The 55704-nt window shown below is 69.8% G+C and carries 51 protein-coding genes (2 of these 51 running past the window's edge); 22 read left to right on the top strand and 29 right to left on the bottom strand.

From position 1 onward, the window contains the following. Positions 1-435: the 5' portion of a TolB family protein gene (locus ACYVIO_RS16450; RefSeq protein ID WP_460651634.1), read on the bottom strand. The gene continues 429 nt to the left of window position 1, outside the view; 435 of the gene's 864 nt are visible here — the first part of the coding sequence; the start codon lies at positions 433-435; its stop codon lies off the left edge, out of view. 261 nt (positions 436-696) lie between these two features. Here ACYVIO_RS16450 and ACYVIO_RS16455 point away from each other — a divergent pair, with 261 nt between their 5' ends. The 3 genes from ACYVIO_RS16455 to ACYVIO_RS16465 all read left to right on the top strand — a co-directional run bounded on the left by ACYVIO_RS16455 (position 697) and on the right by ACYVIO_RS16465 (position 3906). After that, complete coding sequence (locus tag ACYVIO_RS16455) at positions 697-2037, top strand: FAD-dependent oxidoreductase (RefSeq protein ID WP_460651635.1); 1341 nt, start codon at positions 697-699, stop codon at positions 2035-2037. A 106-nt stretch (positions 2038-2143) separates the two neighbouring features. Beyond that, positions 2144-2794 carry a transglycosylase SLT domain-containing protein gene (locus ACYVIO_RS16460; RefSeq protein WP_460651636.1) on the top strand — a complete coding sequence of 217 codons (651 nt, stop codon included), beginning with the start codon at positions 2144-2146 and terminating at the stop codon, positions 2792-2794. Between the two features lie 80 nt (positions 2795-2874). Next, entirely contained in the window at positions 2875-3906 is a 1032-nt protein-coding gene (locus ACYVIO_RS16465) for an acyltransferase domain-containing protein (RefSeq protein WP_460651637.1), read from the top strand. Here the strand turns inward: ACYVIO_RS16465 and ACYVIO_RS16470 are convergent. Continuing rightward, entirely contained in the window at positions 3854-4429 is a 576-nt protein-coding gene (locus ACYVIO_RS16470) for an XRE family transcriptional regulator (protein WP_460651638.1), read from the bottom strand. The two genes, ACYVIO_RS16465 and ACYVIO_RS16470, sit on opposite strands and share 53 nt — an antisense overlap. A gap of 65 nt (positions 4430-4494) precedes the next feature. Here ACYVIO_RS16470 and ACYVIO_RS16475 point away from each other — a divergent pair, with 65 nt between their 5' ends. Both ACYVIO_RS16475 and ACYVIO_RS16480 read left to right on the top strand, forming a co-directional pair. Next, entirely contained in the window at positions 4495-4935 is a 441-nt protein-coding gene (locus ACYVIO_RS16475; protein WP_460651639.1) for a DinB family protein, read from the top strand. A gap of 122 nt (positions 4936-5057) precedes the next feature. Beyond that, entirely contained in the window at positions 5058-7544 is a 2487-nt protein-coding gene (locus tag ACYVIO_RS16480) for a X2-like carbohydrate binding domain-containing protein (protein WP_460651640.1), read from the top strand. 44 nt (positions 7545-7588) lie between these two features. Here ACYVIO_RS16480 and ACYVIO_RS16485 read toward each other — a convergent pair whose 3' ends face one another. Continuing rightward, the gene (locus ACYVIO_RS16485; protein WP_460651641.1) at positions 7589-8389 is read right to left on the bottom strand and encodes a hypothetical protein; all 801 of its coding nucleotides are present in this window, start codon (positions 8387-8389) and stop codon (positions 7589-7591) included. Between the two features lie 142 nt (positions 8390-8531). Here ACYVIO_RS16485 and ACYVIO_RS16490 point away from each other — a divergent pair, with 142 nt between their 5' ends. After that, on the top strand, positions 8532-9095 hold the full coding sequence (locus tag ACYVIO_RS16490) for a YbhB/YbcL family Raf kinase inhibitor-like protein (protein WP_460651642.1): 564 nt from the start codon (positions 8532-8534) through the stop codon (positions 9093-9095). Here ACYVIO_RS16490 and ACYVIO_RS16495 read toward each other — a convergent pair. After that, positions 9092-9679, bottom strand: coding sequence for a TetR/AcrR family transcriptional regulator (locus ACYVIO_RS16495; protein ID WP_460651643.1), 588 nt, complete (start codon positions 9677-9679; stop codon positions 9092-9094). The two genes, ACYVIO_RS16490 and ACYVIO_RS16495, sit on opposite strands and share 4 nt — an antisense overlap. Positions 9680-9803: 124 nt before the next feature. Here ACYVIO_RS16495 and ACYVIO_RS16500 point away from each other — a divergent pair, with 124 nt between their 5' ends. From ACYVIO_RS16500 to ACYVIO_RS16520, 5 genes are all read left to right on the top strand, one after another. Next, complete coding sequence (locus ACYVIO_RS16500; RefSeq protein WP_460651644.1) at positions 9804-10694, top strand: TIGR03620 family F420-dependent LLM class oxidoreductase; 891 nt, start codon at positions 9804-9806, stop codon at positions 10692-10694. A 24-nt stretch (positions 10695-10718) separates the two neighbouring features. Beyond that, entirely contained in the window at positions 10719-11480 is a 762-nt protein-coding gene (locus tag ACYVIO_RS16505; RefSeq protein WP_460651645.1) for an SDR family NAD(P)-dependent oxidoreductase, read from the top strand. 135 nt (positions 11481-11615) lie between these two features. Continuing rightward, positions 11616-12518, top strand: a complete 903-nt coding sequence (locus ACYVIO_RS16510) for an amidohydrolase family protein (RefSeq protein ID WP_460651646.1) — start codon at positions 11616-11618, stop codon at positions 12516-12518. Between the two features lie 70 nt (positions 12519-12588). Next, the gene (locus tag ACYVIO_RS16515; protein WP_460651647.1) at positions 12589-13311 is read left to right on the top strand and encodes an alpha/beta fold hydrolase; all 723 of its coding nucleotides are present in this window, start codon (positions 12589-12591) and stop codon (positions 13309-13311) included. 59 nt (positions 13312-13370) lie between these two features. Continuing rightward, complete coding sequence (locus ACYVIO_RS16520; protein ID WP_460651648.1) at positions 13371-14129, top strand: class I SAM-dependent methyltransferase; 759 nt, start codon at positions 13371-13373, stop codon at positions 14127-14129. Here the strand turns inward: ACYVIO_RS16520 and ACYVIO_RS16525 are convergent. Further along, entirely contained in the window at positions 14074-15423 is a 1350-nt protein-coding gene (locus ACYVIO_RS16525; protein ID WP_460651649.1) for an NAD(P)/FAD-dependent oxidoreductase, read from the bottom strand. The genes ACYVIO_RS16520 and ACYVIO_RS16525 overlap by 56 nt on opposite strands. A 122-nt stretch (positions 15424-15545) precedes the next feature. Between ACYVIO_RS16525 and ACYVIO_RS16530 the strand changes: the two genes are divergently transcribed. After that, positions 15546-16097, top strand: a complete 552-nt coding sequence (locus ACYVIO_RS16530) for a GNAT family N-acetyltransferase (RefSeq protein ID WP_460651650.1) — start codon at positions 15546-15548, stop codon at positions 16095-16097. Here ACYVIO_RS16530 and ACYVIO_RS16535 read toward each other — a convergent pair whose 3' ends face one another. Next, entirely contained in the window at positions 16098-16670 is a 573-nt protein-coding gene (locus ACYVIO_RS16535; RefSeq protein WP_460651651.1) for an alpha/beta fold hydrolase, read from the bottom strand. It abuts the gene before it with no gap. Between the two features lie 159 nt (positions 16671-16829). Here ACYVIO_RS16535 and ACYVIO_RS16540 point away from each other — a divergent pair, with 159 nt between their 5' ends. Next, complete coding sequence (locus ACYVIO_RS16540; protein WP_460651652.1) at positions 16830-19223, top strand: glycosyl hydrolase; 2394 nt, start codon at positions 16830-16832, stop codon at positions 19221-19223. Here ACYVIO_RS16540 and ACYVIO_RS16545 read toward each other — a convergent pair. The 6 genes from ACYVIO_RS16545 to ACYVIO_RS16570 form a co-directional block, all read right to left on the bottom strand. Beyond that, a complete protein-coding gene (locus ACYVIO_RS16545) occupies positions 19177-19908 on the bottom strand; it encodes a sigma factor-like helix-turn-helix DNA-binding protein (RefSeq protein ID WP_460651653.1) in 732 nt (243 codons plus the stop codon). The genes ACYVIO_RS16540 and ACYVIO_RS16545 overlap by 47 nt on opposite strands. A gap of 206 nt (positions 19909-20114) precedes the next feature. Further along, the gene (locus ACYVIO_RS16550) at positions 20115-20948 is read right to left on the bottom strand and encodes an alpha/beta fold hydrolase (RefSeq protein ID WP_460651654.1); all 834 of its coding nucleotides are present in this window, start codon (positions 20946-20948) and stop codon (positions 20115-20117) included. Beyond that, positions 20945-21892 (bottom strand): hypothetical protein, encoded by a 948-nt coding sequence (locus ACYVIO_RS16555; RefSeq protein ID WP_460651655.1) that lies wholly within the window; start codon positions 21890-21892, stop codon positions 20945-20947. Before ACYVIO_RS16555 ends, ACYVIO_RS16550 begins: the two co-directional genes overlap by 4 nt. Further along, complete coding sequence (locus ACYVIO_RS16560) at positions 21889-22371, bottom strand: hypothetical protein (protein WP_460651656.1); 483 nt, start codon at positions 22369-22371, stop codon at positions 21889-21891. Before ACYVIO_RS16560 ends, ACYVIO_RS16555 begins: the two co-directional genes overlap by 4 nt. Then, positions 22368-23597, bottom strand: coding sequence for a macrolide family glycosyltransferase (locus tag ACYVIO_RS16565; RefSeq protein WP_460651657.1), 1230 nt, complete (start codon positions 23595-23597; stop codon positions 22368-22370). The genes ACYVIO_RS16560 and ACYVIO_RS16565 overlap by 4 nt, the downstream gene beginning before the upstream one ends. Further along, on the bottom strand, positions 23594-24511 hold the full coding sequence (locus ACYVIO_RS16570; RefSeq protein WP_460651658.1) for a patatin-like phospholipase family protein: 918 nt from the start codon (positions 24509-24511) through the stop codon (positions 23594-23596). The genes ACYVIO_RS16565 and ACYVIO_RS16570 overlap by 4 nt, the downstream gene beginning before the upstream one ends. Before the next feature lie 203 nt (positions 24512-24714). Here ACYVIO_RS16570 and ACYVIO_RS16575 point away from each other — a divergent pair, with 203 nt between their 5' ends. Then, on the top strand, positions 24715-25602 hold the full coding sequence (locus tag ACYVIO_RS16575; protein WP_460651659.1) for a GTP-binding protein LepA: 888 nt from the start codon (positions 24715-24717) through the stop codon (positions 25600-25602). On the opposite strand, the gene ACYVIO_RS16580 is transcribed toward ACYVIO_RS16575, so the two are convergent. Then, on the bottom strand, positions 25593-26156 hold the full coding sequence (locus ACYVIO_RS16580) for a TetR/AcrR family transcriptional regulator (RefSeq protein WP_460651660.1): 564 nt from the start codon (positions 26154-26156) through the stop codon (positions 25593-25595). The two genes, ACYVIO_RS16575 and ACYVIO_RS16580, sit on opposite strands and share 10 nt — an antisense overlap. A gap of 100 nt (positions 26157-26256) precedes the next feature. Here ACYVIO_RS16580 and ACYVIO_RS16585 point away from each other — a divergent pair, with 100 nt between their 5' ends. From ACYVIO_RS16585 to ACYVIO_RS16600, 4 genes are all read left to right on the top strand, one after another. Next, entirely contained in the window at positions 26257-26616 is a 360-nt protein-coding gene (locus ACYVIO_RS16585) for a hypothetical protein (protein ID WP_460651661.1), read from the top strand. Positions 26617-26727: 111 nt separating this feature from the next. Beyond that, positions 26728-29478: an ATP-binding protein gene (locus tag ACYVIO_RS16590; RefSeq protein ID WP_460651662.1), complete on the top strand. Its 2751-nt coding sequence runs from the start codon at positions 26728-26730 to the stop codon at positions 29476-29478. 9 nt (positions 29479-29487) lie between these two features. Continuing rightward, entirely contained in the window at positions 29488-32226 is a 2739-nt protein-coding gene (locus ACYVIO_RS16595; RefSeq protein WP_460651663.1) for an ATP-binding protein, read from the top strand. Positions 32227-32255: 29 nt separating this feature from the next. Continuing rightward, complete coding sequence (locus tag ACYVIO_RS16600) at positions 32256-32723, top strand: MarR family winged helix-turn-helix transcriptional regulator (RefSeq protein ID WP_460651664.1); 468 nt, start codon at positions 32256-32258, stop codon at positions 32721-32723. 21 nt (positions 32724-32744) lie between these two features. Here the strand turns inward: ACYVIO_RS16600 and ACYVIO_RS16605 are convergent, their stop codons facing one another. After that, entirely contained in the window at positions 32745-33395 is a 651-nt protein-coding gene (locus tag ACYVIO_RS16605) for an FMN-dependent NADH-azoreductase (RefSeq protein WP_460651665.1), read from the bottom strand. 91 nt (positions 33396-33486) lie between these two features. On the opposite strand from ACYVIO_RS16605, the gene ACYVIO_RS16610 reads away from it, so the two are divergent. Further along, positions 33487-34143: a nitroreductase gene (locus tag ACYVIO_RS16610; RefSeq protein ID WP_460651666.1), complete on the top strand. Its 657-nt coding sequence runs from the start codon at positions 33487-33489 to the stop codon at positions 34141-34143. Here the strand turns inward: ACYVIO_RS16610 and ACYVIO_RS16615 are convergent. From ACYVIO_RS16615 to ACYVIO_RS16665, 11 genes are all read right to left on the bottom strand, one after another. Further along, a complete protein-coding gene (locus tag ACYVIO_RS16615) occupies positions 34140-35525 on the bottom strand; it encodes a BTAD domain-containing putative transcriptional regulator (protein ID WP_460651667.1) in 1386 nt (461 codons plus the stop codon). The genes ACYVIO_RS16610 and ACYVIO_RS16615 overlap by 4 nt on opposite strands. A 95-nt stretch (positions 35526-35620) precedes the next feature. After that, complete coding sequence (locus ACYVIO_RS16620; RefSeq protein WP_460651668.1) at positions 35621-37786, bottom strand: CHAT domain-containing protein; 2166 nt, start codon at positions 37784-37786, stop codon at positions 35621-35623. 3 nt (positions 37787-37789) lie between these two features. Beyond that, positions 37790-38158, bottom strand: a complete 369-nt coding sequence (locus ACYVIO_RS16625; protein WP_460651669.1) for a hypothetical protein — start codon at positions 38156-38158, stop codon at positions 37790-37792. A gap of 189 nt (positions 38159-38347) precedes the next feature. Continuing rightward, positions 38348-38584: a hypothetical protein gene (locus ACYVIO_RS16630; RefSeq protein ID WP_460651670.1), complete on the bottom strand. Its 237-nt coding sequence runs from the start codon at positions 38582-38584 to the stop codon at positions 38348-38350. 80 nt (positions 38585-38664) lie between these two features. Beyond that, positions 38665-39507 carry an ABC transporter substrate-binding protein gene (locus tag ACYVIO_RS16635; protein ID WP_460651671.1) on the bottom strand — a complete coding sequence of 281 codons (843 nt, stop codon included), beginning with the start codon at positions 39505-39507 and terminating at the stop codon, positions 38665-38667. Positions 39508-39614: 107 nt separating this feature from the next. Next, positions 39615-41069, bottom strand: coding sequence for an aldehyde dehydrogenase family protein (locus tag ACYVIO_RS16640; protein ID WP_460651672.1), 1455 nt, complete (start codon positions 41067-41069; stop codon positions 39615-39617). A 15-nt stretch (positions 41070-41084) separates the two neighbouring features. Next, on the bottom strand, positions 41085-42140 hold the full coding sequence (locus ACYVIO_RS16645) for a zinc-binding dehydrogenase (RefSeq protein ID WP_460651673.1): 1056 nt from the start codon (positions 42138-42140) through the stop codon (positions 41085-41087). Positions 42141-42151: 11 nt separating this feature from the next. Further along, a complete protein-coding gene (locus tag ACYVIO_RS16650) occupies positions 42152-43465 on the bottom strand; it encodes an MFS transporter (protein WP_460651674.1) in 1314 nt (437 codons plus the stop codon). 5 nt (positions 43466-43470) lie between these two features. Beyond that, positions 43471-44793, bottom strand: a complete 1323-nt coding sequence (phnA, locus tag ACYVIO_RS16655) for a phosphonoacetate hydrolase (protein WP_460651675.1) — start codon at positions 44791-44793, stop codon at positions 43471-43473. A 97-nt stretch (positions 44794-44890) separates the two neighbouring features. After that, positions 44891-45784 (bottom strand): LysR family transcriptional regulator, encoded by an 894-nt coding sequence (locus ACYVIO_RS16660; protein ID WP_460651676.1) that lies wholly within the window; start codon positions 45782-45784, stop codon positions 44891-44893. An 87-nt stretch (positions 45785-45871) separates the two neighbouring features. After that, positions 45872-48049, bottom strand: a complete 2178-nt coding sequence (locus ACYVIO_RS16665; RefSeq protein ID WP_460651677.1) for an alkaline phosphatase family protein — start codon at positions 48047-48049, stop codon at positions 45872-45874. Between the two features lie 154 nt (positions 48050-48203). Here ACYVIO_RS16665 and ACYVIO_RS16670 point away from each other — a divergent pair, with 154 nt between their 5' ends. Then, entirely contained in the window at positions 48204-50270 is a 2067-nt protein-coding gene (locus ACYVIO_RS16670; protein ID WP_460651678.1) for a hypothetical protein, read from the top strand. On the opposite strand, the gene ACYVIO_RS16675 is transcribed toward ACYVIO_RS16670, so the two are convergent. Beyond that, complete coding sequence (locus ACYVIO_RS16675) at positions 50260-51339, bottom strand: LacI family DNA-binding transcriptional regulator (RefSeq protein WP_460651679.1); 1080 nt, start codon at positions 51337-51339, stop codon at positions 50260-50262. The genes ACYVIO_RS16670 and ACYVIO_RS16675 overlap by 11 nt on opposite strands. 124 nt (positions 51340-51463) lie before the next feature. Between ACYVIO_RS16675 and ACYVIO_RS16680 the strand changes: the two genes are divergently transcribed. Both ACYVIO_RS16680 and ACYVIO_RS16685 read left to right on the top strand, forming a co-directional pair. Then, positions 51464-53452 carry a PQQ-binding-like beta-propeller repeat protein gene (locus ACYVIO_RS16680; RefSeq protein ID WP_460651680.1) on the top strand — a complete coding sequence of 663 codons (1989 nt, stop codon included), beginning with the start codon at positions 51464-51466 and terminating at the stop codon, positions 53450-53452. Positions 53453-53532: 80 nt separating this feature from the next. Further along, positions 53533-53844 carry a hypothetical protein gene (locus tag ACYVIO_RS16685; RefSeq protein WP_460651681.1) on the top strand — a complete coding sequence of 104 codons (312 nt, stop codon included), beginning with the start codon at positions 53533-53535 and terminating at the stop codon, positions 53842-53844. Here ACYVIO_RS16685 and ACYVIO_RS16690 read toward each other — a convergent pair. The 3 genes from ACYVIO_RS16690 to ACYVIO_RS16700 form a co-directional block, all read right to left on the bottom strand. Next, a complete protein-coding gene (locus ACYVIO_RS16690) occupies positions 53828-54868 on the bottom strand; it encodes an alpha/beta hydrolase (RefSeq protein ID WP_460651682.1) in 1041 nt (346 codons plus the stop codon). The two genes, ACYVIO_RS16685 and ACYVIO_RS16690, sit on opposite strands and share 17 nt — an antisense overlap. A gap of 207 nt (positions 54869-55075) precedes the next feature. Next, entirely contained in the window at positions 55076-55510 is a 435-nt protein-coding gene (locus tag ACYVIO_RS16695; protein WP_460651683.1) for a hypothetical protein, read from the bottom strand. 70 nt (positions 55511-55580) lie between these two features. Then, positions 55581-55704 carry the 3' end of a DUF4139 domain-containing protein gene (locus tag ACYVIO_RS16700; protein WP_460651684.1) on the bottom strand. It continues 1442 nt past the right edge of the window, so 124 of the gene's 1566 nt are visible here — the last part of the coding sequence; its start codon lies beyond the right edge, outside the window — the gene reads right to left on this strand; it ends in the stop codon at positions 55581-55583.

Consider the following 55704-nt stretch of genomic DNA (forward strand, 5'->3'; position numbering starts at 1 on the left):
GCCCGACGTCGGCTGAGTGGTGACCGACCCGTCCGTACGCCGGGCGAAGATGCCGCCGGCCTCGTAGGCGATCCACTGCCCGTCGGGCGACCACCGGGGGAAGGCCGGGACGGACGGCCCGTCGACGAACCACTGCTCGTTGCCGCCGTCGGCGTCGGCGGTCTTCACCGACCAGCCGTCGGCGTACACGATCTTCGTGCCGTCCGGCGAGTAGTCCGGGCCGGCGTACCAGGTCAGGGTCTTGCCGAGATCCTGGACGCCCTGACCGTTCGGCTGCGCGCTCATCAGCAGGCCGGGATCGACCGTCGTGGTCGGGAACTCGAGGTAGAGCAACCGTCCACCGGGCTCCGGAGCGGAGGCTTCGGCCACCGCGCCTGATCCGCCCAGCAGGGCCAGTGCGAGGATTGTGGTCAGCAGGGTCTTCTTCGCCTTCATCGTGCTCTCCCCAGGGTTCGGCGGGTGTCACTGAGCTTGATGCCGAGGCCGCGGCGAAGGTTGCGGGATCCGCAGTATAGAAGGCTGAACGGCGAGCGCCGACGTGTCTCGTACGGCGGGCAGTGGCGTGCATCGGTCGTGATCCCGGCGATGATTTCCGGGCTGGTCGGCACCCGTGTGAAGTGGGTCTCGAAAGTTGGGATCGGGGTCCGCGACCGGTAAAATTGCTTAGGTTAGCCTTACCTATTGTCTGGGGAGATCGTGCGAGAGCTCCGAGTCGCCGTTGTCGGTGCTGGACCGGCCGGCATTTACGCCGCCGACATTCTGACCAAGGAGTACGAGGGGGCCCACGTCGACCTGATCGAACGGCTGCCCGCCCCGTTCGGCCTGGTCCGGTACGGCGTCGCGCCGGACCACCCGCGGATCAAGGAGATCATCAAGGCGCTGCACCGGGTCGTCGGCCGGGAGCGGATCCGCTTCTTCGGCAACGTCGAGTTCGGGGTCGACCTCAAGCTCGAGGACCTGCGCCGGTACTACGACGCGGTGATCTTCTCGACCGGGGCGATGGCCGACCGCGAGCTCGCGATCCCGGGCGTCGACCTGCCGGGCAGCCACGGTGCCGCCGACTTCGTCAGCTGGTACGCCGGGCACCCCGACGTACCGCGGGAGTGGCCGCTCGAGGCGCGTCACGTCGCGGTGATCGGCGCGGGCAACGTCGCGCTCGACGTCGCGCGGATGCTGGCCAAGCCGGCCGACGAGCAGCTCACCACCGAGATCGCCGAGAACGTCTACCAGGGCCTGAAGGCGAACCAGGCGACCGACGTGCACGTGTTCGCGCGGCGCGGTCCGGCGCAGATCAAGTTCACGCCGATGGAGCTGCGCGAGCTGTCGCACTCGCCGAACGTGGACGTGATCGTGCACCCCGAGGGCTTCGAGATCGACGAGGCCAGCCAGAAGGCGATCAACTCCAGCAAGGGCACGCGGCTCGTCGTCGACACGCTGCTCAAGTACCTGGAGGCCGAGCCGACCGGCGCTGCCCACCGGATCCACATCCACCTGTGCCACGCGCCGGTCGAGGTGCTCGGCACCGACCGCGTCGAGGGGCTGCGGACCGAGCGCACCGAGCTGCAGGGTGACGGGACGGTTCGCGGGACTGGCGAGTACGTCGATACGCCGGTCCAGGCGGTCTACCGCGCCGTCGGATACCTGTCGTCGCACCTGCCCGAGCTGCCGTTCGACCACCAGGCCGGCGTGATGACGAACGAGCGCGGGCGCGTGCTCGACATCGACGAGGTGCCGCTGCCCGGTCTGTACGTCACCGGCTGGGTCAAGCGCGGCCCGATCGGGCTGATCGGTCACACCAAGTCCGACGCGGCCGAGACGATCGCCTGCTTGCTGGAGGACCTCGAGAGCCTGCCGCGGCCGGAGATCACCGACCCCGACGCGATCGTCGCCCATCTCGCCGGTCGCGATGCCACCGTCGTCGACGCCGAGGGCTGGACCCGCCTCGACGCCCACGAGCAGTCCCTCGGAGAGGCTGCCGGCCGTGAGCGCATTAAGGTCGTCGACCGCGAGGAAATGCTGAAGGCCTCCCAGGTCTGACTCGTACGGCGGGCGCTGGCTCTCACGCGGCCGTCGTACCTCCTCAGTTGTGTGGTGTCAGGTCGGTAGGGTTGGTGACCTGACGCCACGGGGATGAGGGGTGTGGGTGAACAAGGGCTGGTGGTTGATCGTCGTCGGCGCGGTGGGCGTCGCGGCGTGCGTCGCGCGCGGGCCGGAGTCGTCGGACGGTGAGGCCAAGCCCAGCGCTCCGGTGTCGTCGGCAACCAAACCCGCGCCGAAGCCGACGCCGACCTCCAAGGACTGGTGGACGGACTACGACCCCGCGCAGTTCGCCGTACAGGTCCGCAAATCGGCCGCGGTGGCGAAGGTCAACCCGCAGCTGCTGATGGCGATCCTCTACAACGAGTCGTACAAACCGCACGACCCGGAGTTCGAACGCTCCTGGCAGAAGATCGACTCGAATCCGGCGCTCGGTATCGCCAACATGCACGAGGCCGCGTTCGAGGACACCCAGCGCGGACGCCGGATGCCCGGCCGGACCTGGAACGAGCTGCCCGACCATCCCGAGCTCGCCATCGAGGCCGCCGCCTGGCACCTGAGCGACCTCGCGAAGGGGCTCCCGGACCGCCTCCGGACGAAGCTCACCAAGGACGAACTGGTTGCCCTCGGCTACAACGCGGGCCGCGGCAACATGCGCCTGTTCGCGGGAGGCCGCAAGCCCGGCGCCCAGGCGCAGTCGTACCTCGACCGCCTGCACGACAACTGGGAGAAGTCCGCCGACGCCGTTCGCGTGTGACCTGCATCACATAAGTCGTGCGCGGGCCGCGCGGCCCGTGGTGTGGTCGAAGGGACAGCTTCGACGAGGGGACGCGAACGATGGACCTGGACCAAGCCGCCCAGCACGTGGGGTTCTCGACCGCAGGACGCGAGTGGGTGCGGCAACTGCCGGCCTGTGACGGCGTACGGCTTCCGGACGATCCCGAAGGCCTGATGGAGTACTGCGGGGTTGTGGACGACGATCGGCGGGAGATGCTCGCCGCGCGACCGGACCCGGACCAGGACTCCGCGTGGTGGGCGATCGTGTCCGCGATGGCGGGCAGCCTTGAGCGGGATCTCGAGCAGCCCGTCCCGTCCACCGGCTTTCACGGCTGGCCGATGGTGCCGACGGACTCGTCGCCGGTCGGGATGTTCGCCGGCGCGTGGGCCTTGCTGTCGAGCCTGCCGAGGCTCATCGACGTTCATGTACGACGTGGCGTGCCGGAGGCGGTCACGCGTGCGACCGTCTCCGCGCTCGGCGGCGTGATGGGTTCGCACCGGCACATCGCCGGGCGGCCGGGCGTCGGGCTGATCCCGCTGTGGGGGCCGCCGTTGCGCTTCCGTGGCGCCGACTTCGAGATCGGCCGGCACTCCTTCACTCGCACGCACCTCGGCCTCGGCGACGGCGTCGCCGGGCACGTGCTGATGGTCCACGTACCGCCGATCGGCCCGCTCGACCCCGAGACCTCGGAGCAGTCGATCGCCGAGGCCGCGCGGATGTTCGCGCGGTGCTACCCGGAGGAGCCGATCGCGTCGTTCGTCTGCCGGTCGTGGCTGCTCGATCCGCAGCTGGCCGAGTACCTGCCGGAGGACTCGAACATCCTGCGCTTCCAGCGTCGCTTCACGCTGCTCCCGGCGGTCGTCTCCGAGGACCCGCACGACGACGACCGCGACATGATGCGGACCGGGCTGAGCGTCTTCGCCTCGGACGGACCCGTCCTGCCCGAGGATCTCGCCCGGGTACCCCAGAAGACCACGCTGCAACGCGCTTTCGTCACCCACCTGCGCTCCGGCCGCCACTGGCAGAAGCGCACCGGCCTCAGGCGCGCGGCGCCAGATGCGCCCGCTCGCCCTGAGGCCCGAACAGCGTGAGCAGTTCCGCGGACCGTTTGCCGGCGCTGCCGATCCAGTGCGGCACCCGGGTGTCGAACTCGGCGGCCTCGCCCTCGCCCAGCACGTACTCCTCCTCGCCGAGCACGAACCGGACGCTCCCGGTGAGCACGTAGAACCACTCGTAGCCCTCGTGCGTCTGCCGCTTCGTCGTCGAGGCGCGGCCGGCCGGTGGGTAGACGACCTTGTACGCCTGGACGCCGCCCGCTCGGCGGGTCAGCGGGACGATCGTGAGCCCGGACCGCCGTACGGGCCGGAGATGGATCCGGGGATCGCCGGTCGGCGGCGCCGCGACGAGATCGTCCAGCGGTACGCCGTGCGCCCGGGCCAGCGGCAGCAGCTGCTCCAGTGTCGGCCGGAGCTTCCCGGTCTCCAGCCGCGAGAGCGTGCTCGCGGTCAGCCCGGTCTCCGCCGCCAGCTCGGCCAAGGTCGTCCCGCGCGCCCGGCGCAGCCCTCGCAACCGCTCGCCAACCCCTGCCAGTACGTCGTTCTCCACGGTGCCCATGGCCACAGCATGCAGATCCGCAATTTTTCGTGCAAGAAGGGAAGGGTGCGCCGATGGTGGTGGCCATGGCTTCGGATGAGAAGAGCACCCTCGTGGGAGTGCTCGACAACCTGCGGGTCTCGATCGCGGGAAAGGCGGTCGGTGTGCCCGAGCCGCAGGTGCGGACCGCCGGCGTGCGGTCCGGGACCAACCTGCTGGGGCTGGTCAAGCATGTGACGGCGGTCGAGCGGTTCTACCTGCTGGGGGAGCAGGTCCGGGACTGGAAGAAGACGTTCCACGCCGCCGACGACGAGAGTGTCGAGGACGTGCTGGCTGCCTATCGCGAGGTCGTCGAGCGGGCGAACGCGGTGATTGCGGGCTGGACGGACCTGGACGCATCCGCCCCCGGACCGCCACGGCCGGGAAGGAGGCCGTCGCGGCGGTGGGTGCTGGTCCACTTGGTCGAGGAGATCGGGCGCCATGCCGGACATGCCGACATCTTGCGGGAACAGCTGGACGAAAACTAATTTCTTCACTGGGGATAGAAAGTCTTGACAACCCTCCGTGCAGCCTTCAGGGTTCCAATATCCTATCCGATCCGCCCCGGTCGGTACGGCTCACTCGAAGACCACAGAGAGGGTCACCGCTCATGACCAGATCCCGCCGAAGCAAGGCGATCAGAGGCCTGATCGCGGGGCTCGTCGTCGCCGTCATCCTGCCGGTGGGGGCGTCGGCCGTCTCGTCGGCCGCCCCGATCACCCCGGGCACGACCACCGCGGTGGGCAAGGCCGACGCGACGACGACCGCCACGCCGCCGGCCGCCGACCCGCTCGCGCCCGCGGGTGCTGTCGCGGCCAAGCCCTACATGGGCTGGAGCAGCTACAGCATGGAGGTCTTCTCGCCGCTCGGCGGCAAGTGGATCACCGCGGCCCAGATCAAGGCCCAGTCCGACGCGATGCACAAGAAGCTGCAGCCGTTCGGCTACAAGTACATCAACATCGACGCCGCCTGGAACGACGGGATCGACGCGTACGGCCGGCCGACGCCGAGCAAGACCCTGTACCCGAACGGCTTCCAGGAAGTCATCGACCACGTCCACAAGAACGGCCAGAAGATCGGGATCTACAGCATCCCGGGCATCTCGGACGCCGTGCTGAAGGCGAACCTGCCGATCTACGGCGCCCCCGGCTGCACCACCGGCAACCTGGCCAAGGAGCCGAAGCAGCAGGGCGACTACTGGGGCTTCGGCTGGCGCATCGACATGGACAACCCGTGCGCGCAGAAGTACATCGACTCGATCGCGGACCTGTTCGCGAGCTGGGGCATCGACTTCCTGAAATTCGACAGCGTCACCCCGGGCTCGGGCAAGAACGACCTGTCGCTCGACGCGCGCGACGAGGTCGCCGGCTGGTCGAAGGCGCTGACCCGGCACAAGATCTGGTTCGAGCTGTCCTGGGCCCTGGACATCCGGTACGCCGACTACTGGAAGTCGGTCGCGAACGGCTGGCGGCTGGACTGGGACGTCGAGTGCTACTGCACCAACGAGGCCCTGACCGCGTGGCCGAACATCTCCCGGCTGTTCCCCAAGGTGGCCGACTGGTGGCGCCACGGTGGGCCCGGCGGCTGGAACGACCTCGACTCGCTGAACGTCGGTAACGGCACGATGGACGGCCTGACCAAGGACGAGCGTCGTACGGCGGCCACGTTGTGGGCGGTCTCGGCCGCCCCGTTCTACATCGGCAACGACATGACCAAGCTCGACCAGTACGGACTGGACCTGCTGACGAACCGCGAGGTCGTCGCGGTGAACCAGGCCGGCCGCCCGGCGCAGCCGGTGTCGACCAAGACCAACCGCCAGGTCTGGTACTCGCTGAACGCGGACAGTTCGTACACCGTGGCCCTGTTCAACCTCGGCACCACCGAGGCGGACATGACGGCGAACTTCGCCGACCTCGGCCTGGACGGCGGCGCCTCGGTGCGCGACCTGTGGGCGAACAAGAACCTGGGCGACTTCAAGACCGGCTACACCGCGCAGGTCGTGCCGCCGCACGGTGCCCGGCTGTTCAAGGTGACGCCGCAGAAGAAGGCCTCGATCCGGGTCAACGACGACGACCTGCGGGCCCAGTACGACGGCGACTGGCAGCGCAACGGCAACAAGGAGGTCTCCGCGGTCTCCGAGCCGCTGACGGTCAAGGTGAGTGACACCGGCGCGGCCACCCCGCCGCAGGGGAACAACGCCGGCGTCCGGACCGTCACGCTGAACAACGACGACCCGCAGATCAACTACACCGGTTCGTGGAGCCGCAGCAGCGGTCGCGGGCTCGGTGACTACCAGGACGACGTCCAGTACTCCGAGGCCAACGGCGACGCGTTCACGCACACCTTCGTCGGGACCGGCGTCGACTACTTCACCGAGACGCACGAGTCGCAGGGCGAGGTGGAGATCTACATCGACGGCGAGCTCAAGCAGACCGTCGACACCCACCAGGCCGAGGGCCGCGGTTCGCAGGTGAAGGTCTTCAGCATCTCCGACCTGCCGAACGGCACCCACACGATCCGTGGCGTGAAGAAGTCGGGCCAGTTCATGCTGGTCGACAAGCTCGACGTACGGCAGGTCAGCCTGCTGAACCCGGACACCGTTGCCTTTGACAAGAAGGCTCCGGCGGACGTCACGATCGAGATCGCTCGCGACTCGAGCGAGCTGGCGTCGATCGCCAAGGCCGGTACGGCGCTGGTCAAGGGCACCGACTACACCGTTGCCGGACGCAACGTCACGCTGAAGAAGGAGTACCTGGCCAAGCTCACCACCGGTGACAACGCCCTGGACTTCACCTTCCGCGGCGACTACCGGGACGACATCCACTCCACCATGGTCAACGGCGCCTCGGTCAGCTTCAGCTTCCGCGGTACGTCGGTCGAGTGGATCACCGCCAAGGCGCCCGACCAGGGTGACGCCGACGTCTTCGTCGACGGCAAGCTCGTCAAGCGGGTGAACCTGCAGAACGCGGAGCGCACCACGCTCCAGCAGGTCTTCACGCAGTCGGGCGTGAAGGACGCCAACCACACCCTGCGCATCGTGAAGGTCTCCGGAGACGTCCTCCGCTCGGACCAGCTCCGCTACACGATCGCCAAGTAGTCCGACAGTGATGGGGCCCGGGATTCCCGGGCCCCATCGTTGTGTCAGGCCAGCCGGATCCGGAACAGCGCGACCCGGGCCTCGTGGCTGTCGACGCTCATCGGCACCGCCCTGGTGCCGGTGAGCTCGAGCTGCACCGTGCCGTCGCCGGGCAGCCAGTCGATCCGATCGATGCCGTTGGCAAACACCTTCCGCTCGGCGGCCTGCCCGGTCGCCTGGTCGTAGCCCGGGTTGTTCGTGTCCGCGGTCCAGATCACCAGGTGCCCGCGCTCGTGGTGCGCCATCACCCGCTCACGATGCGTCTTCTTGTGCAGGTCCCACTCGTCGCGCAGGTTCGGGTTCTGCTCGCCGTTGTAGGCGCCGGCCAGGTAGTGCGTGTTGATCAGCACGAACTTCAGCCCCGGGTACGCCGAGTGCTCGACCGCCACCTCGTTGATCCACCGCGGCGGCGTGACGTCGCTGATCCCGCCGTGCACGAAGGTCGCGTTCGAGTTCACGACATTCCACGGCTGCGGCACCGAGATCGGCACCCGGTACGACGTGTCGTGCTGCAGGAACGCGTTCTGGTAGGCGTCCCCGAAGTACTGCGAAATCATCGCCGGCTCGCCCTCGTCCCCCTCCCGAATCTCCTGCCACCCGACCACCGGCCGGTTCCCCGGATCAGCGTTGTTTCGCACGTCCCGAATCGCCGCCTCCCGAGCCCCGAGATTCTTCCGCCCGATGTTCGCCGTCACCACCGGCAACCGAACCCACGGACTCGCCGCCGCCTGACCCGCGCTGAAAGTCGCCGCCAGCGCTCCACCGCCGAGCATCAAGGCGTGCCGTCTGCTGATCCTGTTCACCATCACTACCTCCGCAAGATCCCGGCGCGCACGGCCGGGTGGGCGTGTGTCTTGTCGGCGGGTACGACGTACAGCCCGCCACGACGGTTGCAAGGTCGATGATCTGTAAGAGCCGGATCAGGCCGCCGGCGGTTAGCGTGAAGGCGTGCTGAAGCTACCGGTAACAGTTGCTGTCCTGATGCTCGCCGTCGCCGGTTGCTCGAGCGGTGAGGAAGACCCCGCGCCCGTGGCGGCTGACGACGGGAAGCTCGCCGTCGTCGCCGGCGAAGGATTTCGGGCGGACGGCAGCTTCGATGCGCGGATGACGTGTGATGGGGCGGGGGACTTCTCGCCGCCGTTGGTCTTCAGGCATGTGCCCAGCGGGACTGTCGAGCTGGTGCTGTCGATGGTGGACGACGACAAGCTCGGTCCTCAGGGCGATCCGCTGATCCACTGGGTCGAGTGGAAGATCCCGCCGGACTCGGCCGGGCTGGCGGAGCACGCAAAGCCCGACGCGGCCAGGGAGGCCCTGAGCGATCTCGGTGAGGCGACCTACAACGGGCCTTGTCCGCCTGCTGGGCAGACGCATCACTACCGGTTCACGCTGCTGGCTTTGAACAAGGCGATCGATCTGCCGTACGGCGCACTGGCGCGGACCGTGCTGGCGGCTGCCGAGTCGGCGGTGGTCGACACCGCGGAGCTGGTCGCCACCTACCGTCGCGCGCGTTAGCTCAGCAGGGCTTCGAAGGCCCGTACGGCGAGGGTTGCTGACTGCTCGAGGTCCGCGCGGGGGACGCCGGCGGCGGCGTGGATGGCTTGGCCTTCGGAGATGGTCATCAGGAGGCGGGCCAAGGTGTCGGGGTCCGTGGTCGAGGGCCGGTCGGGGGCTGTGCGGAAGCGGTCGGCGAAGGCCTTTTCGCCGGCCAGGCGGCTGGCGGCCAGGAACTGGGAGACGTCCTGGTTGTCGGTGCTGCAGGAGACGCCGCCCTGGATCGAGAGGCAGCCTTTCGGCTTGCCCTCCTGGGTCAGCGCGATCACGTTGTCCTGCAGGAAACGCCGCACGACGTCCAGCGCCGTCGGCTCCTGCAGGGCGGCCTGCGCGTAGGCCATGTCGTGCTGGGCGTAGTGCGCGACCACCCGGCGGAACAGGTTCGCCTTGCCGCCGTACACGGCGTACAGGCTGGGCTTGTTCACGCCCATCGCCGTCGTCAGATCAGTGATCGACGTGCCCTCGTACCCCTGCCGCCAGAACACCTCGACGGCGCGTTCCAGCGCCTCGTCCTCGTCGAACGTGCGCGGCCTTCCTCCCGGCATGCCACACCTCCTCGCGATCGAGCGTAGCAGTTTCTGACCGCTCGGTTCAAAATTTTGCATGAACGCTCAACTGCTGCTAGCTTCGAGTTCAGAACCGTACGGTTAAAAACTCGGAGGAGGCAGGATGAACGACGCGGGCACCTGGTGGCGGGAGCGGGCTCTGGGCCCGATCGGCGTCTGGAGCATGGAGCTGCGCAACGCCGCCCGGCCCGGCATCGCCGAGGCGGCGGCCGAGCTGACCGAGCGCGGGCTCAAGGCGCTCTGGATCCCCGGTCTGGACGGCAACGGCGTGTTCGAGGACACCGGCGCGCTGCTCTCCGCGGCGCCCGAGACGCACGTCGTACTGGGTGTGCTCGGCATATGGCGGCAGAAGGCGGCGGAGGTCTCGGCGCGACTGCGCGAGCTCGATGCCCGGTACGGCGAACGAACGGTCGTCGGCTTCGGCGTCAGCGACCGTAACGCCGCCGCGGCCGCCGGACAGACCTTCGACAACCCGGTCGGCGCCGTCAGCACCTACCTCGACCAGGTCGACCTTCCGCGCAAGCGCCTCCTGCTCGGCGCGATGGGCCCGCGGATGGCGACCCTCGCCGCGGAACGCACGGCCGGCATTCACCCCTTCCTGGTGCCCCCGGACTACACCGCCAAGATGCGCGCCCGGCTCGGAGCCGAGGCGATCATCGCGCCGCACCAGGCGGTCGTGTTCAGCGCGGATCCCGAGCAGGCCCGCACGATCGCCCGCGACCAGCTCGGCATGTTCATCGGCTTCGATGCCTACCGCAACAACCTCCGTCGGCTCGGATACACCGACGAGGACCTGGTCCCCGGCGGCAGCGACCGGCTGATCGACGCCCTGGTCGCCTGGGGCGACGACGACGCCGTACGACGACGCCTGCGGGAGCAGCTCGACGCGGGCGCCGACCACGTCGCCGTCCACGTGCTCTCCACGACGCCGGGTGGCGCGCTGCCCGAGCAGGAATGGCGGCGCCTCGCCGACCTGACCACCGAACTCAACTAACCCTCGCAAGCAAAGGAAATTCTCATGGGACAGCTGGACAACAAGGTCGCCCTCGTCACCGGAGCCACCACCGGCATCGGCCTCGCCTCGGCCAAGCGCCTCGCCGCCGAAGGCGCGTACGTCTTCGTCACCGGCCGCCGCAAGCCCGAGCTCGACGCAGCCGTCGAACAGATCAAGGCCGTCGCAGGCGATCGCGTCACCGGCGTGACGAGCGACATCAGCAACCTCGACGAATTGGACGCACTGTTCGCGACCATCAAGCAGTTCGGCCGCGGCCTGGACGTCCTGCACGCCAACGCGGGCGGCGGCGAGTTCACCGCGCTGGAGGCGATCACGCCGGAGCAGTTCGACCGGACCTTCGGCATCAACGTCCGCGGCACGCTGTTCACCGTGCAGAAGGCGCTGCCGGTGCTGAACGACGGCGCCGCGATCGTCCTGCCCGGCTCGACCGCGGCCACCGACGGTACGCCGAACTTCACCGTGTACGCCGCGTCGAAGGCCGCGATCCGCTCCTTCGGCCGCGTGTGGGCCGCGGAGCTCGCACCGCGCGGCATTCGCGTCAACACGATCATCCCCGGCCCGACCAACACCCCCGGCCTGGCCGAACTCGCCCCGACCCCCGACGACGCGGCCGACCTGCTCGACATGATCGCGTCCAGCGTCCCGATGGGCCGCCTCGGCGAACCCGAGGAGATCGCCAACGCCGTGCTCTTCCTCGCATCCAGCCAGAGCAGCTTCATGACCGGCGCCGAGATCTTCGTCGACGGCGGCGCCCGCCAGCTCTGAGCCGCCCCCTTGCTGATCGGTGCCGGCGCCCTCGCCGACGCCGGCACCGATCACCACCCGGAGGACCCACGATGACCACCACGCTCCACGCCGGCGCCCTGTTCGACGGCTTCACGCTGAGCGGTCCACGCGGCCATGCGCAGGGCAGCAAGGACAACCCTGTACGCCGGCGTCACCACCGTCCGCGATCTCGGCGACCGCGACTACTCCGCCCTCCAGCTCGCCGAACACCTCGAGACCCACCAAGGACCGCACATCCTCGCCGCAGGCCCGCCGATCACCACCGTCGGCGGCCATTGCTACTTCCTCGGCGGCGAGGCAGAAGGTCCACAGGCCCTGGTAGCAGCCGTCCGCGAACGCCACGCCCGCGGCTGCGCGGTGGTCAAGGTGATGGCCAGCGGCGGCAACATGACCCCGGGCTCGGCGCCCGACCAGTCCCAGTACGACGTACAGGATCTCCGCGTGGTCGTCGCCGAAGCCCACCGCCTCGGGCTGCCGGTCGCCGCGCACGCCCACGGCATCGCCGCGATCAGGGACGCCCTGGAAGCCGGGGTCGACAGCATCGAGCACGTCACCTTCTGGGCGGCCGATGCCGACGACGCTCCCGACGAGGAGCTGCTGAAAGCCCTCAGTAACAGCAGTACAGCAGTCAGTCTCACCGTCGGGGACGACTTCACGGTCGCGTCGTTCGACCCACCGGCGGCGATCCTTCGCAGGTTCGCGACGATCAAGCAGGCGTACGCCGCACTGGTCGACCACGGTGCCGAGGTCGTCATCGGCTCCGACGCGGGCGTCGCCCCGCACAAGCATCACGGCGTACTGCCGCACGGGGTGATCCAGCTGGCCGAACTCGGTGCCGACCCGGTGAGCGCGCTGCGTGCTGTGACCAGTGCGGCGGCGAGAGTCGTCGGGCTGGGGGATCGGAAGGGTCGCGTGGCCGAAGGGTGGGATGCCGATCTGCTCGTGCTCCCCGGCCAGGAGCTCTCTGACCTGCTCGACCCGCAAGCGGTCTACCGGATGGGGGCGCGAATTCGCTGAGCTCGTCACAGGCTGGGTGGCTGTCCGGTCCAAGGTGGTGACAGCCATTCAGCAAGGGGAGAGCAGAGCCATGAGTGATCAGAAACCGACCGTCGTCCTCGTGCACGGCGCGTTCGCGGAGAACGCCAGCTGGAACGGCGTGATCGCGCGGTTGCAGGCCGAGGGGTTGACGGCCGTGGCGGCGGGCAACGAGTTGCGCGGCCTCGCGGGCGACGCGGCGTACGTGCGGGACGTGATCGCGGGGCTCGGCGGGCCGGTCGTGCTCGTCGGGCACTCGTACGGCGGGATGGTGATCACCGAAGCGTCGGCGCACAACGACGCCGTGGTGGGACTCGTGTACGTCGACGCGTTCGCGCCGGAGCACGGGGAGAGCGCGCTCGAGCTGTCGGCGAAGTTCCCGGGCAGCACGCTCGGAGAAGCGCTGGCCGGCTACCCGGTGTCGTCGGGTGGGAACGAGCTCTACATCCGGCAGGAGCGGTTCCACCAGCAGTTCTGCGCCGACGTACCGGCGGAGGAGGCGGCCTTGATGGCGGCCACGCAGCGGCCGGCGACCGAGAAGGCGCTGACGGATTCGCTGTCGACCGATGCTCCGGGCTGGCGGACGACGCCGTCGTGGTTCGTGATCAGCGACCAGGACCTCAACATCCCGGTTGCCGCTCACCGGTACTTCGCCGAGCGGGCCGGTGCGCGCGTGACGCGCGAGATCGAGGGCGCTTCGCACGCACTGAGCGTCTCGCAGCCCGGCCCGGTCGCCGAGGTGATCCTCGAAGCCGTCACCGCGGTCTCCAGCTGACCAACGAGCATCGGGCGGCGACTCCCGCCCAGGGATGCCGGTCGGGAGGGCGGAGTGGGATGACAGCAACGGCGATGGTGGCCGAGTTCGACGACTTCGCCGGGTGGACGGCCGACGCGGTCGAGCGGCTGGGTGATCGGTACGCGATCCCGGCCGCCTGCCGGGGGAGCGCGAGTCCCGCCGCGCTCGCCTGGCTGGCCGAGGCGTGCGAGTTGTCGGCCGGTACGACGATGCTGGACGTCGGCGCCGGGGTCGGAGGACCGGCGGCGTGGGCGGCCCGGCGGTTCGGCGTACGGCCGATCCTGCTGGAGCCGATGCAGACCGCCTGCCAGGCCGCGAGCAGGCTGTTCGGCCTGCCGGTGATCGCGGCCGACGGCACCCACATTCCCTTGCGAGCAAGGTCGATCGACACCGCCTGGTGCCTCGGCGTCCTCTGCACGGTCGAGGACAAGGCCGGCCTGCTGGCCGAGCTCCACCGGGTCCTCAAGCCCCAAGCCTCACTCGGTCTTCTGGTGGTCGTTGCCCAAGACAATCAAATCACCACAGGACCCGAAGGCAACCATTTCCCCACCCAGCACGACCTGACCACCCTGCTCGACCACACAGGCTTCACCCTGCTCGAGCAGACCACCCGCCCCGACGCAGCACCCCTGTCCTGGTCGAGGCGAGTCGAGGAGGTCTCGGCCGCCGTCGCCGCAAGACATCGTGCGACGCCGGCGTACGAGCTGGCCGCTCGTCAGAGCGAGCGGCTCAGCCGTTTGTTCAGCTCCGGACAGCTGTCGATGCAACTGCTGCACGCGGTACGTCGGCCTCGGTGACGAATGCTTCGCGCGGCCGCTGAACGGACGCCAGCGAGACGATGTCCCGCCCGTAGAACACCGCGGTGATCCACACGGCCAACACGCGGAACTTGCGATCCCACGTCGGCACGGCGAGCACGTGATACCCGCGGTGCATCAGCCAGGCCAAGAAACCTTTGATCACCAGCCGTCGGAACTGGAAGATCCCCGTCCCGAGCCCGAGCGTCGCAACAGCCCCGAGGCTGTGGTGCACGTACTCCTTCGGAGCGCGACCCCGCAGTGAAGCCTTCAGGTTCTTCGCCAGCAACTTTCCCTGCCGTACGGCGTGCTGCGCGTTCGGCACCGTGTACGTCCCGGCCACAGGCGCCGCGAGATCCGGCACCGCCGCATCGTCCCCGGCAGCCCACGCGTCTTCGAGAGGCTGGTCCTCGGTGCCGATCCGCAGATCAGCCCGGACCAGCAGCCGTCCCTGCGCGTTGACCGGCAGGTCGGTGTGGTTGCGCACGAGCTGCGGCGCGGCGTTGCCGGCCGTCCAGACGATCAGCTCCCCGTCGTACTCGATGCCGTTGGACAGGACGACGTGCCCGTCGACGGCCGAGACCATCGAGCAGTCGAGGTGGACCTGGGCCCCGCGCTTCTCGAGCTGCTGGACCACCCATTGCCCCGGACGGTCGCTGACCTCGGGCAGGATCCGGTGCTTGGCCTCGACCAGGTGGAAGGAAAGGTCCGCCGCGCTCAACTCCGGGTAGAAGGAGAGCAGCTTGTTGGCCAGCGACAGCAGCTCGGCGAAGCCCTCGACACCGGCGAAGCCGCCACCCACGAACGTGACGGTCAGCAGCCGACTCCGCGCAGGACCAGGCGGCAGCACGGACGCTTCGTCGAAAGCCGTCAGCAGCCGGTCGCGAATCGCGACCGCTTCCTCGACGTGCTTCATCCCGATCGCCTGCTCGGTCAGCCCCGGTACGGCGAACGTCCGCGTCACCGCACCCGCAGTCACCACCAGTACGTCGTACGAGATCTCGAAGTCGGCTCCCTGCGTCGGACGGACCGTGACGGTCTTCCGCCCGTGCTCGATCGCCGTGACGGCGCCGGCCACGAGCTTCGTGCGGTGCAGATTGCGTCGCAGCGAGACCGCCGCGTGCCGGGCCTCGACGGCGCCGGACAGCACCTCGGGCAGGAACGGCTGGTAGGTCAGGTACGGCCGCGGGTCGATCACGACGACCTTGGCCTCGCCGCGGCGGAGCGACTTCTCCAGCTTCCACGCCGTGTAGAACCCGGCGTACCCGCCGCCGACGATCACGATCTTCCGCATGAATGTGTCCCCTCTCTCCTGCAGTGAAGACAACACAGCCACCTGAACTGTGACGCGACCCCTGTCACAACTTTCGGGTCTGCCTGGTCCCTTCGAGTGCCGACAGCATCGGAGGGACCGCGATGGAGCCGAGGATCGAGACCGACCGCCTGGTGATCAGCCCGTGGCGCGACGCCGACGCGCAGGACGCGCTGGCGATCTACGGCGACGAGGAGGTGACCCGCTGGCTGACCCCAGAGATGGACCGCGTCCCGGACGAGGCGGCCATGCGCGCGGTCCTGCGCCAGTGGCAGGCCGACGACGTGAAGCCGGTCAGCCACTGGGCTGTCCGGGAGCGTGACGCACAACGGCTGGTCGGCGGCGTCGCGCTGCTGCGGCTCGCGCCGTGGGAGGACATCGAGATCGGCTGGCAGCTCGCCCGTACGGTGTGGGGCCGCGGCTACGCAGCCGAAGCAGGTGAGGCGGTGGCGCGCTGGTCGATGCACCACGCGAACGTCGACGAGCTGTTCGCCCTGGTCGGGGCGACCAACACCCGCGCGGCGGCGACGGCGACGCGGATCGGGATGGAGTGGATCGGCGAGACCGACGAGTACCACCACCGGAAGCTGGAGCTGTACCGGCTGCGGCACGACGACCTGGCGTACTGCGAGACCTGTGAGAGCGAGGAGGGCTGATCAGCTCCTGAGCGCGTCGGCGATCGCGGCGCTGACGACGTCCGGCGTGGACACGTGGAGTGTGTGGGTCGCGCCGGCGACTTCGCGGATTCCTCTGGCCTGGGCGCGACGGGCCATCCGGCGATGCCGGGCGACCGGGATGGTCAGGTCGTCGTCGCCGAAGACGAACCACGACGGCAGCGTCTTCCACGCCGGTACGGCGGCCGGCAGGCGCGTTCGCAGCGCGGCGTCGGGCACGTCGGCGGGCACGCCGCCGGGGAAGCGGTTCATCAGGTCGTACGCGCTCTCGCCGTGGTCGGGGGCGAACGCCGCGACGTACACCAGAGCCCGTACGGCGTCGCTCGAGGCCGCCGCCTCGGTGATCACCGCGCCGCCGTACGAGTGACCGACCAGCACCACCGGCGTGCCCAGGTCCGCGATCGTGTCCCGGACGGCGGCCGCGTCGGCGGCCAGGTCGCGGAACGGGTCGGTGAAGGCGACGACCTCCAGCGACCGGACCAGCAACTGCTCGACGACACTGTTCCACCCCGCGGACTCGCCGAGGACCAGTGCGACGACCTGCTCATCGGGCATACGAGCTCCTGACTGAGTTTGTGGCGCGGCGCACAGGTAGGACAGGGGACAGGGCCGGGTTGTGACGGTGACCGATCCCGGACAGGTCCGTTGACGTGGCCGGGCCGGCGCGATGGGGTGGGAGTACGAGCACCGTGGGCGACTGGGAAGGCCGACGCGATGGCGACCCTGGACGACGTACGACGCCAGTTCCGGAACCCGCCGGCGGAGGGCCGGCCGATGATGCGGTGGTGGTGGTTCGGCCCGTCGGTCGAACGGACCGAGCTCGAGCGGCAGTTGCGTGCGATGGCCGACGCCGGGCTGGGCGGGGTCGAGGTCGCCTTCGTCTACCCGATGGGCCCGCTGACCTCGCGGTTCGGCTCGGACGAGTTCTTGAAGGATCTGGGGTTCGCCGCGCGGACGGCGCGTGACCTCGGGCTGCGGTTCGACCTCACGCTGGGCAGCGGCTGGTCGTACGGCGGTGGGCACATCGGGCCGGAGCACGCCGCGCGGGGGCTGAGCTGGGACCGGCGCGAGATCGGCGCTTCGGCGTACGACGTCCCGGTGGTCGAGGCCTGGCCGGGTGACGAGGTCGTGGCCGCGTTCGTCGGCGAAGGTGCGGCGCCGTCGGCGTACGAGGAGCTTGCGATCAGCGACGGGGTGATCCACGTGCCGCCGGGCCAGGGGCCGCGGGAGGTGCTGATCGCGACGTCGCGGTTGACCGGGCAGAACGTGAAGCGGGCCGCGGCCGGGGCCGAAGGGCCGGTGCTTGATCACTACTCGGCGGCTGCGGCGGAGAAGCACATCGCTGCGGTCGCCGAGCCGTTCCTGCTGGCCGCTGGGCCGGAGCTGGTCGGGTCGGTGTTCTGCGACAGCTTGGAGGTGTACGGCGCCGACTGGACGCCGAGTCTGCTGGACGAGTTCGAGGCCCGGCGCGGGTACTCGTTGCGGCCGCGGCTGTACGCGTTGCTGGTCGACACGGCCGGGTCGGCGCAGGTGCGGATCGACTTCCAGCGGACGCTGTCGGAGCTGTACGAGCAGAACTTCATGGCGGTCTTCCAGCGCTGGGCGGCTGGGCACGGGGTGCCGTTCCGGATTCAGAGCTACGGCGAACCCGGCGCCACGATGAGCAGCTATCGGTACGCCGACCTGTTCGAGGGGGAGGGCTGGGGATGGACGCGGCTGCCGGAGACGCGGTGGGCGGCGTCGGCGGCTGCGGCGTACGGGCAGCAGGTCGTGTCGGCGGAGGTGTGGACGTGGGTGCACTCGCCGTCGTTCCGGGCGACGCCGCTCGACCTCCAGGGTGAGGCGCACGAGCATTTCCTGTCGGGAGTGAACCAGCTGATCGGGCACGGCTGGCCGTACTCGCCGTCGGGTGAGCGGTGGATCTTCTACGCCGCGGGGGCGTTGGACGATCGCAATCCCTGGTGGCCGGTGGCGCGCGAGTTGTTCGGGTCGTTGCACCGGGTGTCGTGGTTGCTGCAGCAGGGGACTCCGGTGCGGGAGGTCAAGGTGTACGTGCCGGCGTCCGATGTGTACGCCGCGGCGCGAGGGTCGGTGAATCTGTATCGGGCGGTGCGAGACGTGATCGGGGAGGAGATTCCGCGGGCGATTCGGGAGGCGGGGTTGGATTTCGACCTGGTCGACGACGACGCGATCGACGTGCTGGAGCCGGGCGGGCTGGTCGTCGTACCGGAGGGTGCGATGGTGCCGGCGCGGACTCGGGAGTGGCTTGAGGCCGGGGAGATGGTGAGTTTGGAGCAGTTGGTACAGCGTTTGCCGGAGCCTCGGGCGGAGGACGTCGGGGTCGTGCATCGGCGGCTCGACGACGGGGACGTGTACTTCCTTGCCAACACCGGCAATCAGGTGCGCAGCTTCCGGTTCGAGGTCTCAGCGGCCTTTGAGCGTTGGGATGCTGCGACCGGTGGGACGACGGTGGTTGGGCAGGAGGTGACGTTGCATCCGTACGAGTCGGTGGTGCTCGTGCCGGTGGATGCTGTTGTGGAGACCGCTCCTGAGGCCGAGGTGGTGGGTCCGGTCGCGGGGCCGTGGCGGGTGGACTTCGGCGACGGGGAGGAGGCGGTCGGGCTGCCGGATCGGTGGGAGGATCGTCGGCCGACGTACTCGGGGTCGGCCTCCTACTTGACGGAGTTCGAGCTTCCCGCGGCTTTGGAGACCTTTCTCGACTTCGGGCCGGGGGAGGTGGCTGAGGCCGAGGCCGAGGATTACCTGCCGTCGAATTCGTTCCATGCCCGGCTGGTCCCGCCGGTCGGGGTTGCTGCTGAGGTGTGGGTCAACGACGTTCGGTGCGGGAGCGTGTGGGCGCCGCCGTACCGGGTGGACGTGAGTGAGGCTGTTCGAGCGGGGCGGAACTCCTTGCGGATCGTTGTCCACAACACCGGGGCGAATGCTCTGGCTGGTGATCAGGAGCTTGCGCCGCTGGTCGAGTCGGTCACCGCGGAGTACGGCAATCGGTTCGAGCTGCAGGACATCGAGCATGCCGCCGACTTCCTGCGCTCCGGGTTGCTCAGCTCGCCCGTAGTCCTTCAGGTTGGCGCGGCAGATCGGCGATGAGCAACGCCTCGAGGTCGGTGAGGTCGCCGGCGCGAGCTGCTTTGAGGAAGGCCTGGAGGAGTTGGCGATGGGCGGCGGGTGAGACCGGCGTACTGCGGTCGGCGGTGAGGTGGCCGCGGGCTCGGCTGACGAGCTGCCGGGAGTTGGCGGCGCCGGTGTGCAGGATCTCGGAGATGCGTCCGTACGGGTAGTCGAAGGCCTCGCGGAGGACGTACGCCGCGCGCTCTCGCGGTGGGAGCGTGCCGAGGATCGTGAGTACGGCGCGCTCGACGGCTTCGCCGAGCTCGGCCTCCGCGGCCGGGTCGTCGTCGGTGCAGCCGAGCTGGTCCTGGAACCACTCGCCGACCGAGGTCTCCCGGCGCTTGCGCGCCGACTGTCCGACGTTGATCGCGAGCCGGACGGTCATCGTCACCAGGAACGCATGCGGGTCAGCGACCACCGACCGATCGGTCCGCTGCCAGCGCATCCAGATCTCCTGCACAACGTCCTCGGCGTCACTAGGACTGGCCAGCACCCGCCCGGCAATCCGCAGCAGGCGCGGGCGCGCACTGACGAACGCCGCGACCCCGTCGTCGTCGGCAGAGGGGTGGGCGCCCGCGCTCCGCGCTTCGCGCGGCCGGGGTGAGGAGCAGTCGTCGGCCGCTAGGGCGTGACCTGCGGGGGCCTTGCAGAGTTCGATGGTCACGGTTCTGACCCCTTCCGCGGCGGTGCGGCCGGCACCTGGTGTGCCGCTGGTTCCACCCTCGCCGTGGCGTCCGTGGTCGCGCGCCCCTGGGAGTCCGTGGTCACCCCGTGGTGTGGACCCCGCACCCACCACGCGGTCACGCCCCCGTACAGCACTGTGCGCCGGGCGTGAGCAGTCCCGGCGCACAGTGCTGGCAGTTCGAAGGCTCAGCGCGTGACCGCCTTCGCGGCCTTCTCGACGACCTTCACGACCGTCCCCGGCTGGCTCATCAGACCGAGGTGACCACCGTCGTACGTCGTGACGTTCGACCGGGCCCGGGCCGCCATCGTGCGCTGGACACCGATCGGGATGATCAAGTCCTTCGTGCCGAGCAGCGCCCAGGACGGAATCGTGCGCCAAGCCGGCGTAGCGGACGGTTCGTTGAGCGAGAGCAGCGTGGCCGGCCGCTGCGTCGCCGCGACCAGCGCCTTGTCCTCGGAGCTCAGCCCGGTCGCGAACGAGGCGAACACGGTCGACCGCTTCAGGTACACGTCGGTGCTCGGCGTCGGCGGCAGCGTGGCGGGGACGAAGTCGAAGATCGTCGTCGGGTCGACCGACAGCGCGGAGTCCGGCCCGGCCAGCTGGACGGCGCTCTCCCCGGTGTCCGGCTGGAAGGCGTTCACGTAGACGAGTGCTTTGACTCCCGGGTGCCCGGTGGCCGCATTGCTGATCACCGCGCCGCCGTACGAGTGCCCGACCAGCACGATCGGTCCGCTGACCGTGTCCAGGTACGCCCGGACCGAGGCCGCGTCGGTGGACAGCGAGCGGAGCGGGTTCGGAAGGGCGACGACCTTGTAGCCGTCGTTCTGGAGCCGCTTGATGACGCCGTTCCAGCCCGAGGCGTCCGCCCAGTCGCCGTGCACCAGGACGACGGTCGGCTTCGGGCTGCCCTGGCCGGCGCCGGAGGCGACGCCCGGGCTGAGACCGACGACGAGCAGTGCGAGGGCGGCGAGGATCGCGACGACGGGCCGCCGTCGCGTGGTGAGTCTGAACTGCTTCATGGTGTTGAGGTCCTTTCGGTGACAGGTCGTGCAGGCAGGGGATGGTCGTCGCGAATGATGGCGATCACCGTGGCGGTGGTGCGGTCGAGATAGGTGCGACCGTCGGGCAGTACGGCGGTCGGGCTGATGTAGCTGGTCGGGCCGACGTGCGTCGCCGGGTCCAGTTCGTGCCTGGTCACCCGGCCGTCCCGTACGGCGCGGTTCCACCCGCTCCAGCGGAACGCCTTCCAGCGTTGGGGAAAGATCACCGTGCCGACCCGCTCGATCCAGTCGTTGGCGCTGGTCAGCTGATGCAGCTGCTCGGCCTCGGTGACATCGTTCGCGCCGTTGTGGAACCCGCCGATCGAGATCAGCAGCAGCGGCGGACGGAGTTGCCGATGCAGCTCGTCGACCGCCCCCGTCGCGACCTGCGCGCCGCCGCTGTAGCTGAGCAGTACGACGGGAATGCGGCTGTCCGGCTCATACCCGGCCAGCTGCAGCTGCGTCGCGATCTGCGACCCGACAGCCCGGTTGTACAACGGCCGGTATCGGTGGTCGGCGGCAACAAACGTCTGCATCACGTTGTGCAGAAAGAGAAGTAGCCCCACATGACTCCGCAGCCAGGCCCACACCGGCCGGTCCGCCAGCGGCGCAGCCAAGGGCGAGTACGGCTGAACCTGACCAAGGACCCGCAGCTCGGGAGCGCCGTCGATCAGGGCCTTGACCAGCTGCCCGCCGTCCCGCGTGTCACGAGCGCGACGCTTGCCGATGCCATCGAGGTAGACCAGGTAGGCGAGCGGCGGCCGATCCGGCGCAGCACCTCGCGCATACGGCACGCCCTCCGGCAGTACGGCGGTCGGACTGCGCCAGCCCGCGCTGTACACGAGCACCTCGTACCGGGCGAGCAGACCTTCCGCGAGCAGCGCGGGCCCGATCAGGATGACCCAGAACAGGAAGTCGTTCATGTCGCCGGCTCCAGCGTTCGCGGCACAGTGATCCGTACGACGATGCGTCGTACGACCTCGACCGCCGCACCGAGGCCCACTCCGGCGACGGCCACACAGACGACCGCGGTCGTCCATCCAGTCGCCGGCGCGAGCGCGCCGGCCAGACCGGCGCCGACCCCGATGAACAGCAGCAGGTGCAGGAACGGTCCGAGCAACGGAAACGCCAGTACGGCGGCGAAGATCAGCGGCGCGACCAGGCCGGCCGTCCAGACGAGCTCGTCGCCAGGCGGCGGTCCTGACAGCACGAGCTCAGCGAGCGTCCACGTGGTCAACGGCCACAACGCGAACACGATGCCCTCGACAACGGCCCCGGCCACCAGCAACCCGACGACAGACGGCCGCGACAACGCAGGCCCGCGAACGACCAACGGGAGAACACGTCCGGCCGCCTCGGACAACCCGGCAAGCAGCAGCAGTACGACGACCAGTGGGGTCATCGCTCGGCCTTGCGGTGACGGGCCTGCAGCAACGGAGTGATCGGCGGGTGCTTCGCCAGCAGGTAGCGCTCGAGCTCGTCGGCCGCGCGGTGGAATCCACCGGCGCGCTGCTGGGACGTACGCAGCTTCGCCGCCGCCGAGTGGAACCGAGGGTCTTCGAGCAGTTGTCGCGCGAAGGCGTGAACGGAATCTTCGGTGACGTCCTGCGTGGGCATCGACAGGCCGGCGCCGAGTTCGACGACGCGCCGGGCGACCAGCGGCTGGTCGGCACCTTGGGGGATCACGAGCATCGGCACCCCGGCGTACAGGGCCTCGTTGACGCTGTTCATCCCCCCGTGGGTGACGAACAGGGCGGCACGTGCGAGCACCGCGGGTTGCGGGAGGAAGCGGCGGACGACGACGTTCGGCGGCAATGCTCCGAGTGCGGCGGGATCGGTCTGGCCGGAGGCGATGACGGCCGTCCCGGCCAGGGGCGCGAGAGCGAGGGCGAACGTGCGCAGCAGTTCCGGGTTCGCGTTGAAGACCGTGCCGAGCGAGGCGTAGACGACCGGGTCGTGCAGCTGGTCGTGCGGGAAGGTCCGGTCGTCCGGGCGGGCGCCGATGCTCGGGCCGACGAACCGGTACGAGTCGTCGAGCTCGGCGAAACCGGGCTGGAACTCGGGCGAGGTGTAGACCAGGTTGAGCGGCTGGCGGAGGTTGCCCAGGTCAACGGCGGGGAGCACGCTTGCGTCGTACTGGCGGTTCAGCTGACGGCGGGCACGCAGGTAGCTCCGGACGATGCCGGGCCTGGTGGTTGCCGCTGACAACAGCTCGCGCGAGACGGCGGTCGGGCTGGGGACCTGGCTGTTGAAGGCGAACGTGGTGAACGACGACGCCGCCGGTACGTCGAGCTCGTTCGCCGCGATCGCTCCCCACGGGCAGGCCGCGTCGTGAACGACGAGGTCCGGCCGGATGCCGCACAGATCGGACAGCACGGCCGGCAGTACCTGTACGGCGGTCTGCGCGAGCCCGGCCAGCAGCGCGAGCGGTGTCGGCGGATCAGGCAGCGGCTGGTCGCCACCGGAGTAGACCCGCACGGCCGCACCGGCCGCCTCGATCTCGGCACGGAACGCGGGCGACGTGTGGTAGGTGACCGTGTGCCCGCGCCGGACCAGCTCCGCGACCAACGGCAGCGTCGGGTTGACCCGGCCGTGCATGGCGATGTTGAGAAAGGCGATCGTGCTCATCGTCCGTACCTCCGCTGGCTGAAACTCCTGTCCGACTGGGAATCGGCGGACCGGTACAGGCCGGGCCCGTCGATGTGCAGACCGTCGAGGAACCGGTCCGCGGTGGCGCTCGCTGTGTCGATCAGCCGATCGGCGTGGCCGAAGTCCCACCAGGCCGGCCAGGTGTCAATTCCGGTCGGCAGTACGACGGTCGGCAGCTCCTCGGCGACCTCGTGCAGATCGCACTCGATCTGGTGGTGCAACCGCAGCAGCCCGGCCCGCGCGGCGATCGCCCCGGCCCGCCGGCGCGGAATCGTCGGCTGCAACGGCCAGCTTTCGGGCCCGGTCGTGAGGACGACCAGGCTGGCGGCGCCAGCGCGCTGAGCCGCCAGGACCGGGACGTAGGCGACCACGCCGCCGTCGACCAGCATCCGGCCGTCCCGATCGACCGGCGGCAAGATCCCCGGGATAGCGGCGCTGGCGAGCAACGCGGACTCGAGGTTGCCGTGGTCGAGCAGCACCTCGCCGCCGGTCGCGAGGTCGGTCGCGACCGCGGTGAACGGGATGTCCAACTGCTCGATCCGCGCCGGCAGCTCGGCCCGCGCGATCAGTCGGCGGAGGCCGCGATCGGTGAACACGCTGGCGGCCAGCGCGGAGAGGCCGAGCGGGAAGACCTCACGCCGGCGCAGTTGCCGCCACACGTCGTCCAGCCAACTCGCGGCCAGGTCCGGATGCGCGGCGGCGATCGCCCCGGTGAGCGCGCCCACCGACGTACCGACGATCAGGTCGGGGACGAATCCGCGCTGCTCGAGCGCGTACCCGGCGCCGACGTGCGCCGCTCCGAGGACGCCGCCGGCACCGGCCACGACGGCCACCGGACGGGGGAGCGCGGCCAGGCCGTCAGCGGCCGCTGGCCGGCGATCGACAACCGTCATCAGGTACCTCCCGGGGGGTCTCTCCTACTCCCTTGGACCGGGCGGGGTCCTGGTCTGTGACAGCCGTGCTCGCTGTCACAGAGCGCGGCCTGGACCGGTCCTCTGAGAGTCCGGTCACCAAAAGTCAACGCGGGTTGACTTTTACGCCGGACGGTTCCTACTGTCGAAGTCAACAGCCATTGACAAAAAAGTCAGGTGCGGCCATGACGCAGATCCACGCCCCCGCCGGACGTCCGCGGGCCACTCAGGAGGGCCTCCGCCGCTTCGTCGAGACCTTCGCCGAGGAGCATCCGCCGCTCACCCTGGCCGCCGCCGACCTGACCATCCACGACCCCACCGAGGTCCGTCGCCGGTACGGCGGGGTGTTCAACTACCTGACCCGGGTCGAGCTCGAGGTCGAGCGCAACGTGCTCGAGCTGCGCGCGCTGATGCCGGACGCGACCGAGGTCGACCGGTTCTTCTACAACGACGTCTGGTCGCCGCAGGAGCTGCAGCACGGGATCCTGCTGGACGCCGTACAACAGGGCTTCGGCCTCGAACCGGAGCCGACCGATCTCCGGCTGAGCGCGAAGATGCGGCTGGTCGGCGTGCTCTCGCACCTGCCCGGCATGCTCGGCGTGATCCGGCTGCTCTACTACCTGACCGGCGCCGCCACCGAGCGATCGGCCGTGGTCGCGTACTCGCGGCTGGTCGACGGGCTGCAGGAGATGGGCGAACGCGCGATCGCGGAGACGGTCATCGCTCCGATCAAGCGCCAGGAGCCTGGGCACTTCGCCTTCTACCGGCTGTCGGCCGAGGCGCTGATCGGGGAGGAGGGGCTCAAGGACTGGCAGCTGCAGCTGGCCCGGATCCTGCGCCGACGATCGTTCGGGCTGGTCGGGGTGAACAACCGCAAGCAGCAGGCGGACTTTGGTGACGTCGCGCGGGCGCTTCATTTCGACCGGGACCTGCTGGAGGTCGCGCGGCAGGTGAGCCGGGTGGAACGCGAGCTGCTGTGGGCGCAGGAGCAGGGGCTGGAGATCCCGGACTACATCCTCGCCGCGCTCAGGGACGCGATCGAGCTGAGCGTCGTACGGGAAGGTCAGTCGTGAGGCAGGTCGTTCATCAGGTAGCGCTGGACGGCCGGCGCGAGGTCCGCGACCAGGCCATCGGGATCGCGATCGGTCATGTCAGGCAGGCGCAATACGTAGCGCGTCAATGCGATCCCGAGCAGTTGACTGCTGATCAATCCGGCCCGTCGCGCCGCTTCCTCGTCAGGCGCGACGGTCGCCACCATCGCGCGCAGTTGGCGGACGTAGACCTCACGAAGCCGAGCCGCCGCCGCCTCGTGCGTCGCGGCCGACCGCAGCAGGATCGGCAGCGCCGTCTGCATCTCCTCGCCCTCCCAGATCGTGAGGAAATGCCGCAGCAGCGCCTCTCCACGCCGATCGGCGTCGACGGCCCGCAGATCGGGCAGGTGCAGATCGACGTCGATCGCGGTCGCGAACAAGGTCTCCTTGTTGGTGAAGTACCGCACCACCATCGCCGGATCGATCCGCGCCTGCGTCGCGATCGCCCGCACACTCACCTGCCCGTACGGCTGCTCGGAGAACTGCTCCCGCGCCGCCGCAAGAATCGCCGTCCGCGTGCGCTCGGACTTCTTCATCCCCCCACCATAACAACCAAAGTCAACACTGGTTGACTTTGGCGTCGCGTCACAGAACGCGCGCCCGCACTGTCTTCCCAGCAGAGCCGAGGAGGCCGAGATGAGCACCCAGCAGCAGCCCGCCGAACTGGCCGTCCTGATGAAGCTGCGCCTGCTCGCGCTGGACGACAACCCGTTGCGCCGCAGGGTCGACCGGCTGGAGGCCGGCGCCCTGATCGCCGTACTGGCGTCCGGTCTGCTGGTGGTCCCGGCAGCCGCGGCACTCGGTACGACGGTACGCAAGGGCGCCGACAGCTTCGCGCTCGGCAGCGCGGCCGGGTTCGGGGTGCTGATCGTTGCCTGGCCGCTGTTGTGGGGGCTGTACCGCTTGACCCGGCTGTACCTCGATCGGCGCCGGGCGCAGGACTGGACGCGGGAGTGGGAACAGGTCGCACCACGCTGGACCCAGTCGCAGAACTGAACTCGTTGCGGTTGGCATGGGACCGGGAGTGACCGGCTACTGAACCGGTTCCGGCGGGTTCTACCCGGAGTCCACGGGCAGGCGCTAATCTCGTGCCCGGGGTGATGAATCGTGCCGGTCGGTTCGGAGCCCGAGCTCCGCGGGCGAGGTACGGAGTGCGGTCGGCTGGACGACGTCGTCGCGCGCGTCCGGTCCGGTCATGGGCAGGTGCTGGTGCTGCGTGGTGAGGCCGGGATCGGCAAGACCGCGTTGCTCGACTACCTGGTCGGCAGGGCCGACGAATGTCGCGTCGTAAGGGCTGCCGGGGTCGAGTCCGAGATGGAGCTCCCGTACGCCGGGTTGCACCAGCTGTGTGCTCCGCTGCTCGACCGCGACGACCGGTTGCCGAGTCCGCAACGCGACGCGCTCGCGGTCGCCTTCGGGCTCGAGTTCGGCGGGCCGCCGGACCGGTTCCTGGTCGGTGCGGCCACCTTGAGCCTGCTGTCGTCGGTATCAGACAGCAGGCCTTTGCTGTGCGTCATCGACGACGCGCAGTGGCTCGACCACGCCTCGGTGCAGGCCCTGACCTTCGTCGGACGGCGCCTGCTCGCGGACCAGATCGGGCTGGTGTTCGCGCTCCGCGATCCGGTGACCGGGCCCGAGTGGCGAGCGTTCCCCGAGCTCGTGGTCAACGGCTTGGCCGATCAAGACGCCGCCTTGCTGCTCGACTCCGTCGTCCCCGGGCGGCTCGACGTACGGGTTCGGGACAGGATCGTGTCGGAGACCCGGGGCAACCCGCTCGCCCTGCTGGAGCTTCCGCACGGCCTGACCGCCAGCCAGTTGGCCGGCGGGTTCGAGCGGCCGGACACCCGCCCGCTGACCAGCCAGATCGAGCAGAACTTCGTCATCAGGCTCGAGGCGCTGCCGGCCGACACCCAGCGCCTCCTGCTGACCGCGGCCGTCGAACCGGTGGGCGACCTGCCGCTCCTGGTCCGCGCACTGGCGATCCAGGACGTACCGGTGAGCGCCGCCGAGCCGGCCGAGGGCGCCGGGCTGATCGAGTTCGGGACGAGGGTCCGGTTTCGGCACCCGCTCGTCCGCTCGGCCGCGAACCGGCTGGCGACCCCCACCGACCGGTGGCAGGCTCACCGCGCCCTCGCGGAGGCGATCGACCCGGACCGCGATCCCGACCGGCGCGCCTGGCACCGCGCGCACGGAGCCAGCGGGCCGGACGAGGAGGTCGCCGCCGAGCTCCTCAGCTCGGCCGAGCGAGCTCAGAGTCGCGGCGGCTTCGCGGCGACGGCCGCGTTCCTGCAACGGGCGACCGAGCTGACCCCGGATCCCGAGCTGCGCGCGTTCCGGGCACTGGCCGCGGCTCAGGCCACCTTGCAGGCCGGCGATTTCGCGACCGCGGCGCGGCTGCTCGTGATCGCCGCTGAAGGGTCGGCGGACGCGCTGCACCAGGCCCGGGTCGGCCTGCTGCAGGCGCAGATCGCGTTCCTGTCCGGCCACAGCTCCGACGGGCCCCCGCTGCTTGCCGAGGCGGCCCGCCGGCTCGAACCGCTCGACCTCGATCTCGCTCGCGACACCTACCTCGACGCGATCACGGCCGGGATCTTCACCGGCCGGCTGGCGGGGCCGACCGGGCTCGTCGAGGTGGCCACGGCTGCCCGCGCGCTGCCCGCGCCGAACCTGAGCCGCAAGCGTGACCTGGCCCTGGACGGCGCCTCGGCGTTGTTCACCGACGGCTACGCGTCGGCGGTGGGACCGGCCACGGTTGCGGTCGAGGCGTTCGCCGCCGAGCTCGGACCACCGGACCAGGACGACCTGCGCTGGCTGTGGGTCGCCGCGATGCTCGCGGTCAACCTCTGGGACGACGAGAACTGGGAGCTGCTGACCACGCGGCACGTCCGCGTCGCGCGGGAGACCGGCGATCTCAACGAGTTGCCGCACGTGCTCAACGCGCGGGTGATGCTGAACATCTTCGCCGGGGAGATCGCGGTCGCCGCGTCGCTGGTGGCCGAGATCAGAACGATCGGCGACGCGACCGGTGCCGGCCTGACGCCGTACGGCGGAGTCGGCCTGGCGGCCTGGCGCGGCACCTCGGACGAGGCCGGCGCTTTCATCGCCAGGACCAGGGAAGAGGCCCACAGCCGCGGCGAAGGTGGCGGCGTACTGGTCACCCACTACGCGACCGCGGTGCTGCAGAACAGCCTCGGGAACTACCAGGCCGCGCTGGCTGCGGCCCTGGAGGCGACGGCCTTCCCGGTCGAGCTCGGCGTCGGGAACTGGGCGCTGCCGGAGCTGGTCGAGGCGGCCGTTCGCAGCGGTCGTCCGGAGTTGGCGGCCGAGGGCTTCGACCGGTTGAACGCGATGGCCCAGGCGTGCGGCACCGACTGGGTCGTGGGCCTGCTCGCCCGGTCGCGCGCACTGCTGGCGACCGATCCCGACGAGGCCGAAGCGTCGTACGAGGAATCGATCGAGCGGCTCAGCCGGACCCGGATGCGGATGGATCTGGCCCGCACTCATCTGGTGTACGGCGAATGGCTGCGACGCGAGGGCCGCCGGCAGGACGCTCGGGTGCACCTGCGGACGGCGCACAAGCTGTTCACCACCTCCGGTGCCGACGCCTTCGCCGACCGCGCGGGCCACGAACTCGTGGCGACCGGAGAGGCCGTCGGCAAACGCACCGGCCGAGCCAGCGACACCTTGACGCCGCAGGAGGCCCACATCGCCGAGCTGGCCGGTACCGGTCTGACGAACGCGGAGATCGGTGCGCAGATGTTCCTCAGCCAGCACACCGTCGAGTGGCACCTGCGCAAGGTGTTCACGAAACTCGGCATCACGTCCCGCAAGCAACTCCGTCCGTCGCTCCCGCGGTAACGGGCCGCCATGCTGGGACGCGAGCAGGAGTGCCGGGTCCTCGACGACCTGCTGGCGGGCGCGCACGCCGGGCGAAGCGCCGTACTGGTACTGCGCGGTGAGGCCGGGATCGGGAAGACAGCCCTGCTGGACCACGTGCACGAACGCGCGACCGCGGGCCAGGTTGTCCGGGTGGCCGGCGTCGAGTCCGAGATGGAGCTGCCGTTCGCCGGTCTGCACCAGCTCTGCGGCCAACTGCCGGACCAGCTCCTCGGCCCGCGGCAGGCGGTCCTGCGGATCGCCTTCGGTCTCGACACCGGACCGATGCCGGATCGGTTCCAGGTCGGCATCGCCCTGCTCGACCTGCTCGCCGAAGCCAGCGAGGACCAGCCGCTGACCTGCCTGATCGACGACGCCCAGTGGCTCGACCGCGTGTCCGCCCAGGCGCTCGCCTTCGTGGCACGGCGGCTGGTGGCCGAGCGGCTCGCGCTCGTGTTCGCGGTCCGCGAGGACGAGGACACGCACGATCTGACTGGCCTGCCGGTGCTCGCCGTCGGCGGGCTCGGGTACGCCGAGTCGCGGGCGCTGCTGGAGACAGTGGTCAGCGGCCTGGTGGACGAGCACGTGCGCGACCGCTTCGTGACGGAGACCCGTGGGAACCCGCTCGCCCTGCTCGAGCTGCCTCGCGCGCTGGCCGGCGGCTTCGGGCTGTCGGGCAGCGGTTCACTTCCCCGCCAGATCGAGGACGGGTTCCTGCGACGCCTGCGCACGTTGCCGTCCGAAACGCAGCTCGTGCTGCTGACCGCGGCTGCGGAGCCGGTCGGTGACCCCACCCTGCTGTGGCGGGCGGCCGAACGGCTCGGGATCGAGCTGGGTTCGGCCCTGGCTGCCGAGTCCGCGGGGTTGATCGACATCGGAGCCTGGGTCCGGTTCCGGCACCCGCTGCTGCGCTCGGCGATCTATCGGGCGGCGACGGCGGAGAACCGGTGCCGCGTGCACGCTGCCCTCGCCGACGCGACCGATGCCGAGCGCGATCCGGACCGCCGGGCCTGGCACCGGGCGTACGCCACGGTGGGGCTCGACGAGACGGTCGCCGTCGAGCTGGAGAGCGCGGCGGAACGAGCCCAGGCACGCGGTGGCGTCGCGGCGGCAGCGGCCTTCCTCGAGCGAGCGGTCGAGCTGACGCCGGACCAGGCACGACGCGCCGCGCGAGCGTTGACCGCGGCGAACGCCAAGTTCGCGGCCGGCCAGTCCGATGCCGCCTACGACCTGCTGACGGTCGCGGAGCTGGGGCCGATCGACGAGCTCCAGCGGGCGCACCTGACCCGGTTGCGGGCCCAGATCGCCTTCACCCGCGAGCGCAGCAGCGACGCCGTACCGCTCCTGCTCGACGCTGCGAACCAGCTCGAAAAGCTGAACGATCCCGCGGCGCGGGCGACGTACCTGGAAGCCCTGGGAGCGGCCATGTTCGCCGGCCTGCCCAGGATGATCGAGAAGGCTGCCGCCGCGGCCGGAGCAGCTCAGCCGGCGCCGTCGCCGCCCGGGCCGATGGATCTCCTCCTGGACGGCGTGGCCGCCAGGTTCACGATGGGCTACGCGGCCGGGATTCCCCTGCTGCGCAAGGCGTTGCACGCTTTCCGGCAGGAGGCCGGCCGTTCGACGGACGGGCTCGTGCGGTGGTTGTGGCTGTCGTGCCCGGTCGCTCCGGAGCCGGTCGCGTCGGAGCTGTGGGACGACGAGGTCTGGCATGACCTGGCCGTCCGGGCTGTCGAGATCGGGCGCGGACTCGGTGCCCTGGGCATCCTTCCGGTTGCGCTGTCCTACCGCGCGGCCGTTCACCTGCACGCGGGGGAGTTCACCGCCGCGTCGGCGCTGATCAGCGAGTCCGACGCGATCGCCGCCGCCACCGGCAACGAGCCGCTGCGTTACACCCGGCTGCTGCTCGCCGGTTGGCGCGGCGAGGAGGCCGAGGCGCTGGCCGCGATCAAGGCTGCAGCGGCGGATGCGGACAGGCGGGGTGAGGGCCGGGCTCTTGCGCTGACCAGGCACGTGACGGCCGTGCTCTACAACGGCTTGGGCCGGTACGGCGAGGCGCAGCACGCGGCGGCGCAGGCCTGCGAGCAGGAGGACCTGGGCTTCGTCGGCTGGTCGCTCGTCGAACTCGTCGAGGCTGCCGCTCACAGCGGCGACCGTACGGCGGCAGCCGAGGCTCTGGGCCGGCTCGAGGAACGGACGCTCCCGGCCGGTACCGACTGGGCGCTGGGCATCCTGGCGCGCTCGCGCGCGCTGCTCGCCGAGGGATCGAACGCCGACATCCTTTACCAGGAAGCGATTCAGCGTCTCGGCCGCACGCGCGTCGCCGTACAGCTGGCTCGAACCCACTTGCTGTACGGCGAATGGCTGCGCCGCGAGCAACGACGGCAGGACGCGCGATTCCACCTGCGGCTCGCGTACGACCAGCTGAGCGGGATGGGCGCCAACGGCTTCGCCGAGCGGTCTCGCCAGGAACTCGCCGCCACCGGCGAGACCGCCCGCCGACGCGACGCCGCGGGCGGCCGCGTGCTGCTCACCGCCCAGGAAGCGCAGATCGCGCAGCTCGCCGCCCACGGCCACACCAACCAGGAGATCGGGACCCGCTTGTTCCTCAGCCGCCACACGGTCGAGTGGCACCTGCGCAAGGTGTTCACCAAGCTCGACATCACGTCCCGCCGCCAGCTCGACCCGTCCCTGGTCGACGCGGCCAGCCCGGTGACGATCGGCACGGTCTGAGCCAGCGGGCCGCCGGTACGATGACGCGCATGAGCGCAACTCGTCGTACCGTCGCTGCCCGGGCGACGGACGGGCCTGAGGACGTGTCGCCGTTCGCGCTCGGGTTGTTGTTGCGGCAGGCCCACGCGCAGGTCGGCGCGGTGATGTCGGAGGCGTTGCGGCCGCTGGGCATCGAGTTGCGGCACTTCTCCGTCCTGATCGTGCTCGTCAACCAGGGGCCGACGCTGCAGCGGGACCTGGTCGCGGCCGCGGGGTCGGACAAGGCGGGGATCATGCGGATCGTCGACGACCTCGAACGCAAGGGGCTCGCGGTCCGGCAGGCGGTGCCGGGGGACCGGCGGGCGCGGTCGGTGGAGATCACGCCGCAGGGGATCGAGCTGTTCGACGCCGCCCACGTCGCGGCGGCGCCGTTGGCCGAAGGGCTGGTCGACGGGCTCGAACCAGGCGAGCCGGAGCAGCTCGTGCGGCTGCTCACGAAGCTCGCCTACCCGGCCTGATCAGGACGCCGGGCGCTCCGTTCAGGACGCCAGGCGCTCCGCGAGCGCTTTGGCCTTCACGACCGCGTCCTCGAGGGCCTGCTCGCGGGAGCGCTCGTACATCGGGATCAGGTCGGCCATCGCCGGCATCTTGGGCGCCATCGTCAGCTCGGGAACGATGAACTCGACGTCCAGCCCGAGGCTCTCGCCGAGCACCTTCAGCAGGTAGTTCTGCACGAACTCCCAGTCCTCGCGCGGCGTACCGGGCCGGTACGAGCCGCCACGGCTGGCGACGACGACGATCGGCGTGCCCTGCGACGACGGGTTCTCGCCGGACGTGCGACCGGGCAGCATCACGCTGTCCAGCCAGGTCTTCAGCGTCGACGGGATCGCGTAGTTGTACATCGGCGCACCGAGCAGTACGGCGTCCGCCTGCTCCAGCTCCTCGATCAGTTCCAGCCGGGCCGCGAGCGCGGCGGTCTGCCCCGGCGTGTGGCCGGACGGATCGCTGAGCCCTGCCGTGTAGGCCTCGGCGGTGATGTGCGGCACGGGGGCGGCGTTGAGGTCGCGGTAGACCACGGTGCCGTCCGGGTGCTGCTCCTGCCAGGCCTGGCGGAACGTGTCGGTGACCGCGCGGGACGCGGACCGCTCACCGGGGAACACGGACGAGTCGAGGTGCAGCAGCGTGGGCATGAACAGCTCTCTTTCGGGTAGATGATTCATTCGTATCGAATGATACCTTCTCACCTGATACTAAATCAGTCGATTGAGAGAGACAGGAGTCATGGACGTCTACGAGGCAGTCACGAGCCGACGAGCGGTCCGCGAGTTCACTGATCGAGAGGTGCCGAAGGAGGCGATGGATCGCGTCCTGACCGCGGCGGCCTGGGCGCCGTCCGGCTCGAACCTCCAGCCCTGGCACGCCTACGTGGTGACCGGCGAGCCGCTCGCCGAGCTGAAGAAACGCGCGTGCGAGCGGGTGGCGGCCGGCGAGCCGTTCGACGAGCCGGAGTACCAGCAGTACCCGCCGACGCTGAAGCCGCCGTACGGCGATCGCCGCTCGGCCTTCGGCGAGCAGCGGTACGGCGGGCTCGGCATTCCGCGCGAGGACCTGGAGGCCCGGCATCGAGCCGCCATCGCGAACTGGGACTGCTTCGGCGCCTCGACCGCGCTCTTCTGCTACCTCGATCGCGACATGGGACCGGCGCAGTGGTCGGACGTCGGGATGTATCTGCAGACGGTCATGCTGCTGTGCCGCGGCGAAGGGCTGCACACCTGCACGCAGATGGCCTGGGCCAAGTGTCACCGGACCGTCGCCGACGTACTCTCGCCGCCCGACGAGCTCACGCTCTTCTGCGGGATGTCGATCGGCTACTCGGCGGATCCGACCGCGCGCACCGGCCGGGCGCCGCTGGACGAGACGGTGAGCTTCGTCGGTTAGGCCATCCGGGTGGCTTGGTCGACCAGGGCCTTCAGGGCGGGGCGTTCCGGGCCGGGCAGCCAGGCCAGGGCGACGACGATCGGCTCCATGTCGACCACCTCGATGTACGTGAGGTCGGGGCGCGGGTACAGTTCGCGGCAGGCTGACGGGACGATGGTGATATTGGGGCCTAGGGCAACGGCTGAGAAGAGTTCCTCGAGGTTCGTCACCTCGTCGTCGGTGAAACTGACCCGCGTGCCGTCCGGGCGCGGATCGACGGCCCAGAAGCTGCGCCACTCCTCGTGCACCTTCGGGGACAGGCTGACGACGTTGTGGCCGGCCATGCCGGCGATGGTGAGGTGGTCCAGGGCGGCCAGCTCGTGCGCGTTGTTGACGACCACCGAGCGGGTTCCGGTCCCGAGCTCCGCGACCTCGACGCCGGCCGGGACGGGCAGGAAGACCACGACGACGTCGGCCTGGCCCTGCGGCAGCGCGGTCACCTGCTCGACGAAGTCGAGGTGGCGGATCTTGATCGCGATCTCCGGGTGCTCGAGCCGCATCGCCGCGAGCAGCGCGCGGACCTCGGGCAGGCTGATGATCGCTTCGAGGCTGCCGATCACCAGCTCCGCGGACTTCGCCGGCTCGTGCGGGCCTCTGGAGACGCGCGGCTCCTTCAGCAGTTGCGCGTGCATTTCGCTCAACGCGGCACCGGGTCCGACGCCGAGTTCGTCGGCGAGCCTGCGGCGTACGTCCTCGTACCGGAGCAACGCCTCCGCGCGCCGCCCGGAGGCGAGCAGGACGGTCATCAGGCGGGCGTGCACTCGTTCGTCGTACGGCAGCTCGGCCGCGAGCGGCTCCAGCTGGGTCAGCGCTAGCTCCGGCTTCCCGGCCGCGAGCGTCGCGTCGGCGAACTCGAGCACCAGACCGATCCGCGATTCCTCCCACCGGCGTACGAGAGGATCGGTGCGAATCCATTCAGGTCCGTCGGCAAAGAGCGGACCGCGCCACAGTTCGAGGGCTTCCTGCAAGGCCCGAGCACGCGCCTCAGGATCCGCCGCCCGCGGAGCTGCCGCGCGCCGCTGGAACTCCTGGAAGTCGTTGACCGAACCCGGTACGTCGAGCCGATAGCCCTGCCCGTCCCAGCTGACAGTTGCCGCAGGCCCGCACTGCTCCTCGAGCCAGTCCCGCAACCGCGTCACCGTCATCTGCAACGCACCACTCGAACACCCGACCGGTCCCCATCCCACCTCGGCCAACCGCCCAGCACTCAAGGCCTCGCCGGGATGCAGCAGCAAAGCCCCCAACACGTTCCGCACCGCCGGCCGCAACTTCCCGGCCGCCGTCCCGTCGACGTGAACCCGCAGCGGCCCCAAGACCCCCAACGCCACGCGAGACCCGTCCACCACGCCTCCCGCATCCGCTCCCACTCAGAACCTGGAGCGTAACCGCGCAGGCGGTCACGGACCGCCGCCGACCGGGCAACCGAGAATGGCGACTCTCAGAACTGTCCCAGGAAATTCAGACCGGCCGCCTGAGGGCGCTGTGTCACCGGATCGAGGGACAGGTAGGCGGAACGGAACGCAGCAGCCAGCGGTGTGCCCGAGAAGGCTCTCGTGTAGGTCCGGGTCAGGAGCTCGGCCGCCACCAGGTCGTCGATCGCCCAGACCCCACCGATGACGGTCGAGGAACCGGCCGCCAAGCACCCGAGCGACGCGGCGACGGAGCTTCGCGTCATCGCCGACCGGGCCGACCAGCAACAGCCCAGGACCACGACTGGAGGCAAGTCCATCGACAACATCGCGGCCGGCGACTTCACGTCGTCGGGGATCAGCATCCGGTACTCGAAACCGTCGCCCGTCGTGCCGTGCACGGCGATCGTCAGCAGGTCGACCTTCTCGCGCTCCAGGAACGACCGCAGCTCCTCCACCGAGCGGACCCGGGTGAAGTCGGCCAGGCCTTGCTCGGCGAGCTCGGACAGGACTCTCAGCTCGATCATCGCCCCCGGAAGGTCGTCGTCGAACACACCGACCACCCGCGGGCGATCCGGCAGCACCGCCTCGCGCATCCGCAGCGACGCCGCCAAGGAAGGTGCGATCACCAACTCCCGAACGGCATGAGGCGCCAGCCGCTGCCAGGGCAGCTCCCAACCCGCGGCATCGGGTACGACGATCACCCGTTCCTCGGCGAGGTCCTGGAACAGCAGGTGCGAGAGGTACTCGATCTGGTCCTGGCCCAAGCGCTCGGAGTCCTGCCCCAACGCGCCTCGAACAGCAGTGCTCCCGTACGGGTCGAGGTCCGTCGACCGTACGTCGACCGCGGGCTTGCCCGGACTCAGTCTGCAGACCACCACGCTGTCGCCGGTGTCGGACTCGTTGAGCGAGACCCACAGAATCGTGCAGTCCGGGAACCTGGCCCGGGCCTCGTCGAGGTCGAGCACCTCGGCATCGAGGCTGAGCAGGTCGAACATCGCCAGGTCGGCCGCCGCGGCCGTCGCAGTGAACGGATTCGGCCGACGGTGGTCGACCACCACTCCGTGCCGGATCTCATGGGAGAAGTCGACGACCTGGGCTGCGACCGCGCCGCTGTCGCCGCTGGGATCGCCGGCGTCGAGCGCGATCGCGTGCTTCTGGAGACGGACGAAGTACGACTCGCTGTCGAGCACCGTCCGCGACCGGCTGACGTGATCGGCAGCCAGCCGCCGGAGGCTGGCCAGGATGGCTGCCGGATCCGGCAGCAACTCGCCTTCGAGCCGGAAGAACTCGGCGAACAGCCGGTACGCCGCGCGGCTCGAACTGGAGTTCTCCTCAGCCATCGCCCGCTCGTAGGCGAGCGCGGCCTCCGGCCAGTCCCGTCGTCGGGCCGCCGCTGCGGCGCGGTTGATCAGCGACGTGTCGGCATCGGACGCACCCGCCTCCAAGGCGTCGCGCCCGCCCTCGACCCGCACGAGCCGTTGGGCCAGGTTGTACGCGTGATCGGTGGGGGAGACCGCGGCGAACTGGACTCTGGCGCGCTTCACCATCGCCCGGTGGTCGTCGAACCGCGCTTCCAGTTGGGCGATCTGAGCCTCGTACAGGGTCTGTACGACGCGGTAGCCGGGCGAGACCGGAGTCCTCGCGAGCTGCGCCAGTCCTCGCCGAAGGAGGTCGTGGTTGGCCGTCGAGTGCGCGGTGTGGATCGCGGCGTACAGCACCGCGCCCCGCTTCGTACGACGAGACGCGTGGTCGACCTCGACCAAGAGAGCCCGGGCGACGGCGCCGGCGAGCAGCGGCGGCATCGTGTAGATCTCCGCCTCGGGCCAGGCAGAGAGCAGGTAGAGGATGCTCTGATCGGCGTTGCCCGGCCTGATCTGCCCGGCCGCACGCCGGGCCGCGACGGCCTCGTCGGGCCGGCCCATCTCGTCCAACCGTCGCGCCGACTCCGTCAGCAGACTGGCGATGATCGTCCGCGTGATCGTCGGCAGTTGCCGTCCCATGAAGTGCTCGTCGAGCACCGACGTGACGTGTTCGACCGTCGAGCGGTAGACCGGCTCGCGGTCGATGCTCTCGAAGAGGCGGGCGACGGCCCGTAAGTCGTCCTGGTCGGCGGCGCTGAGCGCGTCGATCGGAACGATGCCGGCCCGCTCCGTGATCTTCGCCGCGATCGCCTTGAGCAGCCGCTCCTTCACGGCCTACCGGTCCCGCAGGCGGGTGAACACCGTCTTGCGGAGCAGCCGTTCGATCTCTTCGGTCGTCGTGTCCGCGGTGACCGGGATCCGCACCTGTCCACCGGGCCCGGACGCCTCCAGGTAGACGATCTCCTTCTTCGACCGGCGATCGGTCTTTTGGCGTCCGAACAGAGTCCGGCACATCTCCGCGAGCTCGGCCAGCGTCTTCGGCGTCTGCAGCAGCGAAACGGTCGTCGCGGCCCCGGTCGCGAATCCGGCCAGCAGTTCCCAGTCGACGTTCCGCCGCCCACTCACCATCTCGGCGAGATTCTGCTCCACCAAGTGCTCGGCGAGCTCAGCCGGCATCGCCAGCTCGATCGACGGGTGGTCCATCAGGTTCCCCCAGTGCGTTCTCAGGCGAAGCCCCGCCGCCCCGGCCCCCCAGTGGCTACTCTGCGTGCTTCGACTCAGCACTATGCACCCATCACGCTGCCTTGCCAAGCGCTGGATCTCAGATCCCGGATGACCTTCGGACCTGAACCGGCGCTGTGGCGGAGGAGCGGCCGGTTCAGGTCCGGGGGGTCAGTTCCACCAGTAGAAGTGGTAGCCGCCACCGCGGTAGTAGATCTTGCTGACGATGTAGTTCTTGACGAAGCCGTAGTCGGCCCACATCAGGTGGCACTTGTCGAAGTCGTAGCCGCACGAGACTTCGCCCTCTGCCTGTACGCCGGCCGGCTGCGCCTGCGCCACCGTCGTACCGCCGACCACTGCCACCGCTGCCATGCTCGCCACCGCAACCACGCGTGCCATGCGTCTCATCGGGATCTCCGCCTTCCCTTGCCGTGCGCAACATCGTTACGCCTTGTGGTAAGGCCGGTACCCGCAGTAATCGAGGCTAATCAGCCTTTTTTCTGGGCGATTGCGGCGGTGAGCGCGTCGGCGGCGGCTGCGGCGGCCTCGAAGGTGAGTGGAGGCTCCGGGTTCCACGGCAGGACCTGGCCGGTGGCAACGGCCGGGAGCTCGGCCCATTCCGGGATCTCCGCCAGCTGGTCCGCGCCGAGCGAGTTGGGCCGCTGGTCGTACAAGAAGATGTCGGCCGGATGGCTGCTGCCCAGGTCGGTCCACTTGACGACCTCCCACCCACCCTTCGCGCTGGTCGGCGCGAACGGAACGCCGGCATCGGCCAGCAGCCGCAGGGCAGGCCAGTACGCCGGGTTGGCGACGTACGCGTCGGTCGGCGTACCGCCGGAGAACGCCAGCACCTGTACGCCGTCCGCCGCGCCGCCCAGCCTCTCGAGCGCCGACGACAACGCTGCCTCGTCGTCCTCGGCCGTCCCACCCAGAGCCTCCGCCAACGCGTGGAAGCGCCCGACGACGTCCTTGAACTCCGGCTCCCCGGCGATCCGGATCAGCACGATCGGCGCCAGCTCGCCGAGCTTGCCCGCCACGGCTTCGGAGACGCCGTACACCTCACCCGCGTACGTCACCCCGACGATCAGATCAGGCCGCAACGAGTCGACCAGTTCCTCATCGACAGCGTCCCCGGCGCCAACGCTCGGCACGTCCAATCCCGCCACCGCGGCACCACCACTGTCCGCCTGGTGCTGCGACCCGAAGTACCCGACCACCGGAACCCCGAGCCGCACCAATGTCTGTGCCGCCTGCCCGTAGGCCAACACCCGCTGCGGCCGCGCGGCGACCTCAACGTTCTGTCCACGATCATCCTCGAACGACCAGCTCATACCGTCACCCTCCTACCAGGAGGCGGCCCAACCACGACAGCCCCAGCCGATGAAGTCCGCACCCATCATCGCCGCCGCGCCCCGTGGAGAAACCTGAAGTCCGCCACTCAGTACGCGATGCAGGCCGAGCGGAGATCGGTGTAGAAGTTCCACACGTCCGGCGAGCACTCGGGAGCACCGAGCTGCGAGGCCTTCGCGCCCATGTGCGGCAGGTGTGAGTACGCGCCGACGCCGGGCCGGTTGACGTGCAGCATGCCGGCCTCGAAGTCCTGCAGGGCCTGGAACATCAGTGCCGGGTTCTGCGTGAAGATCGTGCCGGACATCCCGTAGCGCACGGAGTTCGAGATCCGCATCGCGTCGTCGTACCCGTCGCAATCGATCACCGACAGGACGGGACCGAAGACCTCCTCCTGCGCGATCTCGCTGTCCCACGGTACGTTGACCAGCACGGTCGGCTCGACGAACCACCCCTTGGTGTCCGTCGTCGCAGCACCACCTCCGGCCGCGACCGTCGCACCCGCGCGACGAGCGGAGTCGACGCCGTCGAGACAGGCCTGCATCCGTACGTCGTTCACGACCGGACCGATGTCCGCCCAGTCCTGGTCGCCCGGTCCGACCCGCATCGCCTCGACGCGTGGGATGAGACGACTCAGCAGCTCGTCCTTCACCGCCCGGTCGACGATGATCCGGCTCGTCGCACTGCACCGCTGACCGCTCTGGCCGAAGGCGCCGTGCACGATCGCGTCGACCGCCGCGTCCAGGTTGGCATCCGCGAGCACGATCAGCGCGTTCTTGCCGCCGAGCTCGAGCTGGGTCCGCAGCAGCCGGTGCGCGCCGGCGTCGTTGATCGCCTGCCCGACCGGCAACGAGCCGGTGAACGAGATCCCCTTCACCCGTTCGTCCGCGACCAGCGTCTCGCCCGGGATGCGGTCGCCCTGCACGAGGTTGAGCACCCCGGCCGGTACGCCGGCGTCCGCGAACGCCTGGACCAGCAGCGCCGACGTCCACGGCGTCAACGGCGACGGCTTCAGTACGGCGGTGCACCCGGCGATCAGCGCGGGCGCGACCTTCCACATCGGGATCGCGAGCGGGAAGTTCCACGGCGTGATCAGCCCGACCACGCCGAGCGGCCGGCGGAAGGTGATCGCGAGCGTCCGGGGCTCCTCGGCCGGCGTGGTGATGCCGTTCAGCCGTCGCGCCTCGCCGACGGTGAAGTCGAGGATCGCCAGCGATCGCCGGACCTCGCCGCGGGCTTCGCTGATCCGTTTGCCCTGCTCGCGGGTGATGGCTGTGGCGAACTCCTCGAGCCGTTCCTCGATCAGCCGCCCGGCCTTGGCGACGAGCTTGCCGCGCTCGATCGGACCGAGCTGGTCCCACTCGGCCTGCGCCGCGGAGGCCGCGTCGATCGCGGCCGTGGTGTCCGGTACGCCGGACTCGGCGAAGCCGCCGATGACGTCGTCGACCTGGGCGGGGTTGAGGTTGTCGCGGGTCTCGCCGCTGCTGCTCGGTCGCCAGCAGCCGTCGATGTGGTTGAGCAGGTGGTCGGCGTACGGGGAGGTCATGAGGTGTCCTCTGGGTCAGCTCGTCGACAGGGCGATGCGGGGCGCGGTGCCGCGGCGGGCCTCGGCCACCGCGGCGTCGATCTCGGTGAGTGGGTAGGGATCGGGGACCAGGTCGGCGAACAACGACCGCGCCGGGGTCTCGTGCAGGAAGCGGACCGCCTCGGCGAGGTCGTCGACGCGGTAGTTGTGACAACCGACGATCCGGCTCAGGTTGCGGACGAACCCGCTCGGCTCGAACGCGACGGCCGGTCCCGGCGACACCGAGCCGATCAGCGCGACGGTCCCGTCGAGCGCGACGAGGTCGATCGCCGACTGCACGGCTGCGCTGTTGCCGGACAGTTCGAGTACGACGTCAGCGCCGTACTCGTCGATCGCGGCGGCCAGGTCAGCCGGCCCGCAGACCACGTCGGCGCCGAACTCCTTGGCCAGGTCCCGTCGGCTTCCGTCAACGTCGCTGGCGATCACGTGGGCCGCGCCGCGTTCGCGGGCGTAGGCCACGGCGGTCAGGCCGAGCATGCCGCAGCCGATCACGACCACCGTGTCGCCCGCGGCCAGTTCCGCACGCCGGGCCGCGCACACGACCGTCGCGGTCGCACAGTTGGCCGGGGCCGCGACCGCGGCCGGTATCCCGGCCGGGACGGCGACCAGCCCGGTGCCGGCGATGAGATGGACGGCGGACGCCATGCCGCCGTTGAGACGCCAGTGGTCGTCCATCGCTTCGTGGCCGTACTTGCGGACCGTCGCGCACTTCTGCGGTACGCCGCGAGCGCAGCGCCGGCAGGTGCCGCACGCCGTACCGATGGTCCAGGTGATCCGATCGCCGACGGCGGCCGGCGTACCGTCGGACAGCGCTGCCGTCGTACCGATGGCCGCGATCCTGCCGACCGCTTCGTGGCCGAGAACGGTCGGCAGCGGCGTCGGCCGGTCGCCCGCGATCGTGTGCAGGTCGCTGCCGCAGATCGTCGCCAGCTCGAGGTCGACCAAGACCTCGCCGGGACGCAGCTCGGGGAGTGCCTCCTGGACCAGCGTGAATCCGTCGCCGTTCCACACCGCGGCTGTTGCCTTGGTCATCGAAACCCCCTTCACCGGCGGATCGTCAGCGCCACCAGGGCACTGGCGACACAGCTGCCGGCAACGATCGGGAAGATGTAGCTGGTCTGTCCGGTGCTGTCCATGATGTGCCCCACCAGGGGTTCAGCGGCACCCGCGAACAGGTACGAGAAGAAGTTGACGACGCCGGTCGCCGTACCGGCCATCCGTTTGCCGGCGATGTCCGGGCAGAGCGCCCAGAACGACGACTGCGGGCCGTAGACGAAGAAGCCGGTCAGGAACAGGACGCCGATCCCGGTCACGGTGCCGAGCGGGACGAGGAACATGATCATCGCGAACAACGCCCCGAGCAGCATGAAGATCGCGATCGGCCGGTCCCGGCGGGACCCGAACAGCCGGTCCGAGACCTGCCCGTTGGTGAGCGCGCCGACGGCCATTCCGACCGGCAGGGCGACGGAGATCCAGATCGGGTTGATCGCGCCGCCGCCGCTCTTCCAGTCGGCGCCGAGGAAGTACACCGGGACCCAGATCAGCAGGCCGTACCGGGCCGCGTTCTGGAAACCGATCGCGATGCCGGTGGACCAGATCCGGCCGCTCGACAGTACGGCGCGGTACCGGTCGATCGAGCGGTCACCCGCGGTCAGCTCTCGGCCGTCGGGCGCGACGGCCTCCTGCTGCTCGGTGAACGACTGCGGCGGGGTGACGCCGGCCTGCTCCGGGTTCTCCCGGGAGACGAAGTAGAAGGTGATCCCACCGACCAGCATCAGCAGGACCGGGACCCGGAAGATCCAGTGCCAGTCGAGGCCGAAGGTGTCCACGACCAGGGTCGAGGTCACGTACGCGAGCACCGACGCCATCCTGGCGGCGAACGTGTAGAAGCCGAGGCTCGTGCCGCGTTCGCGCGGCGTCCACCAGTTCGCGATCACTCGGCCGCCGGACGGCCAGCCCATCGCCTGGGCGAACCCGTTCGCGCCCCAGGCGAGCGCGAGGCTCTTCGGCCCGATGGCGAAACTCGTGCACCAGTTGAGGATCGTGGACAGGATCGCGCCCAGCGCCATGATCCGGCGGCCGCCGAGCTTGTCGGCCAGGTTGCCGTTGATCATCTGACCGGCGGCGTAGCACCAGAGCAGGCCGCCGCTGATCGCGCCGAGCGTGGTCTTGCTCAGGCCGAGGTCGGCCTCGATACCGGGGATCGCGAAGCCGAACGTCTGCCGGCCGGTGTAGAAGAACAGGTAGCAGAACATCGCGGACAGCAGCATCCGCCACTTCAGCCGCCGGAACCGTTGCTCCGACACGGTTTCCAGCGGGACGACCACTTCGTCGGGGGACTTTCCGGTGATGGACATGGCGGTCACACCTCTGCGGTCTGCGGGACGTGGGTGGTGGCCACCCAGAAGGCGTCGTAGTTGTGGACGAGTCCCGCGGCGTCGAGGCCGTCGGGACGAGACAGCACGCGGTTGATCAGGAACGGGATGTTCTGCTCACCGAGCGCGCCGTGGGAGCGCAGCGGCGCGTCCAGTTGGGTGAGGTCGTGCCAGGCGGCGTACCGGCCCAGCGCCGTACCGGCTTCGGCCAGTACGACGAGGTCGCCGATTCGGTCCGCGGGCAGCGCGTAGCGGTCGGCTGCGTCGGCCCGGTCGTGCACGGCCTCGATCCCGTCGATCGCCTGGAGTGCCGAGGCGACGGCGTCCCGGTCGGCCGACGGCGGCAGGTAGACGCTGGCGAAGGAGCCGAGCGCGCCGTGGTGCACGGTGTACGGATCGGTGATCGGGAGGATCACCCGTACGCCGTCCAACGGCTGCTCGGAGCTCGCGCCGAGCAGAGCCTGAACCTCCTCCTCGACGTACACGACGTTCGGGCGGCCGTCGGCGCCGGACTTGGCGCTCATGCCGTGGTCGGCGGTGAGGACGACGATCGCGCCGAGCTCGTCCAGCTGTTCGGCGTACCGGTCGATCATCGCGTAGAAGTCGTTCGCGGTTTCGGTGCCCGGAGCATGCTTGTGCTGGATGTAGTCGGTGAGCGACAGGTACATCAGGTCGGCGCCGCGGCCGCGCAGGATCTCGACCCCCGCGGCCAGGGCGAACTCGCTGAGGTCCGCGCTGTAGACCTCGGGCAGCGGTCGGCCGACGAGCGCGAGCACGTCGTCGATCCCGTTGTCCGCGATCGTTGCCTCGTCCGCCTTCTCGGCCGAGAAGCAGATGCCGTGGCGCCTCGGCTCGACGAAGCCGCCGCCGTCGAGGCTGGGACCGGCCTCGACCAGACCGGCGCCGAGCAGCCGGCGCAGCTTGTCCTTCGCGGTCACGACGACGACGTCCAGCCCGGCCTCGTTCGCCGCTGCGAACAGCGTCGGCGCACGCAGGAAGCGCTTGTCGTTCATCAGCACCTCCTCGCCGGACTCGGCGTCGAAGATGTAGTTGCCGCTGATCCCGTGCACGGCCGGCGGCCGGCCGGTGGCGATCGAGACGTTGTTCGGGTTCGTCAGCGCAGGCATCGCGCAGTACGCCGGCCAGGAGGTCCCGCCGTCGGCGAGCGTCTTGCTCAGCCACGGCATCCGCCCGGCCGCCATCGCCTGTTCGTGGTAGTCCGGTTCGCTGCCGTCGATGCAGATCACCACGACCGGGCAGTCAGGCGTGGTGTACGTACGGCCGTTGACGCTGAACGTCGTCGCGGTCACGGAGTCTCCCGAGGGTCGTTCCTGTTGGACGCCCTCAGCGTGTCCCCGCCGGACTCAGCCGGGTAGCCGGCTTCGGCTTATCGGAGCTATAACCCCGTCAGTGCGGCCATTCCGCGGTCGCCCGCACCAGGGCGGCGAAGGCTTCCTCGGGAGGCGTCAGAAGCCGGTCGGCCCGGCGTACGAGGGAGACCTCGCGGCTGGGAGGCGGCGGCTGGACGTCGAGGCAGACGAGGAAACCGGCGTCGACCTCACGGCGTACGGCGTGCTCGGACAGTACGGCGAGGCCGAGACCCTGCTGGACCGCCTCCTTGACCGTGTCCGGTCCCCAGAGATCCCAGGTCTCGACCTTGTCGAGCTTCCAGTCCCGGAGGCTCTGCTCCTGGAGCCGGCGCGTGGCCGACCCCTGCTCGCGCAGCAGGAAGCGCTGGTCGGCGAGGTCGGCGGTCGAGACCGGCCGCCCGGCGAGCGGGAACCCGGCGGCCGCGACGAGCACGAGGTTCTCGGTCAGCAGCGGTTCGCTGACCAGCGCGTCGGCCGTCGGCTTGCCCGCGCACAGGCCGAGTCCGACCTCGCCGAGCATCAGCCAGGACTCGACGGTGTCCTCGTTGCCGACCCGGATCTGGCAGGAGACCTTGGGCGCCCGCGCGGCGAACTCGCCGATCAGGCGCGGGACGAGGTACGTGCCGAGCGTCGTCGTACCGGCGACGACTAGCTGACCCGCCTCGAGCCCGCGGTAGCCGGCGGCGGCGTGCTCCAGGCGCTCGAGCAGGGTGAAGACCTCGCGGGCGTGGTCGACCACCACCGCGCCGGCCGGGGTCGGCTGCGCGCCCTGCGGACCGCGCTGGACCAGGCTGACACCGAGGCTGCGTTCGAGCGCGCGGATGTGGTTGGAGACGGCCGGCTGGCTCATGTAGAGCGCCTTCGCGGCGGCCGAGAAGCTGCCCTCGTCGACCACACGCACGAGGATTCCGAGCTGGGTGAGACTGAGCATCGGGGCCGCCTTCGTCGGGTGCGCGGCCATCCTCGCACCAACGCGCGGCACCCGCACGCCGGTGGTCGGCGTACGGGTGCCCGGCTCTCAGGACAGCTTGAGCGTGGGCGCGTCGATCGCCCAGTAGCCGTTGTCGCCGGTCAGGTGCCAGCCGATGCGGACCTTGCCTGCGCCGGGAGGCGTCTTCACCTGCAGACTCATCGGCTTGCTGATGTCGAACCGCGCGGTGTCGGCCGACCACAGGACGGCGGTGGTGCCGTTGTCGAACTCGGCGATCACCTCGGCCTTCTGCTCGCCGTCCGGCTGCTTGTAGTGGCTGGCGTACTCGACGGTGACGGTCCGGCCCTTGGTGTTGTGCCACGGCGACCACAGGGTCGAGTCGAACGTGCCGGCCGGGGTGTTGGCGCTGCTCCACTCCTTCGCGTCGGCGACCGCGACGACGTCACGACTGCGGACGAACGAGCCGCGGCCCTCGCCCTCGCCGCTGGTGGCCCAGAACTCGTTGGTCATCAGGTTCCAGCCGCGGAACTCCGTGACGCCGCCCTCGACCTTGCCGGTCCGCGCCCAGCCGGTCGGCAGTTGCGGCGTCCAGCCGCCGGACGCGGGCGGCTTGGCGGGTTCGTCCACGACGGGTCGATCGGCCTTGACCGTGTCGAAGGGGTCGTTGCTCGGCGTACCGATCGGAATGCCGTCGAGGTTCCAGGCCGGATCGACCGGGACCCGCAGGTGCTTGAGGATCGTCGGGGTGACGTCGACCTGACGCCACTCGCGGACCGGCGTACGGCGGGTGATGTCGCCGCCGCTCGCGAGGATCCAGCCCGTCCTGGTGGTGTGCTGGTCGCCGCCGTGGCTCTGGCCGCTGGAGCCGTGGTCGGTGGAGACGATGACGAGCCAGTTCTCGGACTTGTACGTCGGCCGGGAGCGCATCGCCTGGACCAGCTGCCCGATGTAGGCGTCCAGGTTCTCGATCGCCTGCACGTACTGCGGGGTGTCGGAGCCGATGCCGTGCCCGGTCGCGTCGCCCTGGTGCAGGTAGGTGTAGACGAAGTCCGGGTTGTGCTCGGACAGCGCCTCGATCGACGCGCTGGTGCTCTGCCGGTCGGTCGTCTGGGTGTCCGGACCGGTCTGCTGCATCTTCACGTCGGGGGAGGCGATCAGGAACTGGTTCAGCGGGGTCCAGTCGAGCGTCGTGAAGGTGGACAGCGCGGGGTTGGCGCGTTCGAGCCGCGTGGTGACGTCGGGGTAGTTCACCAGGTTGTTCCCGGCGAACGAATTGTCCATCACCTTGTGCTTGTCGGGCCAGACACCGGTGAGCATGTTGGAGTGCCCTGGACCGGAGTTCGTGCCGGTGATCGCGTTGTCGTGCAGGTACGACGGCCCGAACTGCCCTTGCTTCGCGAGCGCGTCGAGGTGCGGAGTGTTTGCCTGCAGCAACCTGTCGTAGCGGACGCCGTCGACGTCCACGAACAGCACCTTGCGATGGCTGGTCCCGTTCGGCAGGTCGCCCGGTCCTGGGTTGTGCGGCATCGGCGCCTCGGCTCCTTCGCGCGGCTGGTCGGTGATGTCGACGTCGTCGATCGCCCAGTACCAGTCGTTCTGGGCCTTCTCGACGTTCCAGGTGGCGGTCATCCGCTGCGCGCCGGCGGGCACCTTGACCGGTTGGGTGACGGTGCGGTTCTCGAGGTAGGTCTGGTCGCCGAGGCTGCTGGTGCTGTACGTGAAGAGTTTCGTCCGCGGGCCACCGTCGAAGGAGACTTCGAGGCTGGCCTGCTGCGGGCCGGTCTGGCGGTAGCTGGAGTCGTAGTTGACGTGGACCTGGCTCTTGCCCGCGACGTCGATCGCCGGGGACGTCAGCGCGCTGTCGAAGATCAACGTGTCGGCGGGGTTGTTCTTGTCGTCCCACTCGTCGTCATCGGCAACGGCCAGGACGCCTTCGGCCTTGGTGAAGTTCTCCCGGCCCTGGCCTGGGGCTGCGGTCGACCAGAACTGGGGTGTGGTGAACGACCAGCCGCGCCACTCGGTGACGCCGGAGGCGGCGACGACGGGTGAGGTGGTGACGGTCCAGCCGGGCGGGGCGGTAGGGGAGAAGCCGAGGACGTCGGCGGGGACTGTTGTCTCGTCGACTCGTGGTTTCAGTTGTGCGGTGAGCCCGTCGAAGTTCTCGGCGAGCGCCGCCGTACTGGTGGCTTGGGCGGGAGGTGGGGCCGCGACGACCGCGGCGGCGACGGCGAGGACGGCCAGCGCCGAGAGTGCTCTTGGGGGCATGGTCAGCATCGTGACCAGGGCGTTGTGGTGGGCGGTAGACGGTTGCTGCGTATAGGGACCATCAGCAAAGGCGTATGACCGTGATCTTGCTGGGGGTGACGGCGAAACCTAGCGTTCCGGCCATCGCCCATCGCTTGTTGAGGAACGGATGCTCATGTCCCTGCAACGCTTCCTGCGCCGAACCTCAGCCACGCTGGTGGTGTCGGCGCTCGCCTTCAGTGCTCTGCCGCAGACCGGCCTGGCCGTGTCGCCGGCATCGGCTCCTTGCACGCTTTCTCCGGCGGTTGGTGAGTCTCCCGCCGGCTGTGTCACCGCCAAGCTGACGCTCGATCGCGTCCCGGCCGTCGGCCAGAGCGCGACCGCGACGGTCGTGCTCGCGTCGGAGGTCGACCTTCCGCGTGCCGAGCTCGCCGTGCGGCTTCCTCAGGGCTTGCGAGTTACGTCAGACGGCTTCTCTGCCCCGCAGGCTCGGGGACTCGACACCGTTGTCACCAAGCCTTTGGCTCTCGGCCGAAGCGGTTCGAAGGTGACGTTCACCGTCTTGGCCGAGGTCGCAGGACCAGCGCAGCTGCAAGCCGACCTGACCGACCTCTCCGCACCGGCCGCCGAGCGATCCGCCCACGCGACGCGCGAGATCACCGTGGGGGCGACCTCCCGAGCAGCTTCCGCCAGGGCGACGGACGCACGCCGTACGGACGGATCACTCGTCACCCAGCGCCCGGCCGCAGCCAGCCCCGCAGCGGCGGGACAGATCTGCGCCACCGGCAAGCTCACCTACGCGACGTACGACGGCACCTGGCACCCCGGCCGCCGCGTCGCCGTCAACATCCTCGGCCGCCGCACCGCCGCCGCGGAAACGACAACGCTCGCCTCCGGCCTGACCGCCGCAACCGACGGCACCTACCGCCTCTGCTTCAAGCACTCCGGCCCAGCCCTGGCCATGATGTGGGCGCAGTTCTCCACCCGCACGAGCTGGTGGGAGGTCACCGAGATGACCGGCGCGACGCCGTACTTCGTCGACGTCGCGCCGCTGACCAACGTCCCCGCGGGAACCACGCAGTCCTTCGGGACCGTGTCGCCGAGCGCGCTGCAGATGCCGGCGTACGACGCGTTCGACGTGATCAACAACGTGTACGCGATGCGGGGATCAGGTAACGAGTGCTGGACGCGCGAGGAGACCGGCACCTGCTCGCGGCTGAAGGCGCGCTGGGCGCCGGGCAACACTGACGGCGGCTACTACAACACCGACCCCGCGATCCGCGCGGTCTTCCTCACCGACGCGATGCCGGACGCTCGGCACCCGGTCGTGCACGAGGCCGGGCACAACCTTCAGCACCTGCTCTACAACTGGTACTGGCCGCCCTTCGACTGCCCGTCGCCGCACTCCCTGCACCGCGTGACCGGACCGATGTGCGCCTGGACCGAGGGCTTCGCGAACGCCGTGACGGGTTATGCGATGGGCGACGGCCGGTACTACTACAACGTCACCGACTGGATGGACCTGATGCAGACAGGCTTCCAGAACACCAGCCAGGCGCCGGCCCGGACCAACCCCGACAACGGTCAGGACGTCGAGGCACGGGTCGCCGGCGCGATGATCGCGCTGTGGCGCGGGACCGACGGGGGTCCGCGGCGCACGCTGGACAACATGGATCGGTACGTGTCCGACTCCTTCGAGGAGTGGTTCACCGTCGACCGGCCGAAGTCGAACCTTGCCGTCGGCAAGAAGGCGCTCGACGTCCTGGCCCGCCACACGATCGTGTACGGCGGGACGCGGCAGGCTGTGACGAACGGTGGCCTGGAGGACCAGGGCAACGGCTGGACCTGGACCGGCGGAGTCGTCGGTGCCTTCGGCTACTACCCGGCCCACACCGGCCGCTACTACGCCTGGATGGGCGGCAACGGCGTACCGAACGAGGACACGTTGAGCCAGACCGTGAAGGTGCCGGCCCGAGGCCTCCTCCGCTTCCACCTACGCATCGCGACCACCGAGCCCACCACCGCCAAGCCCGACACCCTGGCTCTGCAAGTAGTTGCTGGAGGCAACACGACGCCGCTGTACACCTGGTCCAACACCGACGCCGTTCCTGGCTACGCGGAGCGGGTGATCGACCTCAGCAACTTCGCAGGCCAGTCCGTCACCCTGCGCTTCGTCAGCACCGAGGACCAGGGCGAACAAACCGACTTCCTGCTCGACGACCTCTCGCTCACTACGCCCTGACCGCACCGCAGCTGGCGCGGATCCGTAGTTCCGGCCGCAGCAGCAGGTGATGCAGCGGGCGGGCTGGATCGTCCAGGCGCTGGACGAGCAGGTTCACCGCGGTCGCGCCGACCTCCGTCCGAGGCGGCGCGACGGCGGTGAGCGGGGGATCGGACAGGGCGGCGAGTTCGTCGTCGTAGGCAACGATCGCGAGGTCGCCGGGGATGTCGACGCCGAGCTGCCGCAGCCGGCTCACCAGCGGCAGCGCCGCGACGTCGTGGTGCACGATCAGCGCGTCGAGCTTTCCCGCGCGGACGTCTCGCCGGATCGACTCGGCCGTTCTCTCCAGCTCCACCGGGCTTTCGTCGCGCAGTTCGCGGGCGTTCTCGGGTGGGAGCTCCAGCGCCGCGAGCGCCGCGTCGTACCCGGTGACGAGCCGGGGAGCGGTGATGGTGTCGAAGTGCAGCAGGCCGATCTGCCGATGCCCGAGTCCTGCGAGGTGCTGCACCGCGTCGTACGCGCCCTGCTCGTGATCGGTGGCGACGTGCTCGATCGTCGCCGACTGCCAGCCGGCACGGCGCTCGGCCAGGACGACGGGAACGGGGATCGAGCGGAGCCAGGCCTCGGTCTCGGTCGACCTCTGCGGGTCGAGCCGAGTCGCGATCACCACGCCGTCGACGCCGGACTCGAGCAGGCGCGCGACCTGGACGCGTTCCTCGGCGACGTCGTTCTGGGAGACGCCGAGGACGATCCGGGCGCCGAGCGCGTCCGCCGTGCTGCCCGCGCCGCTGACGACCTTGGGGTAGTAGTACGACGCGTGGGGGACGACCATGCCGAGCGTGTAGTTCGTCGTCCGGGCCGGGCGGTCGGCGGCTTGCGGCGTCCGGCTGGTGGGTTGCGACGGGCGGGCGTCGACGCGGGTGGCGCCGCCGTGGACGCGGTGGAGCAGGCCGCGGCGGGCCAGTTCGCGGACGTCGACCCGGACGGTGACGGCCGCGACGCCGAGCTCCTCGGCCAGCTCGCGCACGGTGATCGAGCCCTTCGCGTCGACGAGCTCGAGGACGGCACGATGCCGTTCGTCCGCATTCATGGGCCAAACGATATCATTTGCCCTGGATAATTTGGCTCGATCTGCGTCGGCTGACCTGTTGACAGGCATCGAATGACATCAAACGATGTCATTCGATAGGGATGCTGCGAAACTGGGAGAGGCCATGACGAACCTGCACCGCCGGACCTTGCTGCAAGCGACGGCCGCCGTCGGAATCGCCGGAGTGCTCGGGCGGCCGGCCGCTGCCGCCGGCGCCGCGCCGCGCACGACCATCACCGACCTCGGGCCGGCGGTCGTCCAGTTCGCGTTGATGAGCGCGATCGTCGTGGGGGACGTCGTCTACATCGGCACCCGCAACGTCTCACCCTGCCGGGTGGTGGCCTACCACGTCCCGACTCGCGAGGTGATCGGCCGCGCGGACCTCACGACCGGGTACAGCATCCAGGCGCTGGCCGCCGATCCGACCGGCCGCTACCTGTACGCCGGCGTACTGCAGAAGTCGGGCGGCCCGCAGCCGAACCTGCACCGGTGGGACCTGTCGACGCCCGACCAGCCGGCCGTCGCGATCGGGCGCATCGGCGATCGGGACGTGCGTGATCTGACCGTGGCGCCGGACGGAGTGGTCTTCGCCGTGGGCGGCGGCAGCTCGACCGCGCCGGCGTTGTGGCAGTTCGACCCGGCGACCGGTTCCGTGTCGAACCTCGGCGTACCGGATCCTGGTGCGACGCTCGCCCGTGCTGTCGCGGCGACCTCGACCACGGTGTTCTTCGGCGCGGGCAGCACGCTGGGCGGCGGCGGATCCACGAGCCGGGCCTGCTTGTTCGCCTACGACCGCGCCGCCGGGAGCTTCGCGAACGTGACGCCGAGCGAGCTGCTCGTCGACTCGAGCATGCGCGACCTCGCCATCGTCGGCGACCGCCTGGTGGCCGGTACGGCGGGCGGCCCCGCGCCGGCCAAGATCGCGCTGATGGACCTCGCGGACCTGTCGAAGTACACACTGGCCACGCTCGACGGCGAGGTCACCAAGATGTACGCCGCCGACGGCGACGCCGTCTACTACTCCGCCGAGTCGGGCCTTGAGTCGGTCTCGCTGTCCACTGCCGCCGTGAGCGCGGTCCCGTACGACGGCCCGTCGCTCGGCGAGGTCTGGGGCGTCGGCTTCCGCGCCGGAAAGATCCTCGTCGTCTCCGGCTACGGTTTCGTCGCGGAGGTCGACCCGGCGACGGGGAAGTCCGTCGTCACGGATCTCGTGGCCGCGGGCGCCCAAGCCGATCCGCAGACGGTGATGGGCATCGCCGCCGGATGCGGCGCGGTCTACGTCGGTGGGAACGGCACGATCGCGCGGCACTCCCTGCGCGGTGGTGAGCCGACGTACCTGAGGGCGCCCGGCGAGGCGAAGGACGCCGAGGTCGTCAACGGTATCCTCTACACCGGCCAGTACAGCTCGCAGGGAATCTGGAAGTACAACCCCGCCGACGGCCGCCCGCCGCACCAGGCCGCGTCCTTCCCTGGTGGGCAGAACCGCCCGCTCGACACGTGCTGGGATCCCGTCCGCCGACGCCTGCTGGTCGCCGTACAGTCCGACACCGAAGGCAGTGGAGCGCTGTGGACCTACGATCCGGCCACGTCCCGCAAGGCTGCTTTCGCGAACCCCATCGACGACGTGCAGCTCGTCCGGGCAGTTGCTGTTAGCAACGGTATTGCCTACCTCGGCGGCGACAACGCCCAAACCACCGGCCCGCGCGGCACGGTCGTCGCCTTCGATCCCGTCCGGGGCCGGGAACTCTGGCGCCTGGAGTCCGGCCGCCCGTACGGCGTCGGCTCCTTGGCCGTCCATGGCAACCACCTTTACGGCATGGCGCTGAAGGGCGGCTTCCTCGTCATCGACCTGATCCGCCGAGAGGTGATCCACACCGCCGACCACCGCGCGGTCTGCCCCCAGTGGTCCGCGACGCTCCTCAACCGGGGCCACATCTACACAGCCTCCGACACGACGCTGATGCGCTTCGACCCCAAGACCTTCGCGATGACGGTGGTAGCCCCCAACCTCAACGGCTCCTGGTACAGCGGCTGCCACGTCAACCGCGACGAACAAGGCATCCTCTACACCATGCGAGGCTCCAACCTCGTAGCCATCAACGACAAACCCTGATCAGCGGACGGTCTGCCGAGCCGCTCGGTGTCTTGCTGCGTAAGCTGGTGGGTCTCCCGTTCGACCTGAAGGACTGCGCCGTGCCTGACCGACCTGAGATCGTCTGCATCTGCGGCTCTGTCCGGTTCGTGGATGAGATGCGGGCGGCGAACCGTGAGCTGAGCTTGGCTGGTGCCATCGTCGTCGCGCCAGGTGTCTTCTTGCCCGCCGAGGGCGAGGTGATCACCGACGAGCAGAAGGTCGCGCTGGGGGCCCTGCACCTGCGCAAGATCGACCTGGCTGACCGGGTCCTGGTCGTGAACCCCGGCGGGTACGTCGGCGAGTCTACGACCAGGGAGATCGCCTACGCCCGTGCCGCCGGCAAGCCGATCTCGTTCACTGATCCCGTCTGACCGGCGTGAGCTGCTCGCAGAGCCAGCGGACGGCCATCGGGTAGCGGTACTCGATGCCGCCGTGGGTGCCTTCGAAGAGTTCGAAGTGCAGTTGCGGGCCGCCGAGTTCGGTGGCTGCTCGGTGGAAGGCGGTGGCGCCGAGGTCCAGGTGGTACTCGTCTTGTTTGCCGGCGTCGATCCATACCGCGCGGAGGGAGCGCAGCGCGTCGGCGTACTGGGGTTGTTCGAGCATCGCGACCGGGTCCATCGCCAGCCAGCGGTCCCAGACGGCCGGGACGATCTCGCCGAGGTCGTCGAAGGGGAGGAGGACGGTGCCGTCGGGTTCGGCCGAGTACGCCGAGGCGTAGCCGAAGATCTCCATCAGGACGAGGTCCTGGTGCGTCATCTGCCCGGCGCGCTGCTCGGCGTCGGCGAAGAAGTTCGCGTACGAGCCGTCGTACCGGTCACGCAGTTGCTTGGCCCGTACGGGGAACTCCGGCCGGTAGCACAGCTCGAACGACGCGTCGCCGGCGTGCGTTGCGAGCGCGCCGAAGACATCGGGTCGCAGCAGCGGCGTCACCATCGCGGCGTACCCGCCGCTCGACTTGCCGGTGATCGCTCGGTGGTCGCGGTCGGCGATCGTGCGGTACGTCGCGTCGACCCACGGGACGATCTCGTCGCACAGATACGAGTGGTACTGCCCGGTGCCCGGCGAGTCCAGGTACTGCGAACCGCCGTACTTCGTCCAGGCGTCGACGAACACCACGATCGCCGGCGGCACATCGCCGCCCGCGAACATCGCGTCCAGCAGCTCGGGATAGGGCTGCCGGAACGGCGTGCGGTTGAACCACATGCCGAGGTGCCCGGTGTACCCCATCGCCACGTAGATGCTCGGGTACCGCTGCTCACTCGCGTCGTACCCCGGCGGCAGGTACACGAGCACCGGCCGCACATGAGGATCACCCAGCGGATTCCCCCGCAGCAGCTCACTCTCGAACTGCGACTCCACGAACTGGCCGGCAAGCTCAGCACGCCAGGGCAACATGCGTTCCTCCTCAGATCACAGCAGCGGTCACCGCATGATTCCACGCCCCCTGAAGAGCTCGCCGACGCGCTCGGTGAGCTTGCCGCGCTTCAGATCCTTGCCGGAGGTGAGCCAAGCGATACCGAAGGCAAGGAAAGCGACCACCTCACCGACGTACGTCGACCCGAGACGCAGCCCGCCGAACGGCAGCGAAAGATCGACGCCGACCTACTCCTGCACCCCGCTGCACCCCGGCGGCCCGGGAAACCTCACGCAGCTGCCCGATCCGACCTCGAACCCAGGCATCTTCAGCGCTCGCCCCGTCGGCACCACAGCGACGACGATGAGCGCCCAGCCGGCCAACGTCGAGAGCCAGTAGTCGTAGGTCCTGCGCTTCGCGCTCAGGTAGCTGATCAGGAACGCGCCGGTGACGAAGAGTCCGCCGACGAAGACGTCCCGCGCCGACGAGTGGTAGTACGCGCTCATCGATCCACGGATCACCCGCAGGTCGTCGATCAGCAACCAGTCGATCGCGATCAGCACCCACGGCAGCCAGAACCCCAGCAGTCCGATCCGGCGCCGCATCTCGAGGTACGACCGAACGAACGGATCGTCCGGCCGCGTGGCCTCCCGATCAAAGGTCTCCAGCTCCAGACCGAACATGACGTGGCCTCGCGTTCGTAGCGCTTGATTTCACGCTACGCCGGAGCCGCACCCGTCGCGAGACCTCGAGCTACTCGCGCCAGCCGGTGAGGTTGACGGACTTGGCGGATTCGACGCGGAAGGCGAGGTTGATCGTGGACTCGGTGCCTGGGGGCAGGTCGAGTTTCCAGGTGATGACGCCGAGGTCGGTGGTT

The sequence above is a fragment of the Kribbella endophytica genome, from assembly GCF_054781295.1.

What these genes read in the sequence shown, in the direction of transcription:
- ACYVIO_RS16575 (WP_460651659.1), top strand. Translation starts at nt 24,715, where the DNA reads ATGACGCAGATCCACGCCCCCGCCGGACGTCCGCGGGCCACTCAGGAG.
- ACYVIO_RS16650 (WP_460651674.1), bottom strand. Translation starts at nt 43,465, where the DNA reads ATGTCCATCACCGGAAAGTCCCCCGACGAAGTGGTCGTCCCGCTGGAA.
- ACYVIO_RS16580 (WP_460651660.1), bottom strand. Translation starts at nt 26,156, where the DNA reads ATGAAGAAGTCCGAGCGCACGCGGACGGCGATTCTTGCGGCGGCGCGG.
- ACYVIO_RS16665 (WP_460651677.1), bottom strand. Translation starts at nt 48,049, where the DNA reads ATGCCCCCAAGAGCACTCTCGGCGCTGGCCGTCCTCGCCGTCGCCGCC.
- ACYVIO_RS16695 (WP_460651683.1), bottom strand. Translation starts at nt 55,510, where the DNA reads ATGTTCGGTCTGGAGCTGGAGACCTTTGATCGGGAGGCCACGCGGCCG.
- ACYVIO_RS16505 (WP_460651645.1), top strand. Translation starts at nt 10,719, where the DNA reads ATGGGACAGCTGGACAACAAGGTCGCCCTCGTCACCGGAGCCACCACC.
- ACYVIO_RS16550 (WP_460651654.1), bottom strand. Translation starts at nt 20,948, where the DNA reads ATGAAGCAGTTCAGACTCACCACGCGACGGCGGCCCGTCGTCGCGATC.
- ACYVIO_RS16610 (WP_460651666.1), top strand. Translation starts at nt 33,487, where the DNA reads ATGGACGTCTACGAGGCAGTCACGAGCCGACGAGCGGTCCGCGAGTTC.
- ACYVIO_RS16555 (WP_460651655.1), bottom strand. Translation starts at nt 21,892, where the DNA reads ATGAACGACTTCCTGTTCTGGGTCATCCTGATCGGGCCCGCGCTGCTC.
- ACYVIO_RS16565 (WP_460651657.1), bottom strand. Translation starts at nt 23,597, where the DNA reads ATGAGCACGATCGCCTTTCTCAACATCGCCATGCACGGCCGGGTCAAC.
- ACYVIO_RS16680 (WP_460651680.1), top strand. Translation starts at nt 51,464, where the DNA reads ATGACGAACCTGCACCGCCGGACCTTGCTGCAAGCGACGGCCGCCGTC.
- ACYVIO_RS16500 (WP_460651644.1), top strand. Translation starts at nt 9,804, where the DNA reads ATGAACGACGCGGGCACCTGGTGGCGGGAGCGGGCTCTGGGCCCGATC.
- ACYVIO_RS16585 (WP_460651661.1), top strand. Translation starts at nt 26,257, where the DNA reads ATGAGCACCCAGCAGCAGCCCGCCGAACTGGCCGTCCTGATGAAGCTG.
- ACYVIO_RS16535 (WP_460651651.1), bottom strand. Translation starts at nt 16,670, where the DNA reads ATGCCCGATGAGCAGGTCGTCGCACTGGTCCTCGGCGAGTCCGCGGGG.
- ACYVIO_RS16510 (WP_460651646.1), top strand. Translation starts at nt 11,616, where the DNA reads ATGCGCAGGGCAGCAAGGACAACCCTGTACGCCGGCGTCACCACCGTC.
- ACYVIO_RS16525 (WP_460651649.1), bottom strand. Translation starts at nt 15,423, where the DNA reads ATGCGGAAGATCGTGATCGTCGGCGGCGGGTACGCCGGGTTCTACACG.
- ACYVIO_RS16690 (WP_460651682.1), bottom strand. Translation starts at nt 54,868, where the DNA reads ATGTTGCCCTGGCGTGCTGAGCTTGCCGGCCAGTTCGTGGAGTCGCAG.
- ACYVIO_RS16495 (WP_460651643.1), bottom strand. Translation starts at nt 9,679, where the DNA reads ATGCCGGGAGGAAGGCCGCGCACGTTCGACGAGGACGAGGCGCTGGAA.
- ACYVIO_RS16470 (WP_460651638.1), bottom strand. Translation starts at nt 4,429, where the DNA reads ATGGGCACCGTGGAGAACGACGTACTGGCAGGGGTTGGCGAGCGGTTG.
- ACYVIO_RS16540 (WP_460651652.1), top strand. Translation starts at nt 16,830, where the DNA reads ATGGCGACCCTGGACGACGTACGACGCCAGTTCCGGAACCCGCCGGCG.
- ACYVIO_RS16480 (WP_460651640.1), top strand. Translation starts at nt 5,058, where the DNA reads ATGACCAGATCCCGCCGAAGCAAGGCGATCAGAGGCCTGATCGCGGGG.
- ACYVIO_RS16660 (WP_460651676.1), bottom strand. Translation starts at nt 45,784, where the DNA reads ATGCTCAGTCTCACCCAGCTCGGAATCCTCGTGCGTGTGGTCGACGAG.
- ACYVIO_RS16635 (WP_460651671.1), bottom strand. Translation starts at nt 39,507, where the DNA reads ATGAGCTGGTCGTTCGAGGATGATCGTGGACAGAACGTTGAGGTCGCC.
- ACYVIO_RS16530 (WP_460651650.1), top strand. Translation starts at nt 15,546, where the DNA reads ATGGAGCCGAGGATCGAGACCGACCGCCTGGTGATCAGCCCGTGGCGC.
- ACYVIO_RS16570 (WP_460651658.1), bottom strand. Translation starts at nt 24,511, where the DNA reads ATGACGGTTGTCGATCGCCGGCCAGCGGCCGCTGACGGCCTGGCCGCG.
- ACYVIO_RS16515 (WP_460651647.1), top strand. Translation starts at nt 12,589, where the DNA reads ATGAGTGATCAGAAACCGACCGTCGTCCTCGTGCACGGCGCGTTCGCG.
- ACYVIO_RS16675 (WP_460651679.1), bottom strand. Translation starts at nt 51,339, where the DNA reads ATGAATGCGGACGAACGGCATCGTGCCGTCCTCGAGCTCGTCGACGCG.
- ACYVIO_RS16485 (WP_460651641.1), bottom strand. Translation starts at nt 8,389, where the DNA reads ATGGTGAACAGGATCAGCAGACGGCACGCCTTGATGCTCGGCGGTGGA.
- ACYVIO_RS16645 (WP_460651673.1), bottom strand. Translation starts at nt 42,140, where the DNA reads ATGACCAAGGCAACAGCCGCGGTGTGGAACGGCGACGGATTCACGCTG.
- ACYVIO_RS16475 (WP_460651639.1), top strand. Translation starts at nt 4,495, where the DNA reads ATGGCTTCGGATGAGAAGAGCACCCTCGTGGGAGTGCTCGACAACCTG.
- ACYVIO_RS16630 (WP_460651670.1), bottom strand. Translation starts at nt 38,584, where the DNA reads ATGAGACGCATGGCACGCGTGGTTGCGGTGGCGAGCATGGCAGCGGTG.
- ACYVIO_RS16595 (WP_460651663.1), top strand. Translation starts at nt 29,488, where the DNA reads ATGCTGGGACGCGAGCAGGAGTGCCGGGTCCTCGACGACCTGCTGGCG.
- ACYVIO_RS16520 (WP_460651648.1), top strand. Translation starts at nt 13,371, where the DNA reads ATGACAGCAACGGCGATGGTGGCCGAGTTCGACGACTTCGCCGGGTGG.
- ACYVIO_RS16605 (WP_460651665.1), bottom strand. Translation starts at nt 33,395, where the DNA reads ATGCCCACGCTGCTGCACCTCGACTCGTCCGTGTTCCCCGGTGAGCGG.
- ACYVIO_RS16600 (WP_460651664.1), top strand. Translation starts at nt 32,256, where the DNA reads ATGAGCGCAACTCGTCGTACCGTCGCTGCCCGGGCGACGGACGGGCCT.
- ACYVIO_RS16465 (WP_460651637.1), top strand. Translation starts at nt 2,875, where the DNA reads ATGGACCTGGACCAAGCCGCCCAGCACGTGGGGTTCTCGACCGCAGGA.
- ACYVIO_RS16670 (WP_460651678.1), top strand. Translation starts at nt 48,204, where the DNA reads ATGTCCCTGCAACGCTTCCTGCGCCGAACCTCAGCCACGCTGGTGGTG.
- ACYVIO_RS16560 (WP_460651656.1), bottom strand. Translation starts at nt 22,371, where the DNA reads ATGACCCCACTGGTCGTCGTACTGCTGCTGCTTGCCGGGTTGTCCGAG.
- ACYVIO_RS16640 (WP_460651672.1), bottom strand. Translation starts at nt 41,069, where the DNA reads ATGACCTCCCCGTACGCCGACCACCTGCTCAACCACATCGACGGCTGC.
- ACYVIO_RS16625 (WP_460651669.1), bottom strand. Translation starts at nt 38,158, where the DNA reads ATGGACCACCCGTCGATCGAGCTGGCGATGCCGGCTGAGCTCGCCGAG.